The 55132-nt window shown below is 63.3% G+C and carries 60 protein-coding genes, 1 tRNA gene and 1 pseudogene (2 of these 62 running past the window's edge); 32 read left to right on the top strand and 30 right to left on the bottom strand.

What is annotated here, in order from left to right; genetic code table 11:
- The 5 genes from C484_RS16085 to C484_RS16065 form a co-directional block, all read right to left on the bottom strand.
- A protein-coding gene (locus tag C484_RS16085; RefSeq protein ID WP_006826954.1) for a phosphatase PAP2 family protein crosses the window boundary here: on the bottom strand, positions 1-303 show its start. 576 nt of this gene lie to the left of the window's left edge; 303 of the gene's 879 nt are visible here — the first part of the coding sequence; its start codon is at positions 301-303; the stop codon falls past the left edge of the window.
- A 156-nt stretch (positions 304-459) separates the two neighbouring features.
- Positions 460-1617, bottom strand: a complete 1158-nt coding sequence (locus C484_RS16080) for a multicopper oxidase domain-containing protein (RefSeq protein ID WP_006826953.1) — start codon at positions 1615-1617, stop codon at positions 460-462.
- 172 nt (positions 1618-1789) lie between these two features.
- On the bottom strand, positions 1790-2581 hold the full coding sequence (locus C484_RS16075) for an Sjogren's syndrome/scleroderma autoantigen 1 family protein (protein ID WP_006826952.1): 792 nt from the start codon (positions 2579-2581) through the stop codon (positions 1790-1792).
- A gap of 131 nt (positions 2582-2712) precedes the next feature.
- Entirely contained in the window at positions 2713-3150 is a 438-nt protein-coding gene (locus tag C484_RS16070) for a GNAT family N-acetyltransferase (protein ID WP_006826951.1), read from the bottom strand.
- A gap of 198 nt (positions 3151-3348) precedes the next feature.
- Positions 3349-3807, bottom strand: coding sequence for a TIGR00725 family protein (locus tag C484_RS16065; RefSeq protein WP_006826950.1), 459 nt, complete (start codon positions 3805-3807; stop codon positions 3349-3351).
- Between the two features lie 90 nt (positions 3808-3897).
- On the opposite strand from C484_RS16065, the gene mdh reads away from it, so the two are divergent.
- Both mdh and C484_RS16050 read left to right on the top strand, forming a co-directional pair.
- Positions 3898-4812, top strand: a complete 915-nt coding sequence (gene mdh, locus C484_RS16060; RefSeq protein ID WP_006826949.1) for a malate dehydrogenase — start codon at positions 3898-3900, stop codon at positions 4810-4812.
- A 257-nt stretch (positions 4813-5069) separates the two neighbouring features.
- A complete protein-coding gene (locus C484_RS16050) occupies positions 5070-5744 on the top strand; it encodes an HAD family hydrolase (RefSeq protein WP_006826947.1) in 675 nt (224 codons plus the stop codon).
- A gap of 17 nt (positions 5745-5761) precedes the next feature.
- On the opposite strand, the gene C484_RS16045 is transcribed toward C484_RS16050, so the two are convergent.
- Positions 5762-7198 carry a cytochrome P450 gene (locus tag C484_RS16045; RefSeq protein WP_006826946.1) on the bottom strand — a complete coding sequence of 479 codons (1437 nt, stop codon included), beginning with the start codon at positions 7196-7198 and terminating at the stop codon, positions 5762-5764.
- 80 nt (positions 7199-7278) lie between these two features.
- Between C484_RS16045 and C484_RS16040 the strand changes: the two genes are divergently transcribed.
- Positions 7279-7935, top strand: coding sequence for a helix-turn-helix domain-containing protein (locus C484_RS16040; protein WP_006826945.1), 657 nt, complete (start codon positions 7279-7281; stop codon positions 7933-7935).
- A 16-nt stretch (positions 7936-7951) separates the two neighbouring features.
- Here the strand turns inward: C484_RS16040 and C484_RS16035 are convergent, their stop codons facing one another.
- Positions 7952-8197, bottom strand: a complete 246-nt coding sequence (locus C484_RS16035; protein WP_006665268.1) for a ferredoxin — start codon at positions 8195-8197, stop codon at positions 7952-7954.
- Positions 8198-8398: 201 nt separating this feature from the next.
- Between C484_RS16035 and C484_RS16030 the strand changes: the two genes are divergently transcribed.
- The 5 genes from C484_RS16030 to C484_RS16010 all read left to right on the top strand — a co-directional run bounded on the left by C484_RS16030 (position 8399) and on the right by C484_RS16010 (position 15587).
- Entirely contained in the window at positions 8399-9451 is a 1053-nt protein-coding gene (locus C484_RS16030) for a poly-gamma-glutamate hydrolase family protein (protein WP_006826944.1), read from the top strand.
- 180 nt (positions 9452-9631) lie between these two features.
- Positions 9632-11008, top strand: coding sequence for a hemolysin family protein (locus tag C484_RS16025; protein ID WP_006826943.1), 1377 nt, complete (start codon positions 9632-9634; stop codon positions 11006-11008).
- A gap of 123 nt (positions 11009-11131) precedes the next feature.
- A complete protein-coding gene (locus C484_RS16020; protein WP_006826942.1) occupies positions 11132-13546 on the top strand; it encodes an ATP-dependent DNA helicase in 2415 nt (804 codons plus the stop codon).
- Positions 13546-14070, top strand: coding sequence for a KEOPS complex subunit Cgi121 (cgi121, locus tag C484_RS16015; protein WP_006826941.1), 525 nt, complete (start codon positions 13546-13548; stop codon positions 14068-14070). The genes C484_RS16020 and cgi121 overlap by 1 nt, the downstream gene beginning before the upstream one ends.
- Before the next feature lie 92 nt (positions 14071-14162).
- Positions 14163-15587: an oxidoreductase gene (locus C484_RS16010; RefSeq protein WP_006826940.1), complete on the top strand. Its 1425-nt coding sequence runs from the start codon at positions 14163-14165 to the stop codon at positions 15585-15587.
- On the opposite strand, the gene C484_RS16005 is transcribed toward C484_RS16010, so the two are convergent.
- The 3 genes from C484_RS16005 to C484_RS24430 form a co-directional block, all read right to left on the bottom strand.
- Positions 15584-16390, bottom strand: coding sequence for a rhodanese-like domain-containing protein (locus C484_RS16005; protein ID WP_006826939.1), 807 nt, complete (start codon positions 16388-16390; stop codon positions 15584-15586). The genes C484_RS16010 and C484_RS16005 overlap by 4 nt on opposite strands.
- Positions 16391-16519: 129 nt before the next feature.
- A tRNA-Gln gene (locus tag C484_RS23140) sits at positions 16520-16592 on the bottom strand.
- A gap of 132 nt (positions 16593-16724) precedes the next feature.
- The gene (locus C484_RS24430) at positions 16725-17510 is read right to left on the bottom strand and encodes a homing endonuclease associated repeat-containing protein (RefSeq protein ID WP_006826938.1); all 786 of its coding nucleotides are present in this window, start codon (positions 17508-17510) and stop codon (positions 16725-16727) included.
- Positions 17511-17617: 107 nt separating this feature from the next.
- Here C484_RS24430 and C484_RS15995 point away from each other — a divergent pair, with 107 nt between their 5' ends.
- The 3 genes from C484_RS15995 (at position 17618) to cysE (ending at position 19789) form a co-directional block, all read left to right on the top strand.
- Complete coding sequence (locus C484_RS15995; protein ID WP_006826937.1) at positions 17618-18211, top strand: IMP cyclohydrolase; 594 nt, start codon at positions 17618-17620, stop codon at positions 18209-18211.
- A gap of 91 nt (positions 18212-18302) precedes the next feature.
- A complete protein-coding gene (locus tag C484_RS15990) occupies positions 18303-18971 on the top strand; it encodes a metallophosphoesterase family protein (protein WP_006826936.1) in 669 nt (222 codons plus the stop codon).
- A gap of 305 nt (positions 18972-19276) precedes the next feature.
- A complete protein-coding gene (gene cysE, locus C484_RS15985; RefSeq protein WP_006826935.1) occupies positions 19277-19789 on the top strand; it encodes a serine O-acetyltransferase in 513 nt (170 codons plus the stop codon).
- A 92-nt stretch (positions 19790-19881) separates the two neighbouring features.
- Here the strand turns inward: cysE and C484_RS15980 are convergent, their stop codons facing one another.
- Both C484_RS15980 and C484_RS15975 read right to left on the bottom strand, forming a co-directional pair.
- Positions 19882-20259 carry a hypothetical protein gene (locus tag C484_RS15980; protein WP_006826934.1) on the bottom strand — a complete coding sequence of 126 codons (378 nt, stop codon included), beginning with the start codon at positions 20257-20259 and terminating at the stop codon, positions 19882-19884.
- A gap of 94 nt (positions 20260-20353) precedes the next feature.
- Complete coding sequence (locus C484_RS15975) at positions 20354-21805, bottom strand: phosphoglucosamine mutase (protein ID WP_006826933.1); 1452 nt, start codon at positions 21803-21805, stop codon at positions 20354-20356.
- A gap of 135 nt (positions 21806-21940) precedes the next feature.
- Here C484_RS15975 and C484_RS15970 point away from each other — a divergent pair, with 135 nt between their 5' ends.
- On the top strand, positions 21941-22540 hold the full coding sequence (locus tag C484_RS15970; protein WP_049915574.1) for an NADPH-dependent FMN reductase: 600 nt from the start codon (positions 21941-21943) through the stop codon (positions 22538-22540).
- A gap of 1 nt (position 22541) precedes the next feature.
- Here C484_RS15970 and C484_RS15965 read toward each other — a convergent pair whose 3' ends face one another.
- The 3 genes from C484_RS15965 to larB all read right to left on the bottom strand — a co-directional run bounded on the left by C484_RS15965 (position 22542) and on the right by larB (position 23988).
- A complete protein-coding gene (locus tag C484_RS15965) occupies positions 22542-22853 on the bottom strand; it encodes a GIY-YIG nuclease family protein (protein ID WP_006826931.1) in 312 nt (103 codons plus the stop codon).
- A 99-nt stretch (positions 22854-22952) separates the two neighbouring features.
- On the bottom strand, positions 22953-23111 hold the full coding sequence (locus C484_RS25200) for a DUF7563 family protein (RefSeq protein ID WP_006110849.1): 159 nt from the start codon (positions 23109-23111) through the stop codon (positions 22953-22955).
- A gap of 118 nt (positions 23112-23229) precedes the next feature.
- A complete protein-coding gene (larB, locus tag C484_RS15960) occupies positions 23230-23988 on the bottom strand; it encodes a nickel pincer cofactor biosynthesis protein LarB (RefSeq protein ID WP_006826930.1) in 759 nt (252 codons plus the stop codon).
- A 258-nt stretch (positions 23989-24246) separates the two neighbouring features.
- Here larB and C484_RS15955 point away from each other — a divergent pair, with 258 nt between their 5' ends.
- The gene (locus C484_RS15955; RefSeq protein ID WP_006665251.1) at positions 24247-24414 is read left to right on the top strand and encodes a DUF1931 family protein; all 168 of its coding nucleotides are present in this window, start codon (positions 24247-24249) and stop codon (positions 24412-24414) included.
- A gap of 158 nt (positions 24415-24572) precedes the next feature.
- Here C484_RS15955 and fni read toward each other — a convergent pair whose 3' ends face one another.
- Positions 24573-25634, bottom strand: a complete 1062-nt coding sequence (gene fni, locus C484_RS15950; protein ID WP_006826929.1) for a type 2 isopentenyl-diphosphate Delta-isomerase — start codon at positions 25632-25634, stop codon at positions 24573-24575.
- A gap of 139 nt (positions 25635-25773) precedes the next feature.
- Between fni and C484_RS15945 the strand changes: the two genes are divergently transcribed.
- Complete coding sequence (locus tag C484_RS15945) at positions 25774-26190, top strand: hypothetical protein (RefSeq protein WP_006826928.1); 417 nt, start codon at positions 25774-25776, stop codon at positions 26188-26190.
- Positions 26191-26275: 85 nt separating this feature from the next.
- A complete protein-coding gene (locus C484_RS15940) occupies positions 26276-26701 on the top strand; it encodes a hypothetical protein (protein ID WP_006826927.1) in 426 nt (141 codons plus the stop codon).
- 7 nt (positions 26702-26708) lie between these two features.
- On the opposite strand, the gene rpiA is transcribed toward C484_RS15940, so the two are convergent.
- On the bottom strand, positions 26709-27455 hold the full coding sequence (rpiA, locus tag C484_RS15935; RefSeq protein ID WP_193364815.1) for a ribose-5-phosphate isomerase RpiA: 747 nt from the start codon (positions 27453-27455) through the stop codon (positions 26709-26711).
- Positions 27456-27561: 106 nt separating this feature from the next.
- Entirely contained in the window at positions 27562-28314 is a 753-nt protein-coding gene (locus C484_RS15930; RefSeq protein WP_006826925.1) for a S26 family signal peptidase, read from the bottom strand.
- Between the two features lie 126 nt (positions 28315-28440).
- On the opposite strand from C484_RS15930, the gene C484_RS15925 reads away from it, so the two are divergent.
- Both C484_RS15925 and C484_RS15920 read left to right on the top strand, forming a co-directional pair.
- A complete protein-coding gene (locus C484_RS15925) occupies positions 28441-29211 on the top strand; it encodes an ABC transporter ATP-binding protein (RefSeq protein WP_006826924.1) in 771 nt (256 codons plus the stop codon).
- Positions 29211-30614, top strand: coding sequence for an ABC transporter permease (locus C484_RS15920; protein ID WP_006826923.1), 1404 nt, complete (start codon positions 29211-29213; stop codon positions 30612-30614). Before C484_RS15925 ends, C484_RS15920 begins: the two co-directional genes overlap by 1 nt.
- A gap of 15 nt (positions 30615-30629) precedes the next feature.
- Here C484_RS15920 and C484_RS15915 read toward each other — a convergent pair whose 3' ends face one another.
- Positions 30630-31361: a DUF5518 domain-containing protein gene (locus C484_RS15915; RefSeq protein ID WP_006826922.1), complete on the bottom strand. Its 732-nt coding sequence runs from the start codon at positions 31359-31361 to the stop codon at positions 30630-30632.
- Between the two features lie 118 nt (positions 31362-31479).
- Here C484_RS15915 and C484_RS15910 point away from each other — a divergent pair, with 118 nt between their 5' ends.
- Positions 31480-32580, top strand: coding sequence for a thiamine ABC transporter substrate-binding protein (locus C484_RS15910; protein WP_006826921.1), 1101 nt, complete (start codon positions 31480-31482; stop codon positions 32578-32580).
- 62 nt (positions 32581-32642) lie between these two features.
- Positions 32643-33011, top strand: coding sequence for a hypothetical protein (locus C484_RS15905; protein WP_049915572.1), 369 nt, complete (start codon positions 32643-32645; stop codon positions 33009-33011).
- Between the two features lie 99 nt (positions 33012-33110).
- Here C484_RS15905 and C484_RS15900 read toward each other — a convergent pair whose 3' ends face one another.
- Both C484_RS15900 and C484_RS15895 read right to left on the bottom strand, forming a co-directional pair.
- Positions 33111-34457, bottom strand: a complete 1347-nt coding sequence (locus C484_RS15900; RefSeq protein ID WP_006826919.1) for a tryptophanase — start codon at positions 34455-34457, stop codon at positions 33111-33113.
- Between the two features lie 222 nt (positions 34458-34679).
- Complete coding sequence (locus tag C484_RS15895) at positions 34680-35858, bottom strand: aspartate kinase (protein ID WP_006826918.1); 1179 nt, start codon at positions 35856-35858, stop codon at positions 34680-34682.
- Between the two features lie 226 nt (positions 35859-36084).
- Here C484_RS15895 and C484_RS15890 point away from each other — a divergent pair, with 226 nt between their 5' ends.
- Positions 36085-36528: a hypothetical protein gene (locus C484_RS15890; protein ID WP_006826917.1), complete on the top strand. Its 444-nt coding sequence runs from the start codon at positions 36085-36087 to the stop codon at positions 36526-36528.
- Positions 36529-36695: 167 nt separating this feature from the next.
- Positions 36696-37310, top strand: coding sequence for a TetR/AcrR family transcriptional regulator (locus tag C484_RS15885; RefSeq protein WP_006826916.1), 615 nt, complete (start codon positions 36696-36698; stop codon positions 37308-37310).
- A gap of 109 nt (positions 37311-37419) precedes the next feature.
- Here C484_RS15885 and C484_RS15880 read toward each other — a convergent pair whose 3' ends face one another.
- Positions 37420-39006 (bottom strand): DNA-directed DNA polymerase II small subunit, encoded by a 1587-nt coding sequence (locus C484_RS15880; RefSeq protein WP_006826915.1) that lies wholly within the window; start codon positions 39004-39006, stop codon positions 37420-37422.
- A 131-nt stretch (positions 39007-39137) separates the two neighbouring features.
- Here C484_RS15880 and C484_RS15875 point away from each other — a divergent pair, with 131 nt between their 5' ends.
- Positions 39138-40241 carry a S26 family signal peptidase gene (locus C484_RS15875; RefSeq protein WP_006826914.1) on the top strand — a complete coding sequence of 368 codons (1104 nt, stop codon included), beginning with the start codon at positions 39138-39140 and terminating at the stop codon, positions 40239-40241.
- An 83-nt stretch (positions 40242-40324) separates the two neighbouring features.
- On the opposite strand, the gene C484_RS15870 is transcribed toward C484_RS15875, so the two are convergent.
- Together C484_RS15870 and C484_RS15865 are read right to left on the bottom strand one after the other, a co-directional pair.
- Positions 40325-40900 (bottom strand): hypothetical protein, encoded by a 576-nt coding sequence (locus C484_RS15870; RefSeq protein WP_006826913.1) that lies wholly within the window; start codon positions 40898-40900, stop codon positions 40325-40327.
- Between the two features lie 87 nt (positions 40901-40987).
- Positions 40988-42988, bottom strand: coding sequence for a Cdc6/Cdc18 family protein (locus C484_RS15865; RefSeq protein WP_006826912.1), 2001 nt, complete (start codon positions 42986-42988; stop codon positions 40988-40990).
- A 1141-nt stretch (positions 42989-44129) separates the two neighbouring features.
- On the opposite strand from C484_RS15865, the gene C484_RS15860 reads away from it, so the two are divergent.
- The 6 genes and pseudogenes from C484_RS15860 to C484_RS15840 all read left to right on the top strand — a co-directional run bounded on the left by C484_RS15860 (position 44130) and on the right by C484_RS15840 (position 47326).
- Positions 44130-44768 (top strand): Era-like GTP-binding protein, encoded by a 639-nt coding sequence (locus C484_RS15860; protein WP_006826911.1) that lies wholly within the window; start codon positions 44130-44132, stop codon positions 44766-44768.
- Between the two features lie 6 nt (positions 44769-44774).
- Positions 44775-45182: a DUF2073 domain-containing protein gene (locus tag C484_RS15855; RefSeq protein ID WP_006826910.1), complete on the top strand. Its 408-nt coding sequence runs from the start codon at positions 44775-44777 to the stop codon at positions 45180-45182.
- 6 nt (positions 45183-45188) lie between these two features.
- Positions 45189-45407, top strand: a pseudogene (locus tag C484_RS25020) (OapC/ArvC family zinc-ribbon domain-containing protein); the annotation flags it as partial.
- A gap of 714 nt (positions 45408-46121) precedes the next feature.
- A complete protein-coding gene (locus C484_RS25015) occupies positions 46122-46301 on the top strand; it encodes an OapC/ArvC family zinc-ribbon domain-containing protein (protein WP_006665230.1) in 180 nt (59 codons plus the stop codon).
- Positions 46302-46448: 147 nt separating this feature from the next.
- Positions 46449-46538 carry a hypothetical protein gene (locus C484_RS25195; RefSeq protein ID WP_006665229.1) on the top strand — a complete coding sequence of 30 codons (90 nt, stop codon included), beginning with the start codon at positions 46449-46451 and terminating at the stop codon, positions 46536-46538.
- A complete protein-coding gene (locus C484_RS15840; protein WP_006826908.1) occupies positions 46538-47326 on the top strand; it encodes a DUF7089 family protein in 789 nt (262 codons plus the stop codon). Before C484_RS25195 ends, C484_RS15840 begins: the two co-directional genes overlap by 1 nt.
- Positions 47327-47405: 79 nt before the next feature.
- Here the strand turns inward: C484_RS15840 and C484_RS15835 are convergent, their stop codons facing one another.
- Positions 47406-47984: a DUF7090 family protein gene (locus C484_RS15835; protein WP_006826907.1), complete on the bottom strand. Its 579-nt coding sequence runs from the start codon at positions 47982-47984 to the stop codon at positions 47406-47408.
- 340 nt (positions 47985-48324) lie between these two features.
- Between C484_RS15835 and C484_RS15830 the strand changes: the two genes are divergently transcribed.
- Positions 48325-49005, top strand: coding sequence for a class I SAM-dependent methyltransferase (locus C484_RS15830; RefSeq protein ID WP_006826906.1), 681 nt, complete (start codon positions 48325-48327; stop codon positions 49003-49005).
- Between the two features lie 168 nt (positions 49006-49173).
- Here C484_RS15830 and C484_RS15825 read toward each other — a convergent pair whose 3' ends face one another.
- The gene (locus tag C484_RS15825) at positions 49174-49803 is read right to left on the bottom strand and encodes a DUF1684 domain-containing protein (RefSeq protein ID WP_006826905.1); all 630 of its coding nucleotides are present in this window, start codon (positions 49801-49803) and stop codon (positions 49174-49176) included.
- A 204-nt stretch (positions 49804-50007) separates the two neighbouring features.
- Here C484_RS15825 and C484_RS15820 point away from each other — a divergent pair, with 204 nt between their 5' ends.
- A complete protein-coding gene (locus tag C484_RS15820; RefSeq protein ID WP_006826904.1) occupies positions 50008-50961 on the top strand; it encodes a CPBP family intramembrane glutamic endopeptidase in 954 nt (317 codons plus the stop codon).
- 32 nt (positions 50962-50993) lie between these two features.
- On the opposite strand, the gene C484_RS15815 is transcribed toward C484_RS15820, so the two are convergent.
- Genes C484_RS15815 through C484_RS15805 form a run of 3 tightly spaced genes read right to left on the bottom strand, consistent with a single transcriptional unit; the run spans position 50994 to position 51828 of the window.
- Entirely contained in the window at positions 50994-51191 is a 198-nt protein-coding gene (locus tag C484_RS15815; RefSeq protein ID WP_006665224.1) for a helix-turn-helix transcriptional regulator, read from the bottom strand.
- A 2-nt stretch (positions 51192-51193) separates the two neighbouring features.
- Positions 51194-51592, bottom strand: a complete 399-nt coding sequence (locus tag C484_RS15810; RefSeq protein ID WP_006826903.1) for a hypothetical protein — start codon at positions 51590-51592, stop codon at positions 51194-51196.
- Positions 51592-51828: a hypothetical protein gene (locus C484_RS15805; RefSeq protein WP_006826902.1), complete on the bottom strand. Its 237-nt coding sequence runs from the start codon at positions 51826-51828 to the stop codon at positions 51592-51594. Before C484_RS15805 ends, C484_RS15810 begins: the two co-directional genes overlap by 1 nt.
- Before the next feature lie 29 nt (positions 51829-51857).
- Here C484_RS15805 and C484_RS23135 point away from each other — a divergent pair, with 29 nt between their 5' ends.
- Both C484_RS23135 and C484_RS15800 read left to right on the top strand, forming a co-directional pair.
- Positions 51858-52181, top strand: coding sequence for a hypothetical protein (locus C484_RS23135; RefSeq protein WP_152422729.1), 324 nt, complete (start codon positions 51858-51860; stop codon positions 52179-52181).
- Entirely contained in the window at positions 52178-54550 is a 2373-nt protein-coding gene (locus C484_RS15800; protein ID WP_006826901.1) for an ATP-dependent DNA helicase, read from the top strand. Before C484_RS23135 ends, C484_RS15800 begins: the two co-directional genes overlap by 4 nt.
- 60 nt (positions 54551-54610) lie before the next feature.
- On the opposite strand, the gene C484_RS15795 is transcribed toward C484_RS15800, so the two are convergent.
- Positions 54611-55132 carry the 3' portion of an SHOCT domain-containing protein gene (locus tag C484_RS15795; RefSeq protein WP_006826900.1) on the bottom strand. Its footprint extends 123 nt past the window's final position, so the window shows 522 of its 645 coding nt (coding positions 124-645); its start codon lies off the right edge, out of view; the stop codon is at positions 54611-54613.

Here is a 55132-nt window from a genome sequence, read left to right as displayed (position 1 = left end):
CAGGGTAGCCCCGGGGACGGCGTGCTGAAGATCCGCGACGAACTCGCCTTCGATGGCGTAGAGTTCAGCAGTGATGTCCCAGTCGAGCGCGTGGGATAGTTCGACGCTGTACTCGTGGGTCGCCCGTTTGGTCAGAAAGAACAGTGCTGCAGCGCCGAGATAGGGGGCGACGGTCCGGAGTCGGGATCCGAACTCACTGGCCGTCCGACGAAGCTGTCGGGGTTCGAGACAGAGCAGGCACGTTATCGACAGCCCAGTGAGAACGGTGAGAGCGGTCAAAACCGCCATCGAGATAAGCGCCATGTGTCGTACCGATCATATTCATCGATTCAGTTAAAGATACTTTCGAATAAGTATGCATGGATATATCGGGAAAATCCAAGCGACCGGTCCGTTCGGCAGGCCGCGAGTGGCATCGAATCGAGGACGGGCGACTACCCAGTTCGGGTCCGGGAAGGGTTAGCCCTCGTAGCCGGCAGACTCCATCAGGTCCGCGAAAACGTCTGTGTCCATCGCATCACGGTAGACGACCCCCGTCACCATTCCACCGGGGTAGACCCGGCCGTTCATCGCGTGATTGACCTTGTGACAGTGCACGAGGTAGATGCCGGGATCGGCGTCGGCGGTGAACTCGATCGTGTGGCGCTCTGCGGGCGCGATGTTCGTGACATCGTGGTCGTACTGGGCGGCCTCCGGGACCTGGCCGCCGTCCTTCTCGACGAGTCGGAACCGGTGGTTGTGCGTGTGCATCGGGTGGGACATGTACCCCGCGTTGACGATATGCAGTCGGACGGTATCGCCATGGTCGACGATGATGGGCGATCCGGCTTCGGGATGGAGCGTCCGTGGAAGGCTCTTCCCGTTGATCGTGAAGACATCCGGGTTGCGATTGCGCGGACTGTAGTCGACGTCCTCGCCGGCGAGTTGCCGGTTGAGCCGCGAATCCCAGTCCTTGACGGTGAAGAAGTACTCCTTGTCGGCCGGTTCGTACCCCTTCGGATCGACCCGGAAGATGCCGTACATTCCCATGTCGATGTGACGATGAGTCTGGTAGTGACAGTGATACAGGTGCGTCCCCGGGACGTTCGCCGGAATCGTGTACGTGTGTTTCTCGTCGGGACCGACCTGAATCCCCGTCGTCGTCGGTACCCCGTCGTTCTCCCAGGTCTTGCTCACGCCGTGGAAATGTAGCGTGTGCGGGTGGACGTTACCCGTGTTGTCTAACGTCACTTCGATGTCGTTACCCTCCGTCGTCCGAAGGATCGGCCCCGGAACGCTCGGTTCGCCCTCGTCGGCCTGAAACGCCCAGACCTTCGGCAACTCGACCGGCCCGCCCATTGAATCGAGCGGATGGACGGCGTGGCGGGCCGTCACCGACCGCAGTGTCACGCTCCCACCCTGTTCGTCCACCTGCACGACTTCGGGTGAACTCGTCCATGGAAGCGACGACTCCTCATCATCCCCAGTTTCCGTAGCCGGCTGTGACTCCTCGGACGATGGCGTCTCGGACTCACCAAGCCGGCTCATACAGCCGGCCAGCACCGTCATCCCACCCGTTGCAGCGACTAGTTCGCGTCGCGACATGTCGAACCCCGGAGCCCCAATACGATCGGTCATACATGTCAGCGTTGGAATCGACGGTGAATAATGACGCTCGACGGTTCTTACAGGGAAAGAATTGCTCGAAGACGTTCGCCCGTACGTTTATGATGTCTGAGAAATCTCCCGCCGGACCACCGACAAGAGAAGCAGAGACCTATCGCAGACCCTCGCGGAAACCGAACTGCGATCAGCGGAGCGTCGACAACGTCTCGCTCGCCTCGCGGGCCGCCTCCAGACACGCCGTCGCATAGCGCGGGTCGTCCGTCGCCGCAGCCTCCCCCGCGAACTTCTCGAGTGCCCGCCGAAGCGACTCTCTGGCCGCCTCGAGTTCGCTGTCACCGTCGGTCGAGCGACGGGGTGTACCAGTGCCGGTGCCGGCGGGCGACTCGGACCCGGCGGCGTCGACGCGTGAACTCGAGCGCCGGTCCGGCGTCGATGGCTGATGCGATGGAGACGCCGTGGCGGGTTGTCGCGGCTGTGTCGGCTCGACCGCCTCGGTGGTTGGCTCGTTGGTTGACTCGTCGGTTGGCTCGGCGCGATCGGACGAGTCAGCGCCTCGATCGGGGTCCAGTTGCTGCTCCTGACGACGTTCGGAACGCGTTCGCGTCCGTTCCGGTCGAGCGTCGTCATCGGCGTCGGGCTCGCCAGCAGCGTCCCGCTCATCCGATTCGCCGTTCCGATCGACCGCCGATTCCTCGGCGGTAGCGTGCCCAATTGCCGTGTCCTCAGCCGGTTCGGCTTCGAGTTCAGTTCCCTGGACGGCGTCCGGGTTGCCGTGACAGCTCGGACAGAAGGTGGTGCCGTCCTGCTGGAAGAGCGGATCGCCGCAGGTGCCACAGTGAGAGTTCGTCATCGTGGCACCCTTGAGTAGCAGATCGCTCATGCGCTGGGTGGCTTCCCGTTCGGCCTTGTCGCGTTCGTACTTCTCGCGAAGTTTCTCGCGCTCGGCTTCCTTGTCGAAATCGCTCATATCCACCATAACGCGGTCAAGAGTCGAAAAAGCTGCGAACGAGGATAGCCAGCGGGCCAGCGGACCAGCAGGCCCGCGGGCCAGCGCGTGTACTGAACTCGTGCCAAGTGGTATCTCGTGCCAAATGGTATACGGAGCAGTTACTCGGTGCGGCGATACATGGCCTTCGAGTGCGGGCGCGTCTCCTCGAAGCCGAACGCCTCGTAGAATCCGTCGACGTCGGCGACCAGATTGACGTACGCTCGCGGCGGTGCTTGCGCCTCCAGATAGTCGTCGAGCCGGCGCATAATTCGCGTACCGAGGCCCTGGCCCTGGTGGTCGGGGTGGACGGCAATATCCGTGATCTGGTAGACGGTGCCACCGTCGCCGACGATCCGTCCCATGCCCACCGGGTCGCCGGTCGGTTCGTGGACGACGGTGACGCCGAAGACGGAGTTCGGGAGACCGCGTTCGATACCCTCTCGCGACCGGGAGGGTAAGCCGGCAGCCTCGCGCAGCGCGGCAAACGTCTCGGGATCGGGTACCGCCTCGCGGATCGAATAGGCGTCCGCGTTGGCTTCCGAGTTCGGCTCGGACATAGCACACTGCACACAGCGGGCGATCAAATCGGTACCGGTTGCCCGCTGCTCGCCGGTCGCCAGTTGTCGGTTGTCGGTTGCCAGTTACCGGTTTGCGAAGCGCCAATCGAGAATCGCCAACCGGCGATCGCTAATGGCTAATTGCCAGTCACCAACCACTATCTGCGACTATCTGTCCTCCCTGCAACTCACCTGTACCTACGGCTCCCCGTCAACCGCCGCCTCGACGGCATCGACTGCGGCCGCGGGCGTCTCGACCGTCTCGATCTCGACTCCCGCAACGTCGTGTGTATCGAGTCCGACGATCGGCCGGTCGTAGATGCCCGCAAAACCGATCTCCGACAGCGTGCCGACGCCGCCCGACAGCGCGATAACCGCATCGCCGTTCAACGGCACCAGCGCGTTTCGCGCGTGTCCGAGCCCGGTCGCGATCGCCACGTCGACGAACTCGTTGGCCAGACTCCGGTCAGCCCCCGGCAGAATCCCGATGGTCGTCGCTCCCTCCGCAGCGGCCCCGCGACAGACCGCCTCCATCGTCCCGCCGCGACCCCCACAGACGACCGTGTGCCCTCGTGCACCGAGTTCGCGGCCGACCGCCGCCGCAGTTTCCATCTCGCCATCTGTAATCGTGCCGCCGCCGATGACGCTCACACGCATGTGTAAACTGCCCACTACTGGGAGACTGGCGGCTATAGAAGCACCGGTTTCGACGGATTTAACGTGTATACAAGCGCACCACGAGATGGTATGACGAAAGTTAGCGTGATCGGTGCGGCCGGCACCGTCGGGGCCGCTGCAGGGTACAACATCGCGCTCCGGGACATCGCGGACGAACTCGTGTTCGTCGACATCCCGGACAAGGAAGACGACACGATCGGCCAGGCCGCCGACGCGAACCACGGCATCGCCTACGACTCGAACACGACGATTCGGCAGGGCGACTACGCCGACACCGAGGGGTCGGATGTCGTCGTCATCACGGCCGGCATCCCGCGCCAGCCCGGCCAGACCCGGATCGACCTCGCGGGCGACAACGCGCCGATCATGGAGGATATCGGCTCCTCCGTGGCGGAGTACAACGACGACTTCATCACCGTCACCACGTCGAACCCCGTCGACCTGCTAAACCGCCACCTCTACGAGACGGGCGAGCGCGCCCGAGAGAAGGTGATCGGCTTCGGCGGCCGCCTCGACTCCGCCCGATTCCGCTACGTGATCTCAAAGCGTTACGACGCTCCCGTCCAGAACGTCGAGGCGACCATCCTCGGCGAGCACGGCGATGCGCAGGTCCCCGTCTTCTCGAAGGTCCGCGTCGACGGCCAGGACCACGAGTTCAGCGACGACGAGAAGGACGAACTCTTGGAGGAACTCCAGACTTCGGCGATGAACGTCATCGAGAAGAAGGGCGCAACGGAGTGGGGGCCGGCGACCGGCGTCGGCCACATGGTCGAGGCGATCCTCCGCGATACGGGCGAAGTGCTTCCGGCGAGTGTGAAACTCGAGGGCGAGTTCGGCCACGAGGAGACGGCCTTTGGCGTGCCCGCGAAGTTGGGATCGAACGGTGTCGAAGAGATCGTCGAATGGGAACTGACCGAGTTCGAGCGCAATGAACTCGGCGAGGCGGCGGAGAAGCTCTCAGAGCAGTACGAGAAGATCGCCTGAATCGGAGACGCTACGCCGATCCGAACGCAGATGGAGGGATGGATTCGGACGGAGATCTAGATCCAGACCCAGACCGGGACCGCGACGCAGACACGGACCCGGATATAGACGCAGACGTGGGCCAGTCCTCCAGACCCAGGACCGAAATCCGTTCGGATTCCAACCGCCTCACGCATGTTTTCGTCGCGTTCGTCTCCAGTCTGGTGTACCAGAGCGCAACCGAAAGGATCAACGCGGATTCCGACCAGTAGGTTCGTGTGACATCACCGGAACCCACGTACGACGCCGTCCTCTTCGACAACGACGGCGTCCTCGTCGAACCCCCGTCGGCCGATACCCAATCCGCGGCGGCGCGGGCCGCGTTTCGAGCGGTCGGCGTCGACGATCCCAGCCGGCAGCACGTCGACGCCATCGTCAGCGGCGTCACGCCCGCCGCGCTGGACGAGATTTGCACCGCGTACGATCTCGACGCCGAGACGTTCTGGGAGGCGCGCGAGCGCCACGACGAATATTCCCAGCTCGACGCGTTTAGAGACGGCACGCGAGGGTGCTACGACGACAGCACCGCGATCGCCGACCTCCCAGTGGACTGCGGCGTCGTGAGCAACAACCACCACAGCACGATCGAGTTCATCCTGACGTTTTTCGAACTCGAGGCGTTCTTCGAGACCTACTACGGGCGCGAGATGACGGTCGAGAGCCTGCGGTTGAAAAAGCCGAACACGCACTATCTTGAGCGGGCGCTGGCCGATCTGGGGGCGGAGTCGGCGCTCTACGTCGGCGACAGCGAAAGCGATATCGTCGCGGCCGAGCGGGCCGGACTCGACTCGGTGTTCGTTCGCCGAGCACACTGTCGAGACGTTGCGTTCGAAACATCCCCAACCTACGAAGTAGAGGATCTGCATGATGTGGTGGCACGGATCTGTAGCTGAGGCGATCGACTCGTTCGCTATCGTTTCCGAACTCGGGTCTCGACCGATCCTGGGTCAAGCGTTACACCGAGCGATGGCTCGAGAGTTGGAGTGACACACTCGAACTCGACGCGGCGCATAATAGATGCGAGCGCGAGCTGTAGTTCGACCATTGCAAAGCGCATCCCAAGGCAATGACGGGGACCGCCGCCGAAGGGAAAGTACGCGTACTCGGGTCGGTCGGCGTCGACGAGCCAGCGTTCGGGGCAAAACGCTTCGGGATCCGCCCACCACCGATCGTCGCGGTGAATACCGTACACCGAGAGTTGCAGCGTTGTCCCGGACGAAATTCGAAACCCGGCAAGTGCCGTGTCCGTCAGGGGTTCGCGATAAATTCCAGTGATTGGGGGATAGAGTCGCATCGCCTCCCTGAGAACGGCTTCGGTGTAGTCGAGGCTCGCGAGATCGCCGGCATCTGGCTTCCGATCACCGCAGACAGCGGCGAGTTCGCGCTCGAGTTCGGCGTGGACTTGCGGATTGTCCGCGAGCAGCCAGCATGCGATTGCGAGCGTCGTCGCGGTCGTCTCGTGGCCGGCAAAGAGGAACGTGACGAGTTGATCTCGCACAGTTTCGGGGGAGAGTCGCGAGCCGTCTGGGTACACAGCCCGCGCCAGTATCGAGAGGAGATCCTCACCCGTCGAATCCGCCGAACGGCGGGTCTCGACGAGTTCCGTGGTGAGTGTTTCGAGGTCTGTCATCGCATCCTCGTACTCGCGTTCGACGCGATCCGGCAGCCACGACGGCAGGATCGAACCCAGCGCGAGTCGCTTCGGAGACGCGTAGGTGTTCACGGCGTTCGCCGCCCGCCTGACGATCGTTGCGCGGTCGTCCTCGAGCGGAAGATCGAACAGCGTTCGCATGAGGATGCGGAGGGTGTACGTCGACATCGTGTCCCGGAGCGCGACTCTCTCACCATCGTCCCAGTCGTCGACGAATGCATTCGCCTCTGCGACGATCTCGTCAGCGGCGGCACGAACGTGATCGGGCGTAAACGACGATTGCAGCAACTGGCGCTGGCGACGCCACCGCTTGCCCTCGGTGAACGCGATCCCCTCAGGGGCGACGAGTTCGCCAAAGGCAGTCTCGAACTCGCCCTTTCTGAACTCGTCCGAGCGCGAGACGAGAACTGTTTCGACGACATGAGGGTCGAAGACGAGTGCGAACTCGGTGCCGTACGCCCGATAGGACGCGATATCGCCATATTCTCGAGCCGACTCGACGAACGAGAATGGATCCCGGGCGATCGATAGCGTACTCCCAATCAGCGGGAGTCCTCGCGGTCCCGGCGGTCGGTCTGCGGTCGAGAGATCAGACCCCGAGGAGTTCACAGCGTCAGCCTGCGGTGAGTGGGTATCGGTCTCAGTGGCGGAATCGAGTTCGGTGTCAGTGCAGGGGTCAGTCTCGGACTCGAACATAACTGACAGTGAGACCGGAACCCATGTCGACGTTTTCTCGAAGCACTGAACTTCTTTATACTGGTTCAGAATGTGTCGGTATGCAGTCGACGGATCTGACCCTTCACCTTCCGGAGCGAATGCAACTTCCGATTCCCACACCCGACGCCGAACTCGAGGTTCACCGCGAGGAGTTGCTTTCGTGGCACGTCGACGCCGAGACGGAACGGGTGCGGTTCCTCTCACTGATCGTCGGCGACTGTGATGCAGTCCGAGAGACAGCGGTCGACTTGGATGTCGTCCATCGGTTCGAACTCATGCCGATCGATGGGGACACGTTCTACGCGTACGCCGTGATGGATGTCCGCGCTGCTGACGAAACGCTGCTGGGCGCGTTCGACGAACCCGGCCTTGTACTCGTTCCGCCAATTGTGTACACTGGACGAGAAACCGTTCACGTCACCGTGCTCGGAGAACCCGACGCCCTCTCGGGGCTGATCGGCCAGTTTCCAGAGGATATCGGTGTCGAAGTTGAGCGAGTGAGCGCTCACCAGCAAACAGCCGAGACGCTCGCTGGGCGGTTGACAGCACGACAGTTCGAGGCGATGGAAGCGGCTCGAGAAGCAGGATACTACGACATTCCACGGACGGCGTCGCTTTCCGAGGTTGCGACAGCACTCGAGTGTTCGGAGAGTGCCGCCTCGACGCTCCTCCGAACGGTCGAGACAGAATTGGTGGATGCAGCACTGAACTACTAGGAAATCGACGCGTCAGTCAGGGAATCAACTGCTCGCCGTCGTCGTCATAGATCGTGATCGCGTCGACCGGACAGGTCCGGGCGGCGAACTTCGCATCGAGTTCAGCGTCGTCGGGAACGTCGCGGGCGAAAATGCCGTCGTCGACCTCCTCGCTTCCTTCGAGCGTCGCTTTGCCCTTCGATTTGTCCTCCTCGAAGGCGTCCCATTCGGCGACGCACTGGTACATCCCGATACAGGTGTCCTCGTCGAACTCGACTCGCATGGACGACGGTTGGTACGTCTTCGACATACCGTTTCCGGACCGACGCCCGGATAGAACGAGAAGTGTGGACCGGCGAGAAGTTCGCGACGGTGAACCCTCGGAAGGGGAGGAGGACGGAGACCGAGCGGAAGTGATGAGAAACGGGCCGCCGCGACGTACACCAGTGGATTGAACTAGTTCTAATAGCGGATCATTATTACAATGAGTGAAAATGGGACGGGTGACGGCGATCGGCAGACTTGCTCGCGCCGGCGGATTATCGCGGCGGGCGCAGGGCTGCTCGGCATCGGTGCATTGACGACCAGCGTCCGGACGCAAGTCGCCGACTCACGGGCGAAGATGCAGAGTGGTTCCGACCAGTGGGTGTACGCGGACGGTTGTGAGACCGTCGATCACTGGGAGGCGACACTTGAAACGGCTGCCACAGACTGGAAATCACGGTCGAGTTCGGAGCAGTACTGTTCGGTTCCATGTCAGTTGGTCGAGAACGAGCAGGTGGCGATCGGGCAACAGGTCAGGATCGGATACGAAGCGACGGCCGATGGGATCGAAAACGCAGTGTACACCGTCGCTTCGGACCATGAAGGCGAGACGCTTCGACTGACTGCGAGCGGGCTCGATCGAATCGGAGCGAGCGATGCGACGACGGCGACGATCGGCGCGCAGGCGGCCCATCCGAATTACGATACCCGGCAAGCGGGAAAACTAAACGACGAGTTCGTCGAGTACGGCGTCGATGGTGACGGCGTCGCGGTGATCGCGCCCCACGGCGGATACATCGAATACGGGACGGACTTCCAGGCGACCCGGGTTGCCGAAGCGGTCGGCGGCGCGGGATGGATCTGTGCGGGATTCAACGAGGGCGGAGGTGCGTTCACCCGCTGGCACACGAACTCGACGGATCTCCACCGTCGATCGTTCCCGTCACTGGATGCGCTGCTCGATCGGCAGTTTGACTGGGGCGTTGCCTTCCACGGCTACGACGACGACGGAATTCTCATCGGCGGAACCGCCGAACGAGCGGCCAAGGCCACCGTGAGAGACGCCATTGCGGAACGACTTCCGGATCGAACGGTCGAGATCGTCGGCCGTGACGCGACGGCCTACACCGGAGCGAACCCTGAGAACGTGCTCAACGAACTCGCACCGACCGGACAAACGATTCAGATCGAACAATCGACCGACATCAGGCAGTCGGACTGGGACACGGTGGCCGACGGCGTTACCGACGCGATCGAATCGCTGCGCGCGTAAATCCGCTTGCTCGCGGACCCATTCCATCGGGAATCCGTGAGCATGCGGCCGGATACCGCCTACCGTGGCGTTCGAGAATGACCATACTGTTTAGTGATCGGCACGAGAGGGACTACCCATGAATTCACGCCGACGGATGTCGTGTCGAGTCGATTTCGAACGACAACACCGCCGAGGACGATGGTAGATCTCGCGTTCTCGCTCGGCCGGCTTGCCGCCGCCCTCTTTCTCGTCGGGCTCAACGGCTTCTTCGTCGCCGCCGAGTTCGCCTACGTTCGGGTACGGGCGACGGCTGTCGAAACCCTCGTCGCGGAGGGAAGACGCGGCGCGGCGACGCTTCAGGAGGCGATGGACAACCTGGATTCCTACCTGGCAGTCACGCAACTGGGAATCACGCTCGCCTCGCTCGGACTCGGCTGGATCGGCGAACCCGCAGTCGCGTCGCTCATTCAACCGATCCTCGGCGAAGTCCTTCCGGACGGACTAATCCACTTCGTCGCCGTCGCGATCGGCTTCAGCGTCATCACGTTCCTCCACGTCGTGTTTGGCGAACTCGCACCGAAGACCATCGCCATCGCACAGGCCGAGCGGATCGCGCTGACCGTCGCCCTGCCGATGAAAGCCTTCTACTACGTGTTCATTCCGGGCATCATCGTCTTCAACGGGACGGCAAACGCCTTCACCCGACTACTCGGCGTTCCACCCGTCTCCGAGACCGACGAGACGCTCTCCGAGGAGGAACTCCGCATGGCCCTCTCCCGCGCCGGTGAGGAAGGCAACGTCGCCATCGAAGAGGTGCAGATGGTCGAGCGCGTCTTCGAACTCGACGACGTGACGGTCCGCGAGGTAATGGTTCCTCGACCCGACGTGCGTAGCGTTCCCGCCGACACCCCCCTCCCGGAACTCCGCCATCTCATCGTCGACGAGGGACACACTCGCTACCCCATCGTCGACGCGGACGACCCGGACCAGGTCGTCGGCCTCGTCGACGCCAAGGACGTCATCCGCGCGAGCGAGACGATTGCGGACGCCACCGATTCGTCCACGCCGATCACCGCCGGTGAACTCGCACGCGCGCTGCCGGTCGTCCCGGAGACGACGACGGTCGGTGAACTCCTCGCAGAACTCCAAGAGGAGCAAGCCCAGATGGCGGCCATTATCGACGAGTGGGGCGTACTAGAGGGGATCGTTGCCATCGAAGATATCGTCGAGGTCGTCGTCGGCGACATCCGCGACGAGTTCGATGTCGCGGCCCGAGAGCCGTCGATCGACGACGAACAGCGTGCAGACGGGACGGTCGTCGACGGCGGTGTGACGGTCACGGCACTCAACGATGCGCTGAAAAGCGATTTCGAGCATGATACGGTCGAGACGGTTGGCGGGTTGGTACTCGATCGACTGGGACGCCCACCGGAGACCGGTGATCAGGTCACCATCGAAGGCTACGAGTTCGAGGTGACGGCCGTCGAGGGGATGCGCGTTTCGACTGTCGTCGTTCGACCGCAGTCGGGGTCTGAAACGGACGGGAACGATCCGAAACCGGATACGGAGGGCTGAGTATCGCGGGCCGACGGCATCGATCTCCCGTTCACCGAGGGCAACTGCTCGGCCGGCGAAAGGCGAGCACGACGCGACCCGGAAGACGACAGTTTAAACCCCGGGACGCGCCAATCACGGGTAATGAATGTCGAGGAGCTGTCGGGGCTCCCGCCCGGGGCGATTTCGCACTTCCAGCGGGACGGCATCGAGGAACTCTACCCGCCACAAGCCGAGGCCGTCGAGGCCGGTGCAACCGACGGAGAGAACCTCGTCGCCGCCGTCCCCACCGCCAGCGGCAAAACGATGATCGCCGCGCTGTCGATGCTCTCCGCCGTAAAGCGCGGCGGGAAAGCACTGTACATCGTCCCCTTGCGAGCCCTGGCCAGTGAAAAAAAGGCCGAGTTCGACGCCTACGAGGAGTTCGGCGTGACGACCGGCGTCGCGACCGGCAACTACGAGAGCACGAACGACTGGCTCGCGACCAAGGACATCGTCGTTGCGACCAGCGAGAAGGTCGACTCGCTCGTGCGCAACGGCGCGGACTGGCTCTCCGATCTCACCTGCGTCGTCAGCGACGAGGTCCACCTCATCGACGACCGAAATCGCGGTCCCACGCTCGAGGTCACCCTCGCCAAACTCCGCCGACTAAACCCGCAACTGCAGGTCGTCGCCCTCTCGGCGACCGTCGGCAACGCGGACGAACTCGCCGACTGGCTCGACGCCTCCCTCGTCGACACCGACTGGCGGCCGATCGACCTCCAGATGGGCGTCCACTACGGCAACGCCCTGAACTTCGACGACGGCTCGACCCGGGAGGTCCCCGTCGACGGCGGCGAGAAACAGGAGGCCGCGCTCGTCCGGGACATCCTGCAGGAGGGCGGCTCCTCGCTCGTCTTCGTGAACTCGCGGCGCAACGCAGAGGCCGCCGCTCGCCGTCTCGGGCAGGTCTCGAGCCGGGAGCTAACTGCCGGCGAGCGGACCGACCTGGAGGAACTGGCCGCGGAAATCCGCGAGGACAGCGACACGGAAACGAGTCAGGATCTCGCCGACTGTGTCGAACGCGGGTCGGCCTTTCACCACGCCGGCCTCTCGAGTACCCAGCGCAGCCTGGTTGAGAACGCCTTCCGCAACCGCCTCCTCAAAGTGATCTCCGCAACGCCGACGCTCGCCGCCGGCGTGAACACGCCCGCCCGCCGCGTCATCGTGCGCGACTGGCGGCGCTTCGACCCCAGCGCGGGCGGAATGTCGCCGCTCGACGTGCTCGAAGTCCACCAGATGATGGGACGGGCCGGCCGCCCGGGGCTTGACCCCTACGGCGAGGCCGTTCTACTCGCGAAAAACCACGACGAGAGCGAGGAACTGTTCGACCGCTACGTCTGGGCCGATCCGGAGCCGGTCCGCTCGAAACTGGCCGCCGAGCCCGCGCTTCGGACCCACGTCCTCGCGACCATCGCCTCCGGCTTCGCCCGCACGCGAGAAGGCCTCCTCGAGTTCCTCGAAGCCACCCTCTATGCCAGCCAGTCGAGCGAGGCCGGACGGCTCGAGCGGGTGACCGACGACGTACTCGACTACCTCGAGCGTAACGAGTTCATCGACCGCGAGACGCCACTCGCATCGGAGTCCAGCGGCGGATTAGAAGACACCCTCGGCACCGACGCCGACGCGGCGAGCGCGTTCACGTCGGCGGCCGATCTGGCCGACGGCGACGGGAGCGAGAGCGCGACCGGCCGGGACGAAGAACTCGAGGCCACCAGCCTCGGCCACACCGTTTCCCGGCTCTATCTCGATCCGATGAGCGCCGCCGAAATCGTCCACGGCCTCGACGACGCCGACGACCGCCCGACCGCCCTCGGCCTCTACCAACTCGTCTCGCGTACCCCCGATATGTACGAACTCTACCTGCGCTCGGGCGAGGACGAACAATTCGGTGAACTCTACTACGAGCGCGAGGCAGAACTGCTGGGCGACGCCCCCAGCGAGTTCGAGGAAGGCCGCTTCGAGGACTGGCTCGCCGCCCTCAAAACCGGTACACTGCTCGAGGATTGGGCCACGGAGGACAACGAGGAGACGATCACCGAACGCTACAAGATCGGCCCCGGCGACCTCCGCGGCAAGGTCGACACCGCCGAGTGGCTGCTCGGAGCCGCCGAATCGCTTGCAGCCGAAATCGACAGCGAGTGGACCGTCGCCGTCCGCGAGGCCCGCGCCCGCGTCGAACACGGCGTCGGCGAGGAACTCCTTGAACTCGTCTCGGTGAGCGGTATCGGCCGAAAGCGTGCTCGCCGGCTCTACGAGGCTGGTATCGAGGAACTTGCAGATCTTCGAACGGCCGACAAGAGAATCATCTTGCACGTTCTCAAGGGCGAGAAGACGGCCGAGAACATCCTCGAAAGCGCCGGCCGCGAGGACCCATCGATGGACGGCGTCGAGCCGGTTCCGATCGACGGCGGCTCCGCCTCGGCAGCTGACTCGAGTGACGGAGGCGAAACTGACGCGGCCGCGAGCAAGAGCGACGACGAGGCGGACGACAGCCAATCCAGCCTGGGTGATTTCTGATGGACCTGCTCGAATGCCGTCTCGACATCGACGACATCGATTCGTTCGTCGCGGACCTGACCGTGATCAGCGAACGCCACGGGACGACGCTCCAGACCGTCGACGCTCGGTACGTCGCCGACCGCAGGCACCTCGAACGAGCAGTTGAACTCGCCGACCGCGCCATCGAACGGGACGAAAACGTCGCCCGCGACCGTGCCGTCGAGATCCTGCTGTACGCCGCCGGTCGCCGACAGATCGACCGCGCACTCGAGATGGGCGTCGGCGAGGGCGAGAATCGAGCCGTCGTGCTCATCGACGCTGCCCCACACTCGAACTCCAAAACCGAGAGCAACCTCGACGCCGCCCGCACCGCGGTGACCGAACTCGAGGCGTTCGCAGGAAGCGAGCCGACGCTCGATCACCAAGACAAGGGGATCCTCCAGACGTTTTTCGACATCACGGACGCCGAACGGGCCGCAACGGACGCCTCTCTCGCGGCGCTGGTCCGCGAGCGCGTGGCACTGCTCGACGTCGAGAAGTAAGCACTCGCGGTCACCCAGTGAACCGGCAGCAATTGGCTGAAAGCGACGGTATACTCTTGGTCGTTCCCCTCGAAACGCCGACGACACCACGGATGGCTACGCTCGAGGATCCCATCGATATCGGCGGCCTCACAGTCCCGAACCGACTCTATCGCGCCCCGCTACTCGAGTGTGCGGGCAACGGCCCCGACGCCGTCGACGCGCTGATCGACGACCTCGAACCGGCCGCCGCATCCGGCGTCGGCCTCATCTGCCAGGGCGCAACCATCGTCCGCGGCGACGGCGGCTGTGCCGCACCCGGCATGACCCGCGTCCACGACCCCGAGTTCGTTTCCCGACTCTCGCGACTGACCGACCGCATCCACGAGCACGGCAGCCGCATTTTCCTCCAACTCGAGCACGGCGGTCTGCGGAGCATGGAAACCTGGCACGCCGAGTTCAGGCGAGCGACTCCCGAACTCGAACAGCTCGCGGTATCGACGCCGCCCTGGCAACTGCGGCTGCTGGACCGGCTCGGATTCCTCGCGTTCGATCCCCACGTACTCTCGACCGACGAGGTCTACGAACTCGCGGCCGATTTCGGCCGCGCGGCGGCGCGCGCGGTCGAGGCGGGCTACGACGGCATCCACCTCGCGGGAGCGAACATGGGAATCGTCCAGCAGTTCCTCTCGCCGTTCTACAACCGCCGCGAGGACGAGTTCGGCGGCTCACCCGAGGCCCGCCTCGAGTTCCTCGCGCTGGTTCACGACGAGATTCGGGAGCGAGCGGGAGACGTGCCGCTGCTAACGAAGGTGCCGGCCGAGACCCCCGCACCGCCCGTCGTCCGCCGGAAACTCTCGCTAGGAGACGGCGTTGAACTCGCGCGACGGCTCGAACGAATCGGCTACGACGCGGTGGTCCCCGTACAGACGTCGGTCGTCTGGGACATGAGTATCATCCGCGGCGAGTATCCGGATCGAGCGTGGGAAAACGAACGGCTACAGGAGGAGTACGATGCGGCGTTCGGCGGCGCGACCCGGAAGCGACTCGTCGCGCTCGCCAACCGAGTGCAGTCGCTGCAGTACGACTTCGAACCGGCGTGGAACGAGGACTTCTGCCGGCGGGTCCGCGAGCAGGTGTCGATTCCGGTGCTTGCGGAGGGCGGAATCCGCAATCGTGCGGAGATGGATCGCCTGCTCGGCTCCGCTCGCGAACTCGACGGCGACGGCAACGACAACGACAATGGCACCGGTGCAACTGACGCCGACCCCGCCTGCGACATGGTCGGCATGGCCCGCCCGTTCTACGCCGAACCCCGACTCGGCGCGCGACTGCTCGACGGCGCGACTGGCTCCGACAACGCCACCGATACCAACGACAACAGCAACAGTAACAGCGACAGCGACACTGCCAGCGCACTCTGTAAAAACTGCAACAACTGTACCGTTCCCCAGGTGACCGGTGCGCCCGGCATGTGTCGAACGCCGAGCGTCCTTCGCGAACGAGGTGAACTCGAACGGGAGGGGGCCTACGACTAGGCCTCGAAGTCGGCGCTAACGACGTTGTTCGTCAGTTCTTCGAGAGTCCCTTCGACCGTGTAATCGGGGGCTTTGACGCTGAACTGGGTATCGAGCGCGCCGGAATAGTGGAGTTGCAAGGAGTACGAGCCGTCATCGCCAATCGGGGCTGCTTCTAGGCGATCCGCATTAACCTGTTCGAGCATGACCATCTCGCCGGCGTCGGCGGTGGACTGTCCCTCGATGTGGTAGGTGGTCTGTTCGTCGTCGACATCCGAGCCTGCGAGCGGGTAGCCGCGATCCGTCCATTCACTGAATCCTTCATCGAGAGCGTACACCTCCTCGTATCCATCGTCAATCAGCGCCGCGGCACGCAATCCGGAGAGGTGGTGCGGACACCCGCAGTAGGTCACGATCCGATCGCTCTCGGACCAGTCCGCGATCGGATCGTTGTCAGGAGTGTACGGGGGTGCGCTGCTCAGCACCGCTCCGGCGACGCGTTCGCTCTGGTACTGATCGGACCCGCGTGCGTCGGCTATCCGCGCCTCCTGTCGCTGGTACCAGTAGAAGACGTCGTCGATCGATGCCAGCGGCACCTCCACGCCATCGAACGTCTGCGTCTGGTATGCGCCAGTGTCGATCGAGCGCTCTTCGGGCTCCGTTTCCGGTTCCGGACCGTATCCACCACTGTCGTCGGCGTCGACAGTCACGTTTCCATTCCCGCCTGTATTTCCAAGCCCATTGACACCGCTATTGTCGAGACACCCGCCGACACCCATGACGGCTGCCGTCGATCCGACTACGAGAAACTGCCGTCGGTCCATTGACGAACGATACGTGCGTTGACCCAATATGCGTTCTGGTCGGAACGAACTCAGCCACGAACCCCTTCGTTTCAACTGGAGATCCGGAGACGGTACTGTCGGAGAACTCGAAGTGAAACGCGAGAGAAGTAGTCCATGCTGGATTCGAACCAGCGTCCCGAGCCCCAGAAGCTCGGAGGATTGGCCACTACCCTAATGGACTGACATGTTTTCGTCGGCCTCTATTACCGACGACCTATCGATTCGTAGTTGGTGTTCATATTAGAGTGTTACGAACTCAATCGCGAACCAGTGTATCGAATAAACACGGTAGCCGTGCCCCGATTTGGTGATATTAGCACATCGTTTGATCGTAGTGTTCCATCCGGTGGCAGTTTGAACAGAGAACGCAACACCGTTCGATTTCAGACCGGACTCGCTCTTTCGACCGGTTGTTTGAGACCAGTTGTGCGACAGTCGCTTCCTTCTCATCACTGGTGTGATGAAAGTCCAAACAAGCGGGATCTGTCTCTCCACAGCGGTTACATCCGACGGCACGTTTTTGATCGTCAGTCCATTTTCGGAGTTCCCGTTTCGGTGGCGTGTAATGTATTTCGCGGTGGCAATTCGCGCATAGGACCTCACATTTCTCAATTTCGTCACGAAGTGCGTCCTTCCCGTACCCGAACGTAACCATCCGTCCAACGGCCATCTCCTTCGTCATTGCATCGATGTGATGGAAGTCGAGACACGCGGGAGTATCTACATCACACCGTGAACAGCCGCGTTCTCGCTTCCGTTCGGTGAGCCAGGATCGCAATCGGGAGCGGCGGCGCAACGTCCGTTCCGCGTTCCAGTCGACGTTTCGATAGTGCCACCGCTGATCCGCAGAGAGTTCATCCCACGACGTTCCCGAGGGAAGGTCGACATCGGCTGGCTTCGGACCGACGCGAGTTCCGCGCGAATACGAGGATTCCAGACCGGCTCGTTCTTTCGCATCGTTCCAGCCACCGCACGTTCGAATGATCGTCGCAGACGCCGGCCGCAACCCGAGTGCTTCGTACTGCGCTTTCGTCGGGGATTCACCGAGTTGCTCGGCGGCTCGTCGTAACAAGTCGAGACACTCCGCTTGGGTCGTCACACCCAGTTTGCTGCGGATTTGTATATAAACGTCAGTATTGCTCCGGCAATCGTTCAGCGCGAGTTCGAACCGATACCACTATTCCGCCCACCGGTTCACATTCGGGTATGAGTACGTACGTCGGACGATTCGTCGTCGTCGGGCCCGAGGTCGGCGCGTACCGCGTCTCCTCGCGCTCGTTCCCGAACCGCGAGATCACCGCCAGAGAGGACGCGCTCACCGTCGGCCCCACGGCAGATGCCCCGGAAACGGACAATCCATACGTCTCCTACAACTGCCTGCGCGTCGTCGACACGCCGACCGGCCAGACGGCTGCGTTCGGCAACGGCTCGCACGTCGATCCGATCGCGGAGAAACTCGAACTCGGCTACCCAGCTCGTGATGCGCTCGCCGAGAGCCTGCTCGCGCTCGATTACGAGAAAGACGACTACGACACCCCCCGGATCGCGGCGACGATCGGCGACGACGAGGCCCTGATCGGCATCGTGCGCAAGGATGCGCTGCTCGTCGAACCCGTCGACGAACCGACGCTCGTCGCGACCTACGAGAAGAACTCGCCCGAGCCGATCGAGTTCACCGCGGACAGCGCCGGGACGGCCGCCAGCGAGAGTTACGAACTCGAATTCGAGCACGCGGTTTGTGCGGCGGGTGTGGCGCGGACTGGTGACGGGTTCGAGACGGCAATCGAGAACGGGGAGTAACGCCGCTGGATTCTCGCCGGCTTCCCGCTGCCTTGCCGTGATCACGGATCACGGCTAACCTACAAACGGCTTCGGATAGCTATACTGGCACATGAAGGTCGGGCTCATCTCGGATATCCACGGCAATCGGGTCGCACTCGAAACCGTACTCGAAGAGATGCCGCCAGTTGATGAACTCGTCTGTGCGGGCGACGTGGTCGGGTACAACCCCTGGCCGGGCGATTGTGTCGACGAGTTGCGCCGGCGAGACGTGCCGACCGTTCTCGGGAACCACGACGCCGCCGTCGTCGGGGAGACGCCGTTTCGGTTCAACGGAATGGCCCGTGCGGGAGTCGAGTACGCGAACGCGGAACTCGCGGCGGACCAACTGGCGTGGCTCGGTGAGCTACCGACGGAACGAACCGAGGGCAGCGGGCGTGTCAAACTGGTGCACGGGCATCCGGAGGATCCACAGCGTTACGCTCGGTATACGTATCCGGACGAGTTCAGCGCGGGCCTGCTCGGCGATGAGGACGTGCTGGTGCTCGGGCATACGCACGTACAGGGGGCCAAACAGTACGGGGATGGCATCGTCGTTAATCCGGGGAGCGTCGGGCAACCGCGGGATGGGGACCCGCGGGCGGGCTACGCGGTGGTCGATCTGGCGGCACTGACCGTCGACACGTATCGCGTCGAGTACGATATCGAGGCCGTCCAGCGGGCCGTTACGGAGGCGGGGCTCCCGGAGCGAATCGGGACGCGACTCGCTCGCGGGGAGTAAGTCACAGAGGGAGCAGGTGTGTCGTCCGGCGTCAGCGGTGTCACAGGGCGACAGCAGTGTCACGGAGCGTGTGAGGATATCGCTGACGGCAGCGGTGGCACGGAGAATGGGTCGAATCGAATCCTTTAGGCGGGCCACGGGTAAAGTTGCGAGTATGGTTGTTACCGGCGACCTCGCGTGTATTGGCAGGAAGCAACCGCGTCACGTCGAGGGCCGGTGTTGTCGGTCCACGTGGGGCCAGACTCGGGTTCGACAGGGTCGTCACGCCGAGCAGACGGTCGCGCTGAACGCGAACACGGGGGCAGATGTTCGACCGGCTTCGTGAGGACACGCGGGCGATGTGTGACCGCGATCCGGCCGCGCGCCGGGGTTTCGAAGTCGCACTCACCTATTCCGGTGTGCACGCTATCTGGGGCTACAGGATTACACACCGGCTCTGGAACGGTGGGTTTCGACTCCTCGCCCGGTTGCTGTCCCATATCGTGCGGCACCTGACGGGCGTCGAGATCCACCCCGCGGCGACGATCGGCCGACGGGTGACGATCGATCACGGGATGGGCGTCGTTATCGGTGAAACGGCCGAGATCGGCGACGATGTGCATATGTACCACGGCGTCACCCTCGGTGGAGACACGAACAAGCGCGTTAAGCGCCATCCAACGGTCGAAGATGGGGTAAAAATCGGCGCACGAGCGACGCTTCTCGGCGACATTACGATCGGGGAGAACGCGGCCGTCGGCGCTGGATCGGTCGTTACCGACGACGTTGCGCCCGGTGTGACGGTTGCGGGGGTTCCTGCACGGCGCATCGACGACTGAGAGACGACGGGAGAGGGGTAATAGCGGTCGATTGCGACGGCGAAGCAACGATAGGAGACCACCACTACGGAATCAAAGCGGTCGAATGGCCGTTACTCGTTGTCGACGGTTCCGTCGGTGCCTGCGGGTTCACCCTCGGCCGGGACGCCGTCGTCGGATTCCGCGCCGGATTCGGATGTCGGCTCATCAGTTAGGGCGTCGGCGGTGGGGTCGGAATCGGAATCTGGATCGGAAACGTACCCCAGTTCGAACCAGAGCTTCGCCGTACAGCCCATGTCTTCTTCGTCGAGTTCAGTTTCGCCTTCCCGTTGGTCGAGGTAGCCGTTACAGCGGCCGTGTTGGACGACGTTCATCAGCGTGGCCGCCGAGCCGCATTCCGGACAGTCGATGTAGTAGTTGCCCTCGTCGTTCTGGTGCCAGGTGTCGGGTGTGAGTTCGGTGTAGGCCGCGTCCTCGTTTTGATGGGGCATATGCGTATGCTATCGGTAAGGAAGCCGGTAAGTGCAGGCCCGGAACTCGCAACCAGCCGGCGTATCGATCGATCGGTTCACCGACTGCGGGGCGTTAGACGAGCGGCTCGACGAGTTCCGTGCCGGCCACGAGCAGGGTCTGAACTCGGTCATCAGTTTCGGCCTCGGCGTAGACTCGCAGCACGGGCTCCGTGCCGCTCGGACGGACGAGCAGCCAGGAGCCGTCTTCGAGCAGGAGTTTGAACCCGTCTGCGGTGTTGACGTCCGCGACGGGTGTTTCGGCGACGGTGTCCGGAATCTCGGTTTCGAGGTCGGAGAGCACGCGCGCTTTCTCGTCGTCGGGGCAGGCGACGCTGGTCTTGTCCTGGACGACGGTGCCGTGTTCGGCGAGCAGTCGGTCGACTCGGTCGTCGATCGGCTCGGCGGCGTGCATCGCGGCTGCGAGCAGGGCCATGAGGACGCCGTCCTTCTCGCGGACGTGGCCGCGGACGGTGAAGCCGCCCGATTCCTCGCCGCCGACGAGGGCGTCGTGGTCGGCCATCGCCTGGGCGACCCACTTGAAGCCGACGGGGACCTCGTGGACCGTCTCCCCGTGGGCCTCGGCAACGCGGTCGATCAGGTACGTCGTCGAAACCGAGCGGACGGCCGAGCCCGCGTCGGATTCGAGCAGGTAGTCGTACAGCGCGGCGAAAAAGAGGTTTTCGTCGAGGTAGCCCCGGTCCGGTGTGACGACGGCGAGCCGGTCCGCGTCGCCGTCGTTCGCCAGGCCGAGTTCGGGAGCGCTGTCGGGATCGGTGACGAGTTCGATCAGTTCGGTGAGGTTCTCGGCGGCCGGTTCAGGTGCGCTGCCGCCGAAGGTGGGATCGCGCTCGCAGCGCAGGCGGTCGACGGTGAGACCGGCCCGTTCGAGCGCGGCGTCCGTCGTCCCGCGGCCGCTGCCGTGCATGGCGTCGTAAGCGACGGTCAGATCGGTATCGGAAAGATCGAGGTCGTCCTCGTCCTGGTCTTCGTTCTCGCCGTCGCCGTTGCTGTCGCCGCGGGTGATCGACGAGACGAGTTCGAACGCGGCATCGGCGTGGGGTGTTGCGAGGTCGACCTCGCGGACGGTACCGTGATCGCGTTCCGGCAGCGAGCGGGGTTCCGCGAGTCGATCCGCGATCGCGTCCGTGACGGCGGGTAGCGCCGGTGCGCCGGTATGTGGGATGAACTTCACGCCGTTGTACTCCGGCGGGTTGTGCGACGCCGTGACGGCGAACCCGCCCGCAAGGTCGCGTTCGACGATCGCGTGTGCGACGAGCGGCGTCGGCCGGTCCCGCTCGGGCAAGAGGACGTCGAATCCGTTCGCACAGAGGACCCGCGAGAGTTCTTCCGCGAAGCCGCGAGAGGTCTCGCGGGCGTCGTAGCCGATCACGACGGGGGCGGTCCGTCCCTCGTCGGTGAGATACGTCGCAACCGCCTGGCCGACGGTTCGGACGCGCGGCGTCGTGAACTCCTCGAGCGTCGCCCGCCAGCCGTCGGTGCCGAAGGTGATGGCGTCCGTGTCCATACGCGTTTCTCACCGCCGGGTGCGAAAAAAGCGACGCTGCTGGCTTCCCCGAGAGATCGCGAGCCGTGAGACGAGCAATGGGCAAAACCGACGAGTAACAACGATATTTTCCGGATGCCGCTCCAAGACGGACTCATGAGCCGCCCCACACCGTCAGTTCTCGCGGTCAGCGGCAGCCTCCGCGAGAGAAGCTATACTCGAACCGCACTCCAGTACGTCCTTAGAGCCGCCGCCGAGGCGGGTGCCGAGACGACGCTCCTCGATCTTCGTGAGGTCGATCTCCCGCTGTACGATCCCGATATCGGCGACCAGGGCGATAGTCGCGAGGCCACCGCGCTCATGCGGGAAGCAGATGCCGTTGCACTCGGAACGCCGGTGTACCACGGCTCGTACTCGGGAGCGTTGAAGAACTTTCACGACTACTGCGGCTGGGACGAGTACGAGGACACGACCGTCGGGCTGCTCGCGACCGCCGGCGGCGGGAGTTACGGCTCGACGCTCGATCACCTCCGAATCACCGTTCGAGGGGTGCACGGCTGGTCACTGCCACATCAGGTCGGCATCCGCAACGCGTCGAGTCGGTTCGTCGACGACACGGGACCCGATGCGATCGACGGACGGGTATTCGATGAGGAGGCGTTACAGGAACGCGTCGAGAAACTCGGCCGAATGCTCGTCGAGTACGCGTTCATCGACCCGGACGTGAGTTCCCCGCGTACGGAGGCGGACGGCTGAATCACTCGTCGTCGAGTCCAACGAGTCGTTCTTTCTGTGCGCGCGAAAGTTGCTTGATTTCGTACTCGCGAGACAGAGCCGCAGAACGCGTTTCGTACCGCTCGTGGTGGCGTAGTTCGACGGGCGTGCGGCCGCGGGTATACTTCGCGCCGTCGCCCGCGTTGTGTTCGCCGATGCGCCGTTCGAGGTCCGTCGTGTAGCCGGTGTACAGCGAGTTGTCCGCGCATTCGAGGACGTAGACGATGTGACTGCCACTGGCTGGACGAGAATCGGGTCCGACTGCAGAGTCACGCCGGGAATCGCGCTCCGACATCGATCGACCGTACGGCGGGAGATCCAAAAAGGAACTCGAACTCGAACTCGTCCGAGGACGAACTCGTCGGTCGGGACGGGCGGTTCTCGGCGAATCGCGTCAGTCGTGGGAGGGTCGATTCGCACGTTCGCGCGCGGCTTCAGCGATTCCCGCGTTGGCTGAACAGCTAGTGCACGCGAGGATCTCTCCGTGCTCGTCAGCGAACACGCGAGCGAACCGTTCGGAAACGTGCGCATCGCAGTGATCACACGTGGGCATTGGTCACACCGGCGAACGCCGGTAGGTAGTACTATTCGGAGAGTAGATAAAAATCCTTCCTAGATCAAGTCCGAGAGTTTGGAGCAGTCGAGAAAGATTTTCTTACTCGAAAACAATATTAGCTTCGAGCACGATCAATCGCGCGCGAAATCAAAACCGCCTGGGCACCAGCGACGAATCCAGCGTCGATGTTGACGACGGACAGAACCGTACAGGACTGGAGCATGCCGGCGAGAGCCGCATCTCCATTACCGCCGTAGCCGTACCCGCTATCGACCGGAACGGCGATCACCGGCGTATCGACGAGTCCGGCAACGACAGTCGGGAGCGCCCCCTCGCGTCCGGCAGCGACGATCAGCACGTCAGCCCCACGGAAGCGATCGACCTGATCGAGCGTCCGAGCGAGCGACGCCACGCCGATATCGTCGACTCTATCGACCGTCGCGCCCGCGTCCAAACAGACGACTTCTGCCTCGTCAGCCACCGGTTCGTCGACCGTCCCGCCGGTGACGATTCCGACGGTCGCATCGAGTTCAGGTGGGTCGTACGTCGGGGCGAGCACGCGGACGGTCGAATGCCGGCGCTCGATGGCCGCCTCGGGGTTGCTATCGGCAAGCGCCGTCCGAAGCGCCGTCGCCTGCTCGTCATCGACGCGGGTAAGCAGCGCTCGTCCGGTCGTCTCGAGCGCGGTTTCGGCGAGTGCGACGACCTGCGCCGCGGATTTGCCCTCGGCAAAGATCGCTTCGGGGATCCCTCGCCGTTGCTGGCGCGCCGCATCGAAACGCCCCGCTTCGCTGGTCACGTAGCCGTTGAGTTCGGCTTCCGCAGCTGCCGGCGACATCGAGCCGTCTGCGACGGCTTCGAGAAGTTCTCGCATATCGCTACTGGGTCGTCACGCCACTCGAATCCGTCGACCTGTGAGATGGGATTTCGAAAGTGCGCGCGAGAGCGCCCAACGGCGCGCGCGAGCGGGAATGGTGAACTCGAGCGGGGCGAATCCCAGTTCGTGGATTCATAAGTCATATACTTTCCGGTGGGTCCGGGTGTCGAAACGGCCGTCGCAACCGCTCCAGCCCCGGTATTTCCGTGAACAACCAAAGCATTTATAATATGGAAGGAGGAACCGCTACATCGTATGGCAGACCTTATCGTCAAAGCTGCTGTGAAGGAAGCGCTCGATGACAAGAACGTCGCCTCCGACTTCTACGACGCACTCGACGAGGAAGTCGACGAACTGCTCGCCGACGCTGCCCGACGTGCAGAGGCCAACGACCGGAAGACGGTCCAGCCGCGCGACCTGTAAGGGTACCGTCGAAACAATTTTTTTCGAGCGCTACGTCGACAAGCGATAGCTCCGAGTTGAACAGAGGCGGTTAACGGAAAGAAGAGCGACCGTAGCAGTAGCAATAACCGGAACAGTAGCAGCGTTCGCGAACCGAAACAGGAGAGACAGCAGCCGCGTTACCGGGACCGTTCGTCGAGGTACTCCTTCGTCCGGCCGCAGACGACGTAGTCGGTCTCCCGGAGTTCAGCGATCGACGCCGAGCCGGTGACGAACATGGCCGTCGTCAGTTCGAGTGTGAGCGTCTCGATCAGATCGACGACGGCGTCGGTGCCCTGTCCCGCCGGCCCGAGGAAGGGTTTTGCGAGGCCGCCGGCGCGAGCGCCGAGGGCGATCGCCTTGGCGATGTCAAGTCCGGAACGAACGCCGCCGCTTGCGATCACGCAGTCGTGGGCTGTCGCGGACTCGATCGTGCTGACCGCGGTCGGGACGCCCCACGCGCGAAAGAGTTGGCCGACCTGTTCCTGGCGGGAGGCACCGACTGCAGCCGCACGGTAGGATTCGATGCCCGACCAGGTCGTCCCGCCCTGTCCGGCGACGTCGATGGCATCGACGCCGGCGTCGGTGAGCCGTGTCGCAGTCGCCCGCGAGATGCCGTTGCCCGTCTCCTTGACGACGACCGGCACCGAGAGTTCGCTCGCGACGCGTTCGATTTCGGCGAGACAGCCGCGTGCGTCGACGTCGCCTTCCGGCTGGACGGCCTCCTGAAGGAAGTTCAGGTGGACGGCCATCGCGTCGGCGTCGATCATCTCGACGGCGGCCTCGACGTCGGCGACGTCGTACTCGAGAAGCTGTGCTGCCCCGACGTTGCCGTACAGGAGGGCGTCGGGGGCGACCTCGCGAACGACGGTGTAGGATTCGAGGACGCCCTCGTCGTCGAGTTCGAGCCCGGCGCGCTGGCTGCCGACGCCCATGGCGACGTTCGTCTCCTGGGCCGCTTCGGCGAGCGCCCGGTTGAGCTTCGTCGTGTTCGCGTGGCCGCCGGTCATGCTCTCGATGACGATCGGGGCCGCTAACTCGTGCCCGAACAGCGTCGTCGTCGTGTTGATTTCGTCGCGGTGGATCTCCGGCAGTGCTTCGTGGACGAGGTCGACATCGGCGAATCCCGTCCCGGCTGTCTCGACGTCTTCCTCCTCGATGATACGGATGTGATCGTCTTTCCTGTCGGATGTCTCGGGCATCGAATCGTCTCCACCGGAAGGTGGGAGGACGGTATTGAAAAGGTGTCCATTCGAGCGCACGCCTCGCGAGCCGCGAGGTCCGGTACCGAGCAACGGCCGGAGACGCGCTTTTGGGGTTCGTCGGTGTATGCCCTCGAGCATGCTTCGCAAGCTCTTACTCGGCTTCGGACTCGCCGAACTCGCCAAGCCACAACCGGTCATCGAGGCGTGCGAACGGATCGGTCTCGAGAATCCCTCCGCAACCGAACGCCGTCCGCAGGCGCTTTGGGGTGCCAGACTCGAAGGGCTGCTCTTCGTCTGGGCACTTCTCCGCGGACGGGACGGCTCAACCGTCAGCACCGCACTACTGGGCCTTGCCGGCACGATCCTCGTCGTGCTCCCGCGCCCGATCATCGAACTCAGTCAGTCGCTGGTCTACGAAAATACGGCCGAACTCGAGGTGAAATCGTGGGTGGTCCCCGCGGCGCGGCTGCTCGGAATACTCTACCTGCTCGTCGTCGCCCTCGCGCGCCCCGTGAACGGTGATTCGCCACCGGAAGACGACGAAGGGGCGTAGATACAGACACAGACACCCCGTTTCGAGTTCACCCGGTCACCCTTCACGGGTGATCTTTTTGAGACCGCTCGTCGACGTGAGACGCATGCATCGCACGCGAGCGCTCGTGATCGTCGTCGGACTGCTCGAAACCATCGCACCAAACCGGATCATCGAGCCGGCCGAACGGCTCGCGTTCAAGAATCCCGAGACAGGTCGGCTTCGACGGTGGACAGTACCGATCGCTCGACTCGAAGGGGTCCTCTTCGTCTGGCTTGCCGCGCGGACGGACGGCCCGCCGGCAATCGCTCGCCCGCTGGCCGCCGCGCTCGGTACGGCGATGGCCCTGTTCCCGCGATCAGCCCTCGAGTTCGGGCTCGCGAGTTCCTACGAGAACGCCGCCGAACTCGAGGTGAACTCGTGGGTCGTTCCCCTGACTCGGGTGCTGGGGGCGTGCTATCTCCTCGCTGCGCTGGGTGCGAGACGAGTGGCGACGCCAACGCCGGAAGAGAACGCGTCCGGAGACGACTAAGGCGCGTTCAGTAGGTCCGCTTCTCGACACCGTCGTCAGTGCCAACGTAGGTCGCGTCGGCTAGCCCGATGAACAGTCCGTGTTCGACGACACCGGGGATCGAAGCGAGCGTCGTCGCGAGTTCGGCCGGCGAGTCGATCGGACCGAAGGCGACATCGAGTACCAGGTTGCCGTTGTCGGTGACGACCGGGCCGTCCTTGTGTTCGGCGTCGCGAAGCGTCGGCTCGCCGCCGAGTTCACGGACGCGCTCGGCGACGGTCGTGTGAGCGGCGGGGAGGATTTCGACTGGAACGGATCGATCGAGTTCGGGGATGAGTTTCGAGGGGTCGGCGACGACGAGGTATCGGTCGGCGGCGGCGGCGACGAGCTTCTCGCGGGCGTGTGCGCCGCCGCCGCCCTTGATGAGCGTGCCGCCACCGTTGCTGTTGGCGGCGGTTGCGTTCGCGTCCGTCTCCGCGTTCGGAGAGGGGTCATCACGGACCTGATCGGCCCCGTCGATCGCGAGGTCGACGCCGTCGACGGCGTCGAGGCTGGTCAGCGGGATGCCGACCTCGAGTGCCAGTTGCCGGGACTGAAACGAGGTGGGAATACCGCGCACGTCAAGACCGTCGTCGACGGCCCGGCCGATGGCTTCGATGGCGTAGGCGGCCGTCGAGCCGGTGCCAAGACCGACGACGGAGCCGTCCGTCACCTCCTCGGCCGCGCGTTCGCCCGCGTTTCGTTTCGCCGTCTCGCTGCCGCCCTCCGTCTTCATGCTCTGGTTTCTCAGGCGGGCGGCGAGGGGAAAAACGTTGTACATCTCGTGTCGAGCAGCCGGCGTGAGCAACTGTGGCCGTAGTTGTGGCTGTGGCCTGCGATCGTTACGGCCACAGTATCGGCGACGAGAGCGGTCCGGAGAGCGGCTGCGGGGTCACGACGGCAAACAGGGAATCGAACGCGAGTCGAACGCGGCCGAGCCAGGGAATCCGAAACCCGGCCTTGCTGGAGACCCAATCCGGTTTGACGACGGTCGTCTCGGCGTACCGCCCGTCGACCTGATCGTACAGGTCGTTCGCGTCGCCCTTCGTGACAAACCCGTCGTGGGGAGCGGGGCAAGAAGACAGGTCAGCGCACGTTCTTCCGTCGAGCGCGTCCGCGTCGGCTTTCGTCTCGACCCAGTTTTCCCCTTCCTCGACCCAGAAGCGAGCGCGGTGGATCACCGGCGTCTTGCTCGCGTCGCCGTCGGGGGCGAAGACAATGACGTCGCCGGGCCGACCGAAGTGCTTATCGCCGCCGTTTTGCCCGTCTTCAAGTGTGACAACGCCGGTTCCATCGACAGCGTTTTCGCCGACGAATCGGTCGTCGTCGACGACGAAAACGAGATCCCCGGTGTGCATGTTGGGTTCCATACTCCCGCTCTCGACGGCGACCAGCGGCGGCCAGACGCCGCTCGCGGCGAACAGCACCAGTCCGATTAGTGCGACGATTGCAACGGTACTCGCGACATCCCGGACGACGACAACGGTGCCCTCCTCCGACCGCAGCAACCAGCGGAGCAGACCGTCGTCCTCGATACTGACGCTCGAGGTATCCGAATCGGTCGCGGGAGGGTCCTCGGGGCGGCGCTCGCTCATTCGTTCGCATTCTGTCAAGACTGACTATCAACGTTTTGTTGCTATCGATCGGTCTTTCCGGTCGCAGTCAGAGACGAACGCCACAGAGCGGCGAAGCTTTTTTATTTCGCCTGTCGTCGAACGCCCATGGCGACGGGGACCGCAGTCAGCCTTCAGAACGTCCGAAAGACCTACCAGCTGGGCGAACCGGTTCACGCACTCGACGGCGTCACACTCGAGATTCCGCGGGGCACCTACACCGCGATCATGGGACCGAGCGGCTCCGGGAAATCGACCCTGATGAACCTCGTCGGCTGTCTCGACACGCCGACCGACGGCACCGTCGTCGTCGGCGGCGAGGACGTGACGACGCTCGACGACCGCGAGCGAACGACCCTCCGCGGCACCACCGTCGGCTTCGTCTTCCAGACGTTCAACCTGATGCCGCGCCTGTCCGCCCTCGAAAACGTCGCGCTCCCCCAACTCTTCCAGGATGTCGGCCGTAGCACACGCCGCGATCGCGCGCGCGAGTTGCTGGAGCGCGTGGGACTCGGCGACCGAACCGACCACATGCCGAACGAACTCTCCGGCGGCCAGCGCCAGCGCGTCGCCCTCGCCCGCGCGCTGGTGAACGACCCCACGATCGTCCTAGCTGACGAACCCTCCGGAAACCTGGATACCGACACGGAAGCCGACGTGCTCGACCTCTTCGACGAGTTCTACGACGCGGGAACGACGATGCTCGTCGTCACCCACGAGCGCCACGTCGCCGAGCGCGCCGAGCGGATCGTCCACCTGTTAGACGGACGGATCGAACGCGTCGAAGAACTCGAGGCTGCCGGCCGCGATTCGGACGTAGCCCAGAGCCGACGAGACGGCGTCGACGGAACGGGAGCGGCGTCCGGAGCCGATCGCTAATGCGCCCGCTCGAGTTCGGTCGGCTCGCCTGGCGGGCGATTCGCAGTCACCGGCTCCGGTCGGCGCTGACGACGCTCGGAATCGTCATCGGGATCGCGGCGGTCATCGCGTTCGTCACGCTCGGGGCGAGCCTGCAGGCCGGACTCGTCGGCGATATCAGCCCGGACGATCAGCGGAACCTCTACGGCTGGGCCGCCGATCCCGACACCGAGGGNGGGGCGAGCCTGCAGGCCGGACTCGTCGGCGATATCAGCCCGGACGATCAGCGGAACCTCTACGGCTGGGCCGCCGATCCCGACACCGAGGGTGGGCCGCTTGCCGGGGCCCAACCGGTGTTCAGTCAGGACGACCTCGACGCGGTCAGCGAGCGCGACGGCGTCGACGCCGCCTACGGTTACATGCCGATCTCGACGCAGGCGCTGGTGTACGAGGGTGAACTCACGCCCCAGAGCGACGCGCTCGTGGCCGCCGGGCCGCCATACATTAGACCGGACACACTGGAGGAGGGGCGACAGTTCGAGATGGGCGAGCGCGAAGCGGTGATCAACCCCGCCGTCGCGGGCCAATTCGAGGAGAACGTCTCCGTCGGCGACGAGTTGACGATCGCGTTACAGGGCGGCCAGCAGACGACCGTCACCGTCGTCGGTATCACCGACACCTCCGAGGGGTTGAGCCCGTTCGAGGGGTTCGAACCGTCGCCGCGAGTCTACGTGCCGACCGATCCGTACTACACCGAGGAGGTCGAGAGCGTGACTGCAGGGCTCGGGGGTGAGAACGCATCGGAGAACGGTTCGAGCGCCGGAGGCGGCACCAGCGCCGGCGAGGACGCGCTCTTCCTCGCGATCGTCGTCCAGGCCGAATCGGCCGACGACGCTGACGTCGACCGCGCCCGCGAGAGCGCACTCGGGTACCTCGAGAGCGACGATTCCGATGCGAGCGAACTGCTCGGCGACGAACTCGCGGTGACAATGCAAACGAGTACCGAGTTACTGCAGCAATTACAGGACATCCTCGACTTGCTCCAGAGTTTCATCGTCGGCATCGCCGCCATCTCGCTCGTCGTCGGATCGATCGGCATCGCGAATATCATGCTGGTCAGCGTCACCGAACGAACGCGCGAAATCGGGATCATGAAAGCCGTCGGCGCACAGAACCGAGACGTACTGGGGCTGTTCCTGATGGAAGCCGTCGTGCTCGGCGTCATCGGCGCGATACTCGGAACCGCCCTCGGACTCCTCGTCGGCTATGCCGGAACCTGGTACATCGATATTCCGCTGGTCTATCCATACGGCTACGTCGCCCTCGCGATCGCCGTCGGCATCCTCGTCGGCGTTCTCTCGGGGCTCTATCCGGCCTGGCGGGCGGCGCGAACCGATCCGATCGACGCGCTTCGCTACGAGTGAGCCGCCATCGAGCGGTCACTCGAGTTCAGGATTACGGGTTTCGTCACTGTCGGAGCGCGAGTCGGACTCCGGTTCAGGTCCGGATTCGGATTCCTCATCACGGGATTCGTGCCAGCGAACGTCCGATTCTGTCCGGTCACGAGTTCGCGTTCGCTCCGCGTCCGGACGCTGCTCATGCGGGTCATCAGATCGAGACTGCGACCGGGGTCGGGCGCGGGTGAACTCGCCGCCGTCGGCATCGTCGGGACGGGATAGCGAGGAATCGGCTGCGTGCCGTGAGTCAGAACGGGTGCGAGTGTCCCCCGAGCGGCGCGAATGACGATCGTGGCGTCGGCGATCACGGCGGTCCGTGCCGATCGTCCGGTGCGTGCGCGCTCGTTTCTCGGGATATTCGCGTGCGAGGTACGAGCCGAGCATCCCGCCGAGTAACGAGAAGCCGACGGTATAGAGCAGGACGACCATCGAGATCATCGCGAAAGCGAAAAACACGATCGCGAAGCCTTCGGCCGGAACGGCAGCGCCGATTCCGAGTCCGATGAATCCCAGGACGAAGAGGACGATCCCGGCGAACGGAACGAACGTAATGGCACCTGCGAGCGCGCCGGCGATCGCCCCGTCTCGAGTGTCCGGCCCCTCGAGAAATCCGGCGATCGCACCCCCGAGTACGGTCGAGACGGGAACAAACAAGAGGGTCATGGCGGCAACGGCACCGATGAACGCGTGGATGACGGTTCGACCACTAACCATACCGTACGGACGACGGGCAACGAGAAAAGTGTCGGTGGTCAAAAGGGTCGATACCGCCGAGCGGGACCGTTCCGAATCGGGACAGGTCCTTAACCCCACCCGTCATAGGGGGACACTGATGAACCGACGGGTCTTCGTCCGCGGCGTCGGCGGCGGGGCAGTTGCCGGCCTCGCCGGACTCGCCGGCTGTCTCACCCGCAACGGCGAAACCGACGACCCAGCCATGGACGAGGGACCGCTCCGAGTCGTCACCTACTCCTCGATGGCAACAGGCCCGACACCCGCCGGGGAATGGCTTCGAGAAACCGTCGCGGACGAGTTCAGCGAGGAAGTCGAGTGGCTCGTTCCAGAATCGGGGCTCGACCAGTACATCCGACGAGCCCAACTCGGTGCCGATATCGACGCCGACGTGGTCCTCGGGCTCACCGCCGCCGAACTCGCGCTGGTCGATGCTGCACTCGACGACGAAACGCGGCTGTTCGCGTCCCTCGATCGCAGCCGACTCGAACACGCGGATCGCGTGCGGGCCACCCTCGAGTTCGAGGAGCCGCGCGACAGAGCGCTCCCGATCGACACCGGTTACATCGCGCTCGTCTCCGACAGTACCGAACTCGAACGGCCGCCGGAGACGTTCGACGACCTGCTCGCGGGCCGGTTCCGGAACGCGCTGTTGGCCCAGGATCCGCGAACGTCCGATCCGGGTCGGGCCTTTCTGCTGTGGACCGTCGCCGAGTTCGGGTCCGACTTCACGGCGTACTGGCAGGACCTGCTTGACAACGGGGTTCGGCTCTGTGAGGACTGGACCGACGCCTACAGGGACAGCTATCTCGATGGCGACCGGCCGCTGGTCGTCTCCTACTCGACCGACCGTGTCGCTGCCAGCGCCGCCGACAGGGACCTGCGACGCCATCGGATTACCCCGCTGAACGGGGCGGGCTACCGACAGACCGAAGGCGTCGCCCTCTTCGCGGACGCCGCGCGAACCGACCTCGCCTACGAGTTCGTCGATCTCCTGCTCTCGTCGGCAGCCCAGGCCGAACTCGCGACCCGAAACGTCCAGTTCCCGGCCGTCGAACCCGAATTCGTCGAGCTCGACGATCGGTTCCCCAGGTATGCACAGGAACCGCCGGAAACGGTAACGCTCGGGTACGACGACCTGCGCGGTGAACTCGACGGCTGGCTTGCAGCTGTGGCAGACGAATACGAATTACCGGAGTGACCTCTCGATCGAGTGAGAACTCGGTGCAGTTTTATGACGACGAGTGTGGTACGACGTTGCGCATGGCTATCGCACAACGGATACTCAGCGGCGATCCGTCACGGACATCGAAGCTCTACCTCGTGATCGGCGCGATCTCACTGGTCAAGGCGATCGCGGTCCGTGACGACAGGAATCGATTTCGACAGGAACTCACCGATGCCGGCCTGTTCATCGGTATCGGTCTCGCACTCCGGAAATACAGTCAGATGAAAGCGGAGAAACGATCGGAAATCGAGTCGCAGGTTCCCGACTGGGCGCTCGACGCTGCGGAATCAGCGGCGGCGAAAGAGGCGGTTCGAACGGCTGCGAAACGCGGGCTCCGACGCTCCAAGTCGGAGCCGGAGCCGACCGTCCGCGACCGAGCGCGGGGGCTCCTGCCGAATAGATAGCGATCTCGATCTTGCGGAGACTCTTCTCGATATGTGTGACTCGAGACTCGACATCGCGACGACCCGCAGGCGAATGTACGCCGTGTGGAAACGGCGTCCCTACGACGAGCGCGGCTCGAGTTCAGCCGTGAAGTGTCTGATCTCGGGCATCGCGGGATCGCTCGCGAGTTCGAGTCCGGAAACCGTCTCGCGCTTCTCGAGGACGGTTTCGGCAGTATCGACGACGTGCTCGAAGTGCTCGCGGTGGTAGGTTCGACGCGGGACGGCGAGGCGAACCAGTTCGGGGCGGTCGGTGTCCGGGAACGCGAAACTGCCGAGTTCGACGCCGCGAACGCCGCCCTCCCGGTAGAGTTCACAGACGAGCGCCTGGCCGGGGAATTCCTCGGGATCGAGATGCGGGAACAGAGCGCCGGCATCGAGGTAGACGGCGTGCCCGCTGGTCGGCGTGTACACCGGGAGGCCGGCCGCCGCGAGTCGCGCGCCGAACTCGCGGACCTGCTCGATTCGGTCCTCGAGATAGGCCTCATCGACGGCCTCGCGGAGACCGACGGCCATGGCGGCGACGTCCCGGCCGGCCATGCCGCCGTACGTCGGAAAGCCCTCGTAGAGGATCGCACGCTGCTTACAGCGGTCGAACAGCGCGTCGTCGTCCGTCGCGACGAAGCCGCCGGCGTTCACCAGGCCGTCTTTCTTCCCGCTCATCACGAGCGCGTCGGCGTAGCCGAGTTGCTCGCGGGCGATATCCGCGATGGTCGCCTCGCTGAACTCGTCCTCGCGCTGGCGGACGAAGTAGGCGTTCTCCGCGAACCGGCAGGCGTCGATGACGAACGTCGCGTCGATTTCGTTCGCGAACTCGCGAACTCGGCGGGTGTTTTCGACGCTGACGGCCTGGCCCGCAGCGGAGTTGTTCGTGATGGTCTGGATAACGAGGGGGATCTGATTGGCACCGACCTCGTCGACGACTGCGCGGGCACGCTCGAGCGAGAAATTGCCCTTGAACGGTTCTTCGGAGTCCGGATCGTGAGCGACCGCAACGGGACAATCAACCGGGTCAGCGCCCTGATTCGAGACGTGCGCGCGGGTCGTGTCGAAGTGGGTGTTGTTGAGTGCAACGTCGCCGTCCGAGAGGAGCGTTCCGTAGAGGACGTTCTCCGCGCCTCGGCCCTGGTGGGTCGGCACAACGTGGGAAAAGCCCATCACGTCTCTGACCGCGTCCTCGAGTTCGGCGAAGCTCCGGGAGCCGGCGTAGGATTCGTCGCCGCGGATCAGCGCGGCCCATTGGGCGTCGCTCATGGCACCGGTACCGCTGTCGGTGAGCAGATCGACGAAGACATCCTCGGAAGAGAGATTGAAGAGATTGTAGCCGGCGGCTTCGAGATTGCGTTCGCGCTGGTCTCGTGCAGGAAGTCGAATCCGTTCGACCATCTTCGATTTATATGCGACCATAACTATCTCCATATCACGGCCGCGATTGTGATCAAATCGATTGACGGGACCTGGATGCCGACGGTGCGAGACGGCAACCAGGGTACAGGTCAGGACAGTGGTGCACGGGTTCGCAGATCGGGTTCGGCGCGGCTGCGGGGGGGGATGGATAGCTGAACGGTAAAGAGCGGACTGAACTGTAGGGAGAACGTGAGGGCAGGTTGACCGAAGGACCGAAGCGCGTTAGAAGAGGTCCTGCGTCAGCTCGAGGGTCTTCTCGCGGTCGTCCCAGTCGACGAAGAGAGCGACGCTGGTCGCGCTCGTAATAACGTCCTGCAGGAAGATCCGTTCCTCGGCCAGCGGGGTGACGATTTCGCTGATGATCCCCGGCTGATTTGGCAGTTCGCCGCCGGTCACGCGGACGACGGCGACAGGCGAGTCGACGGTCACGCTCGAGAGTTCGTCCCGGGCGATGACCTCGCGGTGGAGGATGTTCTCGGCGCGTTCGGCCTCCGACTCGTCGATATAGAACGTGACGGTGTCCATGCCGCTGGCGACGGCGTCGATGTTAACATCGCTCTCGCTGAGAGCCGCCGAGAGGTGATGGAAGATACCCGGCTCGTTGCGGATCGCGCGGCCGGCGACAGTCAGACAGGCGAGGGGGCGCTCGCGCAGGTCGACGAGATTTTCGAACTCGCCTTGGATGCTCGTGCCGCCCGAGAGGAGATCGCCGTGTTGGTAGTGGACGACGCGAACGTCGAGGCCGCCTTCCTTGTACGACAGCGCGGAGGGGGCGACGACTTCGGCCCCGCGGAACGAGAGGTTTCGCAGTTCGTCGACGGAGATTTCGCCGACGTTTCGCGCGCCTTCGACGACCCGCGGATCGCCGGTCATGACGCCCTCAACGTCGGTGACGATGACGACCTCGTCGGCGTCCATGTACTTGCCCATCATGACCGCGGTGGTGTCACTACCGCCGCGGCCGAGCGTCGTAATCGATCCGTCGGGTCCCTCGGCAAGGAAGCCGGTGATGACCGGGACTGTCCCGTCCATCCCCTCGGCAACGGTCCGCGCGCGCCGACGGGTCTCCGGAACGTCCACCTCGCCGTACTCGTCCGTGACGACCGGCCAGCCGTCACTGCCGGGCTCTAAGAATTTGGAGTCAATGTCGCGGGCCGAGAGCGCGGCCTTGAGCATGCGAACGGAGGTCCGCTCGCCCATACTGACAATCTGGGCGCGGTCTGCCTCGTCGGTCTCGAAGGAGATCTCGTCTAGCAATTCGTCGGTCGTCGATCCCATCGCGCTCGCGACGACGGCGATTTCGTGACCGTCCTCGACGGCGGCGGCGACGGAGTCTGCGGCGCGGTTGATCCGATCGCCGCTTCCCAAACTCGTCCCGCCGAACTTGGCTACAACGCGCATACCGACACCTCATCCTCGTTCTCGACACGCGGCCGCGAGCGAATACTGGTGGCGTGGCTCATACTCCCCCCGTTACCAGAGCGGGCAGATAACTGTGTCCCCTTTCACGTATTTTTCCGGTGTTCTATCGCCCTGTGGTCGCCGAAAACCTCCCTTTTCGATCGTTCTAATACCGGACCGCGCCGCGGCTTGGATTTATATTTGTGCATGCCATTACCACACACTGATGAACGTACGGGATGCACTCGAAGCCGACGCGGACGCGCTGGCGGCAATCGCCGACTCCCCGACAGACGTGATGCAGAATCTCGTCCACGACCGCACTGTCCGCGTCGCAGAAGACAGCAGCCGCGACCCGAACGCCGACATCTCGAGTTCAGAGTCACAGTACAGCGGCTCCGATCCCGAGGACCTGCTCGGATTCATTAGCTTCGACGCGCGCGAGGACACCGTCCACGTCACGCAACTCGACGGGACGAGCGACGCCTGCAAACGCCTCCTCGCGGAACCGGTCCGATTCGCCGAGGGCGAGTCGATGGCCGTCGAAGTACTCGTCGCCCCCGAGACGAACTCGATCGAGACCGCCGCCGAAGAACTCGGCTTCAAGAAACAGGGTCGAGGACCGCAGTTCGACGGCTCGCCGACAGTACGGTTTCGACTCGAACCGTAGGGGTACCGCGAACTCTGCGCGTGAGCGAAGCCGCGGACGACAGACCGCCCGCCGTCCCGCCAGCGCCCGTCAGTTCGATGTGGGTCGTATCGATTGCGATTCGTCTCGCGCACGGGTAGCCGGAGGAAGTGGCAAGCTATATAGCTAGTAAATGAATGTTCATTCATATGGATGCACCCGATCCGTTCGAATCGTCACCCGACGAGACGCGCACCGAAATGATGAAAGCGACCTACGATGCGCTCCAGAAACACGGCTATTCGGACCTGACGATCCAGCGCATCGGCGACGAGTTCCCGAAGAGCAAATCGCTCATCTACCAGCACTACGACGGCAAAGATGAGTTGCTCGTTGCCTTCCTCGAGTTCCTCCTCGAGCGGTTCAAGGCCGACGTGCCGACCGACGGCTTCGACGACGCCCGCGAGCAGTTGCGGATGATCGTCGAGTACTCCCTCGGAAGTTTCGACTCGAACCACACTGACTTCCTCGGCGCGCTCACCGCCCTTCGCGGACAGGCACCGTACGACGACGCCTTCCGTACGCAGTTCGCCGATACGGACGACTTCTTCCGCGAGCACCTCGCCGACATCGTCCGCGACGGCATCGAGAGCGGCGTCTTCCGGCCGGTCGATCCGGAACGAACCGCCGCGTTCGTCGTTGCGACGATCAACGGCGCACAAATGCAACGCGTCACGACGGGAAACGACGAACCGGTTCGTGCCGCGCGAGACGAACTCTCAGAATACATCCGAACGCAGTTGGTCGTCGAAGAAGAGCCATAACTGCGGTTGATGCCGGGAATGCGACGGTCACTGCCGTCACCCGACGGAAACCGGAACCGGCGCGAACGGCGAGACGGACGCAAGCGACGCAAAGAACGCAACGAGCGGATCAGCTGAACTTCTGAACCGTCACGTCGAGCGTATCGAGGTCGACGATCGGCGCGTAACCGGAGTCAGGATCGATGTTGACGCTCTTCTGGAACTCGGTCTGGGCCTGCCAGCAGCCCGAGTTGATCGCGAGCACGTTGTGATACTTCCCGAAGCCGAGTTTGTGGACGTGACCGGTGTGGAAGATGTCGGGTACCTCGTCCATGACGAGGTAATCTTTCTCCTCGGGGGCGAGCCTCGTATGGCCCCCAAACTGCGGCGCGACGTGGCGTTTCTTGAGCAGCTGGTACATCGCCTTGTGCGGGTCCTCGTAACTCGCTTTCTCCTCCGGAAGTTCGGCGATTACTTCGTCCAGCGAGACGCCGTGATACATCAGGACGGAGACGCTCTCGACCGTCACCATCGACGGATTGCTCACGATCTGCGGATCGTGTGCGGACATGATGTCACGGAGCGTCTCATCGAAGCCCGGCTGCGGTTCCGCCAGCCGAACCGCGTCGTGGTTGCCCGGGATCATCACGATATCCAGATCCCCGGGCACCCGCTTGAGGTGCTCGTTGAATGCCTCGTACTGCTCGTAGATGTCGACGATATCGAGTTCGTCGTCCTGGTCCGGATAGACCCCGACCCCTTCGACCATGTCGCCCGCAAGTAACAGGTACTCGACGTGCTGGGCCTGCTCCGTATGCAGCCAGTCGGCGAAGGCGTTCCAGGCGTCGGCCATGAACTCCTGGCTGCCGACGTGGACGTCGCTGATCAACGCCGCCTGGACGTGGCGATCGGCCGTCGACGGCTCGTGCGTGCGGGGCACGTCGGGGAAGTACAGCGAATCGACGAACGCGATCCCCGCATCGTCCGAGAGCGTTCCCTCCATCGCCAGCACCTCATCACAGAGTAACTGATCGACCAGATCAGCGAACTCGCGGTCTTTCATCACGAGCCATGGAAAGGTCCCCGTCGCGTCTTCGAGTTCGATCAGCCAGTGGCCGCTCGCGGTCGAGCGGATGTCGTTGACCAGCCCGACCATCCCGGCCTCGCTCCCGCCCGGCATGCTCTGGATGGCCGTCGCGGGGCGGTGATTGACCCGGCCGCGGAGCTTGCCGCCGAGTCGGTCGAGTCGATCCCGAAAGACGGACACGAAATCCTCGTACGCGCCAGTCCCCGTGCTCTGGCCGGTCATGTCACCGGCGATTTCGAGCGACCGCTTCGAGAGGTCGACCTCGCGCTCGATGTGAGACCCCCCTGTTTCGACTGGAGAACCGACCGCAGAATCGTGTGTATCGGTTGTCTCTACTCCAGTTGAAGCAGAGGGTGATGTTCCGTTTCGAGTGCCCCCTTGTTTCGAGTCGAGCGGTTCGGACGGACGATCCGGATCGGTCGCCGGTGAGGGGCGCGCCGCGGCCGTCAGGACCGTATCGACATGGGCAGTTCGAACGACGAGTGCGTCTGCCGGCAGTTCATCGACGACGCGGTCGAGCACCGCGGGCGGATTCTCCGCCGACGCGATCTTCGTGACGGCCTCTCGCTCGGCGTTGTACCCGCGGCTCGTGAGTTCGCTGACGATCCTGGCTGCCCCCTCGAGTGGCACACGATTCGTATTCGTGACCGGAGAGAAAAGGGTAGCGGATCAGTTATCGTTCCCGGCGACGCGTTCGAGTTCGGACGGTCCGGGAGCCACGAGCAGAAAGTTGATTGCGAACCCCGGCAAAACCAGGGACGATGAGCGGCCCTGATTCGGGTGGTACCGATGACAATGGTGGTGACCGCAGTGGTGATGGCTCCGCGTGGGACGATACTGACGATCGTGGGCCAACTGACCGCTCTGACACTCCCGACCCCCCCGCACACACGACCGGCGGTGACGAGCGCGAGTACGACCGCGATCAACCGACAGGTCCGGCGGTGAACTCGGCCGAGACGAGTTCAGCGACCGAGACTGAAACTGAAACTGAGACGGAGACCGAGACCGAGGACGGGCACACGAGCGCTCGCTCGGGCGCACGAACCGGATCGAACGGGGGAACCACCGACAGAGATGGTGCCGGTGATGGGAGTGGTGTCACGATCGAGGACGACGGACTTATCCGCTGGTTCCTGCGGTCGGACGACGGCAGTGTCGTCGTCGTCAGAGACGTATTGAGCAGCGTTGCGATCGTCGCGGCGGTCGGATTGCTCCTGTTTGCTGTCAGCGGTATCTGGCCGCCGCTGGTCGCCGTCGAGAGCGGGAGTATGGAGCCGAATATGCAGCGTGGTGATCTCGTGTTCGTCGTCGACGACGACCGGTTCGTCGGCGACAACCCCATCGACGGGACTGGGATAGTCACGCGCGAGAACGCACAGGAGAGCGGGTACGACAAGTTCGGTGGCTCCGGTGACGTCATCGTCTTCCTCCCGAACGGCGATTCACGGCAGACGCCGGTGATCCACCGCGCCCACTTCTGGGTCGAGGAGGACGAAAACTGGATCCAGACGAAGGCGGACGAGGACATCGTCGGCGATGTGACCTGTAATCAGGTTCGCACCTGCCCGGCCCCACACGACGGGTTCGTGACAAAAGGCGACGATAACAGCGGGTATGACCAGTACAAGGGCGGTGCCAGGACGACTGTCGTCCGCCCGGACTGGGTCACCGGAAAAGCAATGTACCGGATTCCGTTACTCGGCCACATCCGCCTTTTCTTCGATAGCTTCTTCGGCGGTATGCTCGCGCCGTCGGTGCCCGGCGTCGCACCGTTCGGTCTCGCTAGCGTCGAGGCGGTGACCGGCGCGGGAGTCGGGGCAAGCGCCGGCCTCGTCGCTGTGGCGGGTCGGTATCGATCGTAAAACGACGGCAACACGCCCCGTTACCGACTGCGGTTCGATCCGTTCTTCTATGGCGACGATACGTCGACCATCCGCTTTACTTTTCAGTTCTCTCCGTCCGACGTAGATTCCGTTTCGTTCGCAGCGCCAGTCTCGTCCGCCGCATTCGTTTCATCTGCCGCATCGTCGTCCGCCGTCTCGGTCTCGGTTTCGGTCTCGGACTCGGTCGTGATCTCGACACTGATTTCCTCCCCATCTACAGGTTCGTGCTCTGTCGGATCGATCTCCTCTCCGTCGAGTCTGACCGAAATTTCCGTCCCCGACTCGCCCGCATCGTATTCCGTGCCTTCGATCGTCACGACAGGCGATCCGGATACCGTTTCGAACTCGAAGGAGGGAAGCAAGTCGATCCCTTCCGCAACCGTCACCGGTTCCTTGCCCTCCATGTACCAGCGGCCGTTCGATTCGTGGAGGTGAAAAGAAGCGGACTCGTTATCGACGTTTTCGGACTGGAACTGAGATTTCGTCTCGAACGATTCGCCGTCGACCGTGATCGCGATCTCGCCGTTCTTATTGATCCGATCGTTCGATCCGAACAGTCCGCCATTCGAGAGACAACCGCTCAGCGCGAGCATCCCACCGGTTGCACCGGCCATCGAAAGCACCGTTCGTCGTTCCATATGCTGTCGAAGCGAGTCCAGCGATATCTATGCTTCGACAGTTCCGACCGCACAAGAAGTGCCAATTGCTGACCCACTGCAGGAACGTCAGTTCTCGAACCGCGCCTGAACGAACGGCTGAATGTCGTCGATATCGCTCAAGCGCGAATCCGAGAGCAACACGGCCTCCGTCTCGTCGATCGGCACCGAGAGGCTGATCTCCTTCGTCCGCCCGTATCGACCCTTCGAGACGACGACGGCGTTAACGATCCCGAGCATGTCGAGTTCACTGATGAGATCGGTTACCCGCCGTTGGGTGAGCACGTCGGCGTCGATCTCCTCACAGAGGCGCTTGTAGATGTTGAACACTTCGCCCGTGTTGATGCTGTGAACGCCGTTTTTCTCGAGCAGGATGATCGCAAAGAGGACGAGTTTGCTCTGTGTCGGCAGCGTGCGCACGACCTCGACGACGCGGTCGAGTTCGATCTTGTCCTGGGCCTTGCGGACGTGTTCTTCGACGACCGTCTCCGCCTGGGCGCGCTCTGCGAGTTCACCGGCGGTCCGGAGCAAGTCGAGGGCGCGGCGGGCGTCCCCGTGTTCCTGTGCGGCGAAGGCGGCACACAGTGGAATCACGTCCGAAGAGAGCGCATTGTCCTTGAACGCGACCTCGGAGCGGTGCTGGAGGATGTCTCGCAGCTGGTTTGCGTCGTAGGGCGGGAAGACGATTTCTTCCTCGCCGAGCGAGGATTTGACGCGCGGATCGAGAAAGTCCGTGAACTTGAGGTCGTTCGAAATGCCGATGATCGAAACGCGCGAGTTCTCGAGTTCGGAGTTCATTCGCGAGAGGTTATACAGGGTATCGTCACCGCTTTTCTCGACGAGTTTGTCGATCTCGTCTAGCATGATGACGACGACCCGTTCGTCGTAGTCGACGGCGTCGAAAAAGACGCTGTAGACGCGGTCTGTCGGCCAGCCAGTCATCGGGACCTCTTCGAAGGATTCCTTGTCCGCTTCCAGGGATTCGATCCGTGTTTCGACCGCGTCGATCGAGTCGAATCCGGTACTATCGAGGGGGTGGGCGGTGGACTGGGGCTGGTGATCGTCCGCTGTAGCGGTCGAGCCGGCAACCGGATCCGTCGACGGATCATTCGTCGAGTCGTACCCCGTTCCTTCACCTGGACGTGACCCAGTATCCCCACTTGACGGGGCTGCTTCAGAAGAATCAGTTCGATTTGAAATAGAGGTTTGTTCACCGTTCTCGTGCGTCTCGATACGATCGAGCAATGCATCGAGTGACTCGATCCGGTCGTCGATCCGAGCCTTGTTCTTTTCGATGAACTTGTTCGCAAGCTGAGCGAGAACTCGATACTGGGTGTCGGTTACCTCGCAGTTGATGTACTCGACATCACAGGGCACGCTGTACTTCTGGGACGTGCTCTCGAGTTCTTTGCTGACGAATTTTGCGCTTGCGGTCTTGCCGGTCCCGGTTTTGCCGTAGATGAGGATGTTCGACGGCGTTTCCCCGCGAAGTGCGGCGACCAGAATCGTCGCCATCTTGTTGATCTGGTCGCTTCGATGCGGGAGCTCGTGGGGTGTGTAGGACGGCCGCAGAACCTCTTTGTTCTCGAAGATGGGTTTGCCGCTCAGTAGATCGTCGAACAGCCCTTGGTTCGAATCGCCCTCGTCGCCGCCGTCCCCGAGTTCTGTGTCCGGCAAGTTAGAAAATCCGTGCGTTCGGTCGGGTTCGGTGGTATCCGGTTGTGACTGTGGCGATGATTGTGACTGTGATTGTGCCTGCGTGCGTGTTTCTGCATCCGCAGACGGTGAGCGCTGGCCGTGCTCGGAACCAACGTCTGAGTGCTCTCCGTTTGTTCTCGGACTCTCGCGCCGGTCCGAAGCAGCAGTGGAAGCGGGATCGGAATCGACCGCGGAGTCGGATTCGGCATGTGGATCGATATCGGGATCGGCGTCGGCCTCTGATGCGGCATCGACGGTGTCGGTATCGATATCGGCACGAGAACCCGAATCGGATCCGGATTCGCCGTTCTCGGTTCCATCCCGCTCTGTAACTGTCTCCGAACTCGTTCGGTCCATTTCGTCGTCTGACATTCGTCGTACACGTACCCCCTCGTTTCGGGTGCAGATCCGAACCCGACAGCGAAGATTTCGTAGGATAGACGAGCCAGAGCGGCTAGTCTACTGTTTCAGTAACGCGATCCGGATCCAGTTGATGCAAACGAAACAGAGGAAGAGCGTGATATTAAATTCTTCCCTTCAGTTCACGGATGGTGATGAGTCCGACGGCTGGACTGAGTGAGGGGCCGTTCGGCTCGGCACGCCGCTTTCAACCGGTCAGTGAACTCCGATTGGACTCGAGGCCGACCGTACTCGGGGCAGGAGCCGGTCGAACGAGAGAGTTGGAACTGGTTCGCCGAGGATCACGAGTCGTGGGTGGCTGTCGTTGCCGGTAGTGTGCGGTGAGATTGATGGAAGCGATGATCCGGACGGCGTCGAGCCGCGCGTTGCGAGTTCGCACTCGGACCGATCCCCCCCACCCCTTCGTTTCGACTGGAACTGCTACAACAGGTGGGGTGGGGAGGGGGTTATCTAGAAGGAAGGGATTTATGTTGGTGGGTGGGAAATACGGTCCGTACCACTAGCAGCTAGTTTTATCTTACTAGCAAATCTAAGAGTATTACTAGAGGTAACTAGACTACCGTTATCTAGTGGTCTACTCTACTAGAGAACTGTTCTCTGTTACTAGAATAGTCAGTTTCCGGCTATTCTGTATGAAGAGCGTCTCAGACAATCGTTCGAGGGGAAACGATGAGTTCTCTTCTCTCTCAGCCATCGAGCTCGCCGCCTTCTCTCGGAACTCTCCAGTTGAAACGGAGGGGTGGGGGGGGGGAGAAGTACATAACGGTCTATAATGCAGGTCCACTCGTTCATACACTATCATGTCTACTCTTCTCACTACCGCCGGATGCAGATCTGAACTCGTAATGATGTATCGAGTATGGATGGATGGTATCTCCTATCACGTGATCTAGTGTCGTGCTTTGACTGACCGATTTGCTCGAAGGTTCGTTTTCATCGGAGTTCGTCGATCGACCGTTCACGAATTATCCATGTCGAACATGATAGATATCCGTTCTGTGTTGTCTGAATCTCAATACGTTTGACGTAGGCTTAAGTGAGTTCAGTCAGTAGTACGCGCAGATGCACCCCGCGGTGCTGGAGGGCCCTACAGATGGGACTGTTCACAGAACTCAAAGATAGTATCTCTCGGGTTACGGACCGCCTGTTCTCCGAACAGGAACCCAAACGAATCGGTATCTATGGTCCGCCGAACGCTGGAAAGACGACGCTCGCGAACCGAATCGCCCGCGACTGGACTGGCGATGCGATCGGGACCGAAAGCCACGTTCCACACGAAACGCGGCGCGCGCGCAGGAAAGAAAACGTCGAGATCGAACGCGACGGCAAGACGGTGACGATCGATATCGTCGACACGCCCGGTGTGACGACGAAGGTCGATTACGAGGAGTTTACGGACGAGATGGAAGAAGACGATGCCATCCGCCGTTCGCGAGAGGCGACTGAAGGCGTCGCCGAGGCGATGCATTGGCTTCGAGAGGACGTCGACGGCGTCGTCTACGTGCTCGATAGCGCGGAGGATCCGATCACCCAGGTCAACACGATGTTGATCGGCATCATCGAATCTCGCGATCTGCCCGTGCTCATCTTCGCGAACAAGATCGATCTCGACGAGTCGAGCATCAAACGTATCGAAGACGCCTTCCCACAGCACAAGACGATCCCGCTGTCGGCAAAGGAAGGCGACAACATGGACGAAGTGTACGACTCGATCGCGGAGTACTTCGGGTGATCGCCTATGCCAGAGGCTACTAACGCGGACGACTCGGATTCCCCAGACTCTGACGGTGTCCAGATCGATCTCATCAGCGGCGAGCGAATGGACAGTATGGCGACGATGGAGAAGATTCGGATGATCCTCGATGGTGTTCACGATGGCAACATCGTTATCTTAGAAGAAGGGTTGACGCCCGACGAGGAGAGCCGCCTCATCGAGGTGACGATGTCGGAAATCAGTCCGGACGAGTTCAACGGGATCGAAATCGAGACGTATCCGAAATCGGAGACGCGCGATTCGTCGTTGCTCGGCCGGATCATGGGCAACAACGAGTCGGAGACGAAGTTGACGGTAATCGGACCGGCAAACCAGATCGAGACCCTACACAAGGACGAAACGCTGATCAGCGCGCTCGTCTCCCGTGATTAGAAACTCATGCCACACGAATGCACGAACTGCGGTCGGACGTTTCCCGATGGCTCCAAGGAGATGCTCTCGGGCTGTCCCGACTGCAACGGGAACAAGTTTCAGTTTACGCCGTCGTCGGCGATGGGGTCAGCAGCGGATTCGAGCGCCGGCCGGAACTCGGCGGCGGAGCAGCCATCCGACTCGGTGAAGACGGGATCGAAGTCGAAGTCGGCGTCAGCATCGAAATCAGAGGTGGAATCAGAATCCGATTCCAGCGGAATGACCTCTCGCGCCGCAGAAACCGTCCGCGATTGGGTTTCGAGAGACGAAGCGGATGCGTCGGTCGATGAGTCGTCGGCGTGGCCGTCTACCGGGTCCTCCTCTTCCTCTTCGTCTCCTTCCTCCTCCGAGACAGCGTCTGCAGCGGCTGCAGATGCGAGTTCAGATGGTGACTTGTCGGCGGAGATGGCGGAGTCGGGTGAACTCGGGTCGTTCGAGGAGTGGCCCGATACTGCTCGCCGTCCTGAAGACCGATCGACGAGTCCGGAGGGCGAGCACGGTGATGTATCGGACTCGAGTTCAAATTCGAGTGCGAGTCCGAGTTCGTGTCCGGATGGGGAGTCGCGTTCGGCCGCAGCTGCAGACACGGAGACGACTTCGAGTGCAGGTCCGAATTCGAGTGCGAGTCCGAGTCGGATGACGATGGCGGACAGCGAGAATACGGCGCAGTCGGACGCCAGGAGCGAGGTGGTCGCGACGGACGAGTTGCCGACCGGGTCGACAGTGCCGTCCGAACCGGACTCGTCTCCGTCCTCGCCCAGTGATCCGACATCGCCGTCGGCACCGGGTCCGGGTTCGGTTCCTGCGACGGATTCGCCTTCCGGCAATGCACAGGCGGCTGCCGAAGGGTCACCGGACCACGGGCGTGTCGTCAGCGAACCGACGGGAGAGACCCCGTCGATGGAGGAACTGCGGGAAGAACTCAACAAGCAGTTCGAGAGTATCAAGATCGTCCAGCCTGGGCAGTACGAGCTCAATCTAATGGAGCTGTATAACCGGGAGGAGTACATCATTTCGCTGCAGGAGGATGGTCGATACGTAATCGACGTTCCGGATTCGTGGCGCGATGAGGGCGAGTGAGGGCTGTTTCTCCTGTAGTTGTGATCCTATAGCCGTGATCCTATAGCCGTGAATCGCGGACTAAAGACTGCGTGCCGCAGACCGAAGACCGCATGCCGTTCGGCTGGGACAGATGGATTTAAGCGAGACGGGCGACAGGTTCGGACCATGAGCACTGCAACCAAGGTTGTCGTCGCAACGGTCGCCGTATCGGCGCTGCTGTCGATCCTGCTGGTCTTCCAGAGCGTCTTCGCCTGATGTTCGAGACCAGCGACCTCTCACCCCCGGCCGAGGCCGTTCGGGACGAACACGCTCCGGACGCACTCGTTATTGACTGTGAGCGTGACTTCGAGACGCTGCCGCCCGCGCAGGCGGAGGACCTCGGCCTCCTCGTCGACGGACTCGACCCGGTGAGCTATCCCGACGCGTGGCTCCCCGCAGATGCCCCGACGCTGCTCGCTCGCTACGCGAGTTCAGATCTGACGATCGGGATGCCGGGCGATGGCAGCGTCGTCTGGACGCGCCAGACCGATCCGCCGATCGTGCTCGTCAAACCGCGCGTCGAGGGATCGCCGGAGCCGTTCATCGAGTTCCTGCTCGCGGAGGCGTTCGTCGAACTGGGACTCGAGACACCCGAACACTTCCTCGGGTTCTTCGAGGAGCGGTACGTAGATCTCGACCGGGCGGTCGAGCGCGGGCCCAACAGCACCTACCAGATCGCTGCGGCGCTGTACGATGGCTGGCTGGGACTGCAGACGCGCGAGACGTTCGCGACGTGGCACGACCAGGCCGACCGCGCGACTCTCGGCGATTCCTGGCAGGATGCGGGAACGAGACTCGAAGACCGCGTTGGGGAATTATCGCGGGCGGTCGCACGCGGTGACACGGACTTTGCGGACGCGACTGAACTCGCGTGTGCGGCGATCAAACACGCGATCGAGTTACCGGCACCGTTTGGGGCGCTCGATACGGACGCGTATCGTCACCACGGGCGCGAGTATGCGATCAGGTGGGCGGAGAAAACGTTCGATGCGCTTGCGGAGTGAGAACGACGCCCCGAGTTTGAGTTTCGGGTGGAGCAATACGTGTGCCTGTGTGTATATTTCGGAACCGCCGCGGCCGTCGTCAGAAATCGACGTCGATGCTTCCGTCCTCGTCGAGGTCGATCACGCCGTCAAAGCGCTCCCGGAATCGTTCGACGAGTTCGGGATCGTGAGGGTCTTCGGAGACGTGAAAGAGACCGACGGCGTCGTACGCTGCGAGGAGTTCGAGGATGCGGTTGACGGCGTCGAGTGCCTCTTCATCGCCGGCGTAGTAGGCGAGTTCGGTGACGGAGTCGAAGCTGATTCTGAGTTTGCCGTCGTGGGCGTCGAGAAAGCCGTCGATGTGGTCGACGATGCCGTCGACATCGTCGGGGGCAGCGACGTAGTGGACGCTGTCGCTCTGGCGGCGCGAATAGCCGTGTTCGATGCTGAGAGTGTCGAGGATTTCGGCGCGGTCTTCGTCGACATCGTAGTACTCGAGTTTCTGTTTGGCCTCGCGGGCAGTCGTTCGAGTGGAGACGACGAGGAAATGATCCGTATCGGTTTTGAGAAAATCGGTGTCGATGCGGTCAGTTTCGCCGGTACTTGGATGGAGCAAGAGAATGCCTGTCCCACCCGGTACCCCGGTGGGTGTCTCCTCGATCTCGAGCGTGTAATCCATACTGGCGTGAACAACTTCCGGGATCGACTTAATAGTGCGGATCGATGTGAACTCGCCGCCATCGGCTTCTCGGTCAAGTCACCGCATACTGTTCTTGCTGTCGCGCGTTTTCGAGTACTCGCTAAAAGATCGCCATTCGGAGAGTCGCGCCGTCAGTGACGGCCACCACCGATGCCCACGGTAGTTCGGCCGGCCTGTTTCTCTCCACGCGTATATTTTTAGGCTACCCTAAAGAATCTGTCGCTGTGAGAATACACGGCAATTGTGACACGCCAGTCACCAGTTTCGGCCGTCGGTGCAAGCCGAACTCGTTTTGCACACGGAGCGACGTAGAACGGACATGAGCGTACGCGAGGAGTTCGACGACTGGGCCACGAGCGGTCGCGATCGAGGAATGGAGGAGCGCCACTGGCACACGGCAAAACACGCACTCGCCCGCATTCCGGTCGAACCCGGTGATACGGTGCTCGATCTGGGGTGTGGGAGCGGCTATGCGGGCCGGGCGCTTCGAGATACCAAGGGTGCGGGTCGAATTTACGGGCTCGATGGGTCGCCCGAGATGGCGCATAACGCGGCGGGCTATACGGACGACGAGCAGGTGTCCTACGTCGTCGGTGATTTCGGCTCGCTCCCGTTTGCCGCCGATACGATCGATCACGTGTGGTCGATGGAGGCGTTTTACTATGCCGCAGATCCGCGCGAAACGCTCGCGGAGATCGCTCGCGTGCTTCGTCCTGGTGGAACCTTCTACTGTGCCGTCAACTACTACGAGGAAAACGTCCACTCCCACCAGTGGCAGGAGAAGATCTCGATCGAGATGACCCGCTGGGACCGCGAGCAGTACCGCGATGCCTTCCGGGAGTCGGGGCTCTACGTCGCCGAGCAGGACACCATTCCCGACCGCGAGATCATGATCCCCGCCGAGCCCGAGTTCCCGACGGAGAACTGGGATACCCGCGAGGAGATGGTCGAACGCTATCGCGAGTTCGGGACGCTGCTTACCGTCGGCGTCGCCCCGTAAGGTCGCCGGTCAGGGGTCGCCGATAGTCCCATCCGCTGATCGCCGTTCCCCCTCTGTTTCGACTCGAACCCGCTCTATCGATGGTGTCGAACCGTCTACTATCCGTTCTCTTCCAGTTGAAACACATGTCTGTGCGTGACAGACGACGAGTCAGTCGGCTACCGAGCGTTACTTGTGGCGCTCTCCCGCTGGAATCGCCACGTCGAGCCAGTTCTCCTCCGGTGGGAGCGGACAGTCGAACGTCTCGCTGAACGCACAGAACGGCGAGTACGCGAGGTTGAAGTCGACGACGAGTTCATCGTCAGTCTCGAGATCTCGGTCGGCAGCTAGTTCCATGTAGCGTCCGCCGTCGTAGGTCTGCTGGCCGGTCGTCTTGTCGCGGAAGGGAACGAAGTACGCTTCCTCGTTGGGGCTCTCGAGTTGGTACGCCGCGAGTTCGGCCGTCGTGTCTTCGAGGTCGGCATCCGCCCGGTCGAGGTCGAACGTGAGGGTGGCGGCTCGAAGGTACCGCATTTCTCGGCCCGCGGTTGTCTCCATCAGGACGACTTCGGGTTCGTCGTGGGCCTCGACGGTCGCGGTGACGCGGTAGTCCGGATCGGGATCGAAGTAGTCGAGTCCGTCGAAGCTTTCGCGTTCCTCCGGCGGGATCGGCGACTGCGGATGCTCGGCGAAGAACTCGTCCTTCTCGGTGCGTTTAGCCTCGAGTTCGTCACGCCACTGGTCGGTATCGATGTCAGCGTCAGCGTCGGCACCGGGTCCGGCTTTCGTATCGCTCTCCTCGCGGTTGGTGTCGCTCATACAGCCTGTTCGGTGTCGCGACTCGTGTGTGTTGTGTTTCTGCGGGCCGCCGGGAGCCGCTTTGTGGTACGGGAGTGGCCCACCCCAGAACCGGACTCGGGATCCGACGCAGACGCCGGATCAGAAGGAGGATACTTAGTCGTCCATTGCGTACAGTTCAGGTATGTTACAGTACGACGCCTCCTCGTCTCGGGTGGTGAATCGATGACCGACCGCCGCCCGCTCGTCGTTTTTCTGAGTTCGCTGATCGTGCTCGCCGGCGCGTTCGTTCTCATCTCCAGCGTGACGGACGTGAGCATGATCGCCTTCGCGCCGGCGTACATGTTCACGCCGATGGTGGCCGGAATCGTGACGTGTCTGACCGGGTCGCCGTCGTTCGAGCAGGCCGGGCTTCGCGCGCCCTGGGGGCGGCTTCGCTGGCTCGCAATCGCCGTTGCTGTCCCGCTCGTGCTCGTCCTCCTCGGCACCGGGATCGCCTTGCTCCTCCCCGACGTTTCGTTCGTTCCGGACGCGAACCCGTTGACGGGCGAGGGGACCGAGTTCGCGCCGACCGACGCGGAGCAACCCGCCGGGCCGTCGCTGCCGGACTGGCCGCTCAATCTCCTCGTGACGATCGTCGTCGCGGTCGTGGCCGGTGTGACGATCAACGCGGTGTTCGCATTCGGCGAAGAGTTCGGCTGGCGCGGCGTCTTCCTCACGGAACTGGCCCCCTACGGCTTCTGGCCGGCTTCGGCCGCGACCGGGCTGGTCTGGGGGTTGTGGCACGCGCCGGTGATCCTTGAGGGGTACAACTATCCGAACTATCCCGTCGTCGGCGTCGGGGTGATGGTCGCGGCCTGCCTCGCGATGTCGCCGGTCTACACCTACATCACGCTCAACGCCAAGTCAGTCATCGCCCCGTCGATCTTCCACGGCACGTTCAACGCCTTCGGCGCGACCATGATCGTCTTCGCCCAGGGCGGATCCGAACTCGTGGTCAACCCCGTCGGCGCGGTCGGAATTCTGGTGTTCGGACTCGCGACGGCTGCGATCGCCGTTCGCGGTGCGCCGACGTTGACGCGGGACTGGGCGCTCGACGACGAGCGCAAGGCTGAACGCGAGGATGCGGCCGACTCCGGAGCCGAGACCGACAGTGCCGAGCCTGAAAACGGCGCGTAACGGCGCAACTCGGCTTCCGGTTTGAACGGCTGTTACTCGAAATCCGGCTCGAACAGCTCTTCGATCGAACACTCGAAGTACTCGGCGAGTTTGAACGCCAGTTCGAGCGAGGGATCGTACTTCGACTTCTCTATCGCGTAGATCGTCTGGCGGCTGACGCCGACCGCGTCGGCGAGTTCCTGTTGTGTGATCTCCGCCTCCGCGCGTTTGACCCGCAGTCTGTTTTCCATGTCTACAGTCGTTGCTGGAGTTCCGTCCCTCCCAAGATGGCGAAGATCGTCGCGACCCCGGCCACCGCGAGGTAGTCGACGGCGGCCGGTGCGGCCCGGGTCGCGGTCGCGTAGCCGACGTAGACGGCGACGAGCGACCCGAGAAGCACGATGCCTGCCCCCGCGAGCGCGGTGCGAATGTTGCGTAGATCCCGCTCGTCGACGACGCCGGAATCACCGTGCTCGGTGCGGATGGCGTAGGCAACGTTCCCCCCGAGGACGATCGCAGCCGGCACAACGGTCAACTCCATGATCGTCGGCTCCGTAAACGGCTCGCCGATGAAACGCCCCATAATCGGATACAGGAGTGCCGGAACGAGAAACAGCAGAACGTTGTACGTCGCTGGTAGCCACCGTCTCATCAGTGGTCACCCCCGTTCGAGCCGAACTCGCGCGCCAGAATTCCCGGAAGATCCGTGAGCCAGCTGATGATCGCACAGACGACCATTACTCCGACCGCGCCGATGAAGAGCCAGAAGGTCGCTCCCCGGATCACGAACTCGGGCGCGGCGAATCCGGCGGCGATGATAACGCCGCTGATGGCCGCAACGATAACGACGAAGAGGGCACCGTACGCCTGTCGCGGGTTCTGCACCATATTCTCACCATCTTACTGATACCACATAAATGTTAAGCTACCTTTGCAAAATGGGTGGGTTGCTTAACATCCGCGTCCCGGCTGCTCTCGTCGCACGCGTGCCGGTTCGGTCGCTTCCGTCGCTACACGATGTCGCCGCCTGCTCTTGTGATTGTGACTCCACGCGCGAGTCGCCGTTCGTCATCCTCGTCTGTCGTCCGTCATCCGTCATTCACTACCCGCCATTCGCCGGCCGCCAACTGCCAACTGCCAGCCGCCGGCCGCCAGCCGAACTCGCGGCGTCCCGGAACGGCCTCTCGCGCGGCCGGTCCGTCAACGCTTTGGCTACCCGACGACGAGTTCGGCCAGCATGACCGACTGGCGCTCGATCTTCGGCCACGCCGACCCCTACGACCCGCAGGTAGACGGCATCGAGACCGCCATCGACGCGGGGAAGGATGGCGGCTACACCGTCATCGAGGGGGCCTGCGGAACGGGGAAGACGATGATCGCGCTCACCGCCGGGATCGAACTCGTGCGCGATCCCGACACCGATTACGAGCGCGTCTTCGTGCTCACGAGCGTCAAACAGCAACTGCGCCAGTTCGAAGCGGATCTCGAGACGATCAACGAGAACTTGCCTGACGACTGGAACCCGGTTTCGGGGCTCACGCTCGTCGGCAAGGCCGACGTCTGCCCGTACAACCGCGAGGGCGCGGGCGACATCGACGACGGCAACGTCTACGACCGCTGTGAAACACTTCGCGACCGAACGCGGGACCTGACCGGCGAGGGCGGCGAGACGACCGCCGCGGCGCTCACCGCGAGCGCGCGCCAGCAACAGACCGGCCTCGCGGACAGCGGCCAGTCCGGGCCGACCGGCCGCTTTCTCGAAACTGCCGGCGAGACGGCCGCTTACCCGCCGGAGATGCCGACCTACTCCGACGGCGGCCCCGTGAGCGCCGAAACCGAGTTCTGTCCGTTCTACGCCCAGTTCCTGGACGACCTCCCGGACGAGGGCAGCGACGGCGACGCGGTCGAAGCGGTCCCCTACGACTTCACCGACGCAGGAATGATCACGCCCGCGGACCTCGTCGCCCGCTCGGTCCGCCACGGCACCTGCCCCCACTCGATCATGGGCGCGGCGCTCGCCCACACCGAGGTCGTCATCGGCAACTACTACCACGCGTTCGACCCGCGGACGACCGGCTCCTTCACCGGCGCGCTACTCGACGACTCCACGTTCGTCGTCTGCGACGAGGCCCACATGCTCGAACCGCGCGTGCGCGATCTCGTCAGCGACGGCGTCGCCGACGCCACCCTCCGGGACGCCGAAACCGAACTCTCGCGGGTCATCCAGCCCATCAAGTTCGAACGCGAGGGCCGCCGCGCACAGGGTGGGTCCCAGACCGCCGACGCCGACCTCGTCCGCGCCGAACTGCAGGACAGCGACGTTACCTTCGAGGAACTCAATCGCACGCGCGAGTTCATCCAGGATCTGCGGAGTGAACTCGATCGCCGGGTGCGTGCCCATCTCGACCGGAAACACAGGGGGTGGCAGTCGAATCTCACCGACCTCCCGGATGAGGAAATTCCGCTTCGTGACCCCGCCGAGCCTGCCGAAGACGAATTCTCCGAGTGGGCGCACAACGCGGGCTACGGCGACGCCGACTGGGTCCGCGCCGAAGCGGTCGGCGCGGTCGCCGCGCGAATTCTGAACGAGGCTGAGGACGAGGACCGAACTCGGGCCGCGCCAGCCGTCGGCCGCGTCCTCGGCGACTGGTACCGCTGCGGGCACACCGACTACTTCCGCGAGATCGAACTCGAGCGCACGTGGAACGACGCGGAGCCCGCGGATTCCTGGCGCAGGGCCTACACGGCCCGACTCGCCTTGCACAACTGCGTGCCAAGTGACGCCATCGGCGACCGGCTTGCGGCCTTCGGCGGCGGGATTTTGATGAGCGCGACCCTGGAGCCGATGGACGCATTCACCGAGGTGACGGGGCTGCAGTACCTCGCGCGCGAGGAGGATCGCCCGGTCGTCGAACGCCGGTACGGGCTGCACTTCCCCGCGGAGAACCGCGAGAGTTTCGCGGTCGCCGCGCCGAAGTTCACGTACGACAATCGGGGACGGACGGGGGACGACAATCCGACGCGAGTTCACTACGCGGATACGATCGAACAGGTCGGCCGACTGCCGGGCAACGTCCTCGTTGGGATGCCGAGTTACGCTGAGGCCGAGTGGATCGCCGGGATTCTCGAGGACCGCCTCTCGAAGCCCGTCCTGCTCGACGCCTCGAGCGACGACGAGACGACGGAGTCGCTCAAAAGCGAGTTCTTCGCGGGCGAGGGGAAGGTGCTGGTGACGAGCCTTCGCGGGACGCTGACGGAGGGGGTCGACTACAGCGGCGACCGCCTCTCCGCGGCCGTCGTCTGCGGCGTTCCGATCGTCAACACCTCGAGTCCGCGCACGAAGGCGGTGCGGCGAGCCTACGACGACGAGTTCGGTGATGGCTTTACGTACGCGCTGACGATTCCGGCGGTCCGGAAGGCGCGCCAGGCGATCGGTCGGGTGATTCGCTCGCCCGAAGATGTAGGCGTCCGCGTGCTCTTGGACGAGCGCTATGCCCGCGAAAGCTGGGATTCGGTGGTGCCGTATCTGCCGGATGACGACGAGTTCCAGGCCGTGAGTCCGGACATGCTCGAATACGGCCTCGACCGGTTTCGGTCGCAACTCTCGTGACGGTGTCTCTTCGCGCTGACCTCGCCTGCGCCGCTTTTCCGCTCGCGCTTGGGCGGTTCGTTATTCGTGCTCACCGAGTCGCTCGGACTCGCGGGCCGATAGCTCGCCCTCGTTCGTCTCCGCGTTCCGCTCGCGGCTGTCGTCCTGAAAGTGTGCCTCGATTCGTCGTTCGAACTCCTCCTCACCGAGTTCGCCGGCCGCGTACCGTCGTTTGAGGTCCTCGACCGGGTCGGGCGTCGACGGTGGCGAGTTCTCGTCCGGCGGCGACGATGGTGTTGCCGTTCTGCGGGTGGATTCAGCGGGGGTGCGTTTGGCGGCGGTGCGTTCGCCGGCGTCGTCCCCGGTTGCCACCGGCCCGGACGAGTTCAGTTTCGACGCGGACGCTGCGGTGTCGGCGACCGAGTACGCTGCCGGCAACGAGATGTTTCCGATGAGCGAGAGGTACACCGGCCAGAGGACGAGAACCGCAAGGAGGAGCGTCGGGAGCCCCACCCCGACCAGGGCCGGTCCCCAGAATAACGCTTCGAGGGTGAGCCCCCAGCGCGGAACTTCGAAGACGCTGAGTGCGAGCAGCCAGAGTCC

It is taken from the genome of Natrialba taiwanensis DSM 12281 (assembly GCF_000337595.1).
Classification (GTDB): domain Archaea; phylum Halobacteriota; class Halobacteria; order Halobacteriales; family Natrialbaceae; genus Natrialba; species Natrialba taiwanensis.
This window is presented reverse-complemented; position numbering and strand designations above follow the sequence as displayed.

Bases quoted from the DNA above. Each gene is read 5' to 3' on its own strand.
- C484_RS15875 (WP_006826914.1), top strand. From the start codon at position 39,138: ATGAGCGGCCCTGATTCGGGTGGTACCGATGACAATGGTGGTGACCGC.
- C484_RS15925 (WP_006826924.1), top strand. From the start codon at position 28,441: ATGGCGACGGGGACCGCAGTCAGCCTTCAGAACGTCCGAAAGACCTAC.
- C484_RS16040 (WP_006826945.1), top strand. From the start codon at position 7,279: ATGCAGTCGACGGATCTGACCCTTCACCTTCCGGAGCGAATGCAACTT.
- C484_RS16005 (WP_006826939.1), bottom strand. From the start codon at position 16,390: ATGGACCGACGGCAGTTTCTCGTAGTCGGATCGACGGCAGCCGTCATG.
- C484_RS15995 (WP_006826937.1), top strand. From the start codon at position 17,618: ATGAGTACGTACGTCGGACGATTCGTCGTCGTCGGGCCCGAGGTCGGC.
- C484_RS15905 (WP_049915572.1), top strand. From the start codon at position 32,643: ATGGCTATCGCACAACGGATACTCAGCGGCGATCCGTCACGGACATCG.
- fni (WP_006826929.1), bottom strand. From the start codon at position 25,634: ATGCCCGAGACATCCGACAGGAAAGACGATCACATCCGTATCATCGAG.
- C484_RS15870 (WP_006826913.1), bottom strand. From the start codon at position 40,900: ATGGAACGACGAACGGTGCTTTCGATGGCCGGTGCAACCGGTGGGATG.
- C484_RS15910 (WP_006826921.1), top strand. From the start codon at position 31,480: ATGAACCGACGGGTCTTCGTCCGCGGCGTCGGCGGCGGGGCAGTTGCC.
- cysE (WP_006826935.1), top strand. From the start codon at position 19,277: ATGTTCGACCGGCTTCGTGAGGACACGCGGGCGATGTGTGACCGCGAT.
- C484_RS15860 (WP_006826911.1), top strand. From the start codon at position 44,130: ATGGGACTGTTCACAGAACTCAAAGATAGTATCTCTCGGGTTACGGAC.
- larB (WP_006826930.1), bottom strand. From the start codon at position 23,988: ATGCGAGAACTTCTCGAAGCCGTCGCAGACGGCTCGATGTCGCCGGCA.
- C484_RS16010 (WP_006826940.1), top strand. From the start codon at position 14,163: ATGGCTACGCTCGAGGATCCCATCGATATCGGCGGCCTCACAGTCCCG.
- C484_RS15820 (WP_006826904.1), top strand. From the start codon at position 50,008: ATGACCGACCGCCGCCCGCTCGTCGTTTTTCTGAGTTCGCTGATCGTG.
- C484_RS15830 (WP_006826906.1), top strand. From the start codon at position 48,325: ATGAGCGTACGCGAGGAGTTCGACGACTGGGCCACGAGCGGTCGCGAT.
- C484_RS15930 (WP_006826925.1), bottom strand. From the start codon at position 28,314: ATGAGCGAGCGCCGCCCCGAGGACCCTCCCGCGACCGATTCGGATACC.
- C484_RS15945 (WP_006826928.1), top strand. From the start codon at position 25,774: ATGCTTCGCAAGCTCTTACTCGGCTTCGGACTCGCCGAACTCGCCAAG.
- C484_RS16075 (WP_006826952.1), bottom strand. From the start codon at position 2,581: ATGGTGGATATGAGCGATTTCGACAAGGAAGCCGAGCGCGAGAAACTT.
- C484_RS16025 (WP_006826943.1), top strand. From the start codon at position 9,632: ATGGTAGATCTCGCGTTCTCGCTCGGCCGGCTTGCCGCCGCCCTCTTT.
- C484_RS15805 (WP_006826902.1), bottom strand. From the start codon at position 51,828: ATGGTGCAGAACCCGCGACAGGCGTACGGTGCCCTCTTCGTCGTTATC.
- C484_RS15900 (WP_006826919.1), bottom strand. From the start codon at position 34,457: ATGGTCGCATATAAATCGAAGATGGTCGAACGGATTCGACTTCCTGCA.
- C484_RS15810 (WP_006826903.1), bottom strand. From the start codon at position 51,592: ATGAGACGGTGGCTACCAGCGACGTACAACGTTCTGCTGTTTCTCGTT.
- C484_RS16020 (WP_006826942.1), top strand. From the start codon at position 11,132: ATGAATGTCGAGGAGCTGTCGGGGCTCCCGCCCGGGGCGATTTCGCAC.
- C484_RS16080 (WP_006826953.1), bottom strand. From the start codon at position 1,617: ATGACCGATCGTATTGGGGCTCCGGGGTTCGACATGTCGCGACGCGAA.
- C484_RS15895 (WP_006826918.1), bottom strand. From the start codon at position 35,858: ATGCGCGTTGTAGCCAAGTTCGGCGGGACGAGTTTGGGAAGCGGCGAT.
- C484_RS16070 (WP_006826951.1), bottom strand. From the start codon at position 3,150: ATGTCCGAGCCGAACTCGGAAGCCAACGCGGACGCCTATTCGATCCGC.
- C484_RS15965 (WP_006826931.1), bottom strand. From the start codon at position 22,853: ATGTCGGAGCGCGATTCCCGGCGTGACTCTGCAGTCGGACCCGATTCT.
- C484_RS25015 (WP_006665230.1), top strand. From the start codon at position 46,122: ATGGAGGAACTGCGGGAAGAACTCAACAAGCAGTTCGAGAGTATCAAG.
- C484_RS15980 (WP_006826934.1), bottom strand. From the start codon at position 20,259: ATGCCCCATCAAAACGAGGACGCGGCCTACACCGAACTCACACCCGAC.
- C484_RS15885 (WP_006826916.1), top strand. From the start codon at position 36,696: ATGGATGCACCCGATCCGTTCGAATCGTCACCCGACGAGACGCGCACC.
- C484_RS15800 (WP_006826901.1), top strand. From the start codon at position 52,178: ATGACCGACTGGCGCTCGATCTTCGGCCACGCCGACCCCTACGACCCG.
- C484_RS15865 (WP_006826912.1), bottom strand. From the start codon at position 42,988: ATGTCAGACGACGAAATGGACCGAACGAGTTCGGAGACAGTTACAGAG.
- C484_RS16035 (WP_006665268.1), bottom strand. From the start codon at position 8,197: ATGCGAGTCGAGTTCGACGAGGACACCTGTATCGGGATGTACCAGTGC.
- C484_RS15855 (WP_006826910.1), top strand. From the start codon at position 44,775: ATGCCAGAGGCTACTAACGCGGACGACTCGGATTCCCCAGACTCTGAC.
- C484_RS16045 (WP_006826946.1), bottom strand. From the start codon at position 7,198: ATGTTCGAGTCCGAGACTGACCCCTGCACTGACACCGAACTCGATTCC.
- C484_RS15940 (WP_006826927.1), top strand. From the start codon at position 26,276: ATGCATCGCACGCGAGCGCTCGTGATCGTCGTCGGACTGCTCGAAACC.
- C484_RS15890 (WP_006826917.1), top strand. From the start codon at position 36,085: ATGAACGTACGGGATGCACTCGAAGCCGACGCGGACGCGCTGGCGGCA.
- C484_RS15970 (WP_049915574.1), top strand. From the start codon at position 21,941: ATGAGCCGCCCCACACCGTCAGTTCTCGCGGTCAGCGGCAGCCTCCGC.
- mdh (WP_006826949.1), top strand. From the start codon at position 3,898: ATGACGAAAGTTAGCGTGATCGGTGCGGCCGGCACCGTCGGGGCCGCT.
- C484_RS23135 (WP_152422729.1), top strand. From the start codon at position 51,858: ATGTTAAGCTACCTTTGCAAAATGGGTGGGTTGCTTAACATCCGCGTC.
- C484_RS16065 (WP_006826950.1), bottom strand. From the start codon at position 3,807: ATGCGTGTGAGCGTCATCGGCGGCGGCACGATTACAGATGGCGAGATG.
- C484_RS15840 (WP_006826908.1), top strand. From the start codon at position 46,538: ATGTTCGAGACCAGCGACCTCTCACCCCCGGCCGAGGCCGTTCGGGAC.
- C484_RS15955 (WP_006665251.1), top strand. From the start codon at position 24,247: ATGGCAGACCTTATCGTCAAAGCTGCTGTGAAGGAAGCGCTCGATGAC.
- C484_RS16030 (WP_006826944.1), top strand. From the start codon at position 8,399: ATGAGTGAAAATGGGACGGGTGACGGCGATCGGCAGACTTGCTCGCGC.
- C484_RS25200 (WP_006110849.1), bottom strand. From the start codon at position 23,111: ATGCCCACGTGTGATCACTGCGATGCGCACGTTTCCGAACGGTTCGCT.
- C484_RS15835 (WP_006826907.1), bottom strand. From the start codon at position 47,984: ATGGATTACACGCTCGAGATCGAGGAGACACCCACCGGGGTACCGGGT.
- C484_RS15975 (WP_006826933.1), bottom strand. From the start codon at position 21,805: ATGGACACGGACGCCATCACCTTCGGCACCGACGGCTGGCGGGCGACG.
- C484_RS15815 (WP_006665224.1), bottom strand. From the start codon at position 51,191: ATGGAAAACAGACTGCGGGTCAAACGCGCGGAGGCGGAGATCACACAA.
- C484_RS15915 (WP_006826922.1), bottom strand. From the start codon at position 31,361: ATGGTTAGTGGTCGAACCGTCATCCACGCGTTCATCGGTGCCGTTGCC.
- C484_RS25195 (WP_006665229.1), top strand. From the start codon at position 46,449: ATGAGCACTGCAACCAAGGTTGTCGTCGCAACGGTCGCCGTATCGGCG.
- cgi121 (WP_006826941.1), top strand. From the start codon at position 13,546: ATGGACCTGCTCGAATGCCGTCTCGACATCGACGACATCGATTCGTTC.
- rpiA (WP_193364815.1), bottom strand. From the start codon at position 27,455: ATGAAGACGGAGGGCGGCAGCGAGACGGCGAAACGAAACGCGGGCGAA.
- C484_RS15990 (WP_006826936.1), top strand. From the start codon at position 18,303: ATGAAGGTCGGGCTCATCTCGGATATCCACGGCAATCGGGTCGCACTC.
- C484_RS15825 (WP_006826905.1), bottom strand. From the start codon at position 49,803: ATGAGCGACACCAACCGCGAGGAGAGCGATACGAAAGCCGGACCCGGT.